At 54.6% G+C, this 57,671-nt stretch carries 49 protein-coding genes and 1 riboswitch (1 of these 50 running past the window's edge); of the genes, 26 read left to right on the top strand and 23 right to left on the bottom strand.

Going from position 1 to position 57,671, the window contains the following annotated elements:
* Positions 1 to 61, bottom strand: partial view of a M3 family oligoendopeptidase gene (locus tag EI42_RS14495; RefSeq protein ID WP_111323202.1) — the beginning only. The gene continues 1,745 nt to the left of window position 1, outside the view; the window shows 61 of its 1,806 coding nt (coding positions 1–61); the start codon lies at positions 59 to 61; its stop codon lies off the left edge, out of view.
* A gap of 140 nt (positions 62 to 201) precedes the next feature.
* Here EI42_RS14495 and EI42_RS14490 point away from each other — a divergent pair, with 140 nt between their 5' ends.
* Positions 202 to 1,704, top strand: a complete 1,503-nt coding sequence (locus EI42_RS14490; protein WP_111323200.1) for a SagB family peptide dehydrogenase — start codon at positions 202 to 204, stop codon at positions 1,702 to 1,704.
* A 58-nt stretch (positions 1,705 to 1,762) separates the two neighbouring features.
* On the opposite strand, the gene EI42_RS14485 is transcribed toward EI42_RS14490, so the two are convergent.
* The 4 genes from EI42_RS14485 to EI42_RS14470 all read right to left on the bottom strand — a co-directional run bounded on the left by EI42_RS14485 (position 1,763) and on the right by EI42_RS14470 (position 6,015).
* On the bottom strand, positions 1,763 to 3,568 hold the full coding sequence (locus EI42_RS14485) for a M3 family oligoendopeptidase (RefSeq protein ID WP_111323198.1): 1,806 nt from the start codon (positions 3,566 to 3,568) through the stop codon (positions 1,763 to 1,765).
* Between the two features lie 276 nt (positions 3,569 to 3,844).
* Positions 3,845 to 4,639, bottom strand: a complete 795-nt coding sequence (locus EI42_RS14480) for a metallophosphoesterase family protein (protein WP_111323196.1) — start codon at positions 4,637 to 4,639, stop codon at positions 3,845 to 3,847.
* A gap of 96 nt (positions 4,640 to 4,735) precedes the next feature.
* Positions 4,736 to 5,257 (bottom strand): MaoC family dehydratase, encoded by a 522-nt coding sequence (locus EI42_RS14475; protein WP_371859989.1) that lies wholly within the window; start codon positions 5,255 to 5,257, stop codon positions 4,736 to 4,738.
* On the bottom strand, positions 5,254 to 6,015 hold the full coding sequence (locus EI42_RS14470; protein ID WP_170142626.1) for a hypothetical protein: 762 nt from the start codon (positions 6,013 to 6,015) through the stop codon (positions 5,254 to 5,256). Before EI42_RS14470 ends, EI42_RS14475 begins: the two co-directional genes overlap by 4 nt.
* Positions 6,016 to 6,297: 282 nt before the next feature.
* Here EI42_RS14470 and EI42_RS32520 point away from each other — a divergent pair, with 282 nt between their 5' ends.
* Entirely contained in the window at positions 6,298 to 6,465 is a 168-nt protein-coding gene (locus EI42_RS32520; RefSeq protein WP_170142625.1) for a hypothetical protein, read from the top strand.
* A 66-nt stretch (positions 6,466 to 6,531) separates the two neighbouring features.
* Here EI42_RS32520 and EI42_RS34355 read toward each other — a convergent pair whose 3' ends face one another.
* Complete coding sequence (locus tag EI42_RS34355) at positions 6,532 to 6,654, bottom strand: hypothetical protein (protein WP_282957322.1); 123 nt, start codon at positions 6,652 to 6,654, stop codon at positions 6,532 to 6,534.
* A gap of 278 nt (positions 6,655 to 6,932) precedes the next feature.
* Here EI42_RS34355 and EI42_RS14460 point away from each other — a divergent pair, with 278 nt between their 5' ends.
* A complete protein-coding gene (locus tag EI42_RS14460; protein WP_111323188.1) occupies positions 6,933 to 7,658 on the top strand; it encodes an HAD family hydrolase in 726 nt (241 codons plus the stop codon).
* 55 nt (positions 7,659 to 7,713) lie between these two features.
* On the opposite strand, the gene EI42_RS14455 is transcribed toward EI42_RS14460, so the two are convergent.
* Positions 7,714 to 9,471 (bottom strand): glycoside hydrolase family 35 protein, encoded by a 1,758-nt coding sequence (locus tag EI42_RS14455; RefSeq protein WP_111323186.1) that lies wholly within the window; start codon positions 9,469 to 9,471, stop codon positions 7,714 to 7,716.
* 569 nt (positions 9,472 to 10,040) lie between these two features.
* Between EI42_RS14455 and EI42_RS14450 the strand changes: the two genes are divergently transcribed.
* Both EI42_RS14450 and EI42_RS14445 read left to right on the top strand, forming a co-directional pair.
* Positions 10,041 to 10,571, top strand: coding sequence for a hypothetical protein (locus EI42_RS14450; RefSeq protein ID WP_111323184.1), 531 nt, complete (start codon positions 10,041 to 10,043; stop codon positions 10,569 to 10,571).
* A 17-nt stretch (positions 10,572 to 10,588) separates the two neighbouring features.
* A complete protein-coding gene (locus EI42_RS14445; protein WP_111323182.1) occupies positions 10,589 to 11,722 on the top strand; it encodes a hypothetical protein in 1,134 nt (377 codons plus the stop codon).
* Between the two features lie 370 nt (positions 11,723 to 12,092).
* Here the strand turns inward: EI42_RS14445 and EI42_RS14440 are convergent, their stop codons facing one another.
* Positions 12,093 to 12,506: a VOC family protein gene (locus EI42_RS14440; protein ID WP_170142623.1), complete on the bottom strand. Its 414-nt coding sequence runs from the start codon at positions 12,504 to 12,506 to the stop codon at positions 12,093 to 12,095.
* 169 nt (positions 12,507 to 12,675) lie between these two features.
* On the opposite strand from EI42_RS14440, the gene EI42_RS14435 reads away from it, so the two are divergent.
* The 4 genes from EI42_RS14435 (at position 12,676) to thiE (ending at position 15,749) form a co-directional block, all read left to right on the top strand.
* Complete coding sequence (locus EI42_RS14435) at positions 12,676 to 13,140, top strand: carboxymuconolactone decarboxylase family protein (RefSeq protein ID WP_111323178.1); 465 nt, start codon at positions 12,676 to 12,678, stop codon at positions 13,138 to 13,140.
* Between the two features lie 100 nt (positions 13,141 to 13,240).
* Positions 13,241 to 13,356: riboswitch (TPP riboswitch) on the top strand.
* A gap of 75 nt (positions 13,357 to 13,431) precedes the next feature.
* Positions 13,432 to 14,265 (top strand): bifunctional hydroxymethylpyrimidine kinase/phosphomethylpyrimidine kinase, encoded by an 834-nt coding sequence (gene thiD / locus EI42_RS14430; RefSeq protein ID WP_111323176.1) that lies wholly within the window; start codon positions 13,432 to 13,434, stop codon positions 14,263 to 14,265.
* Between the two features lie 6 nt (positions 14,266 to 14,271).
* A complete protein-coding gene (gene thiM, locus EI42_RS14425) occupies positions 14,272 to 15,087 on the top strand; it encodes a hydroxyethylthiazole kinase (protein ID WP_111323174.1) in 816 nt (271 codons plus the stop codon).
* Positions 15,084 to 15,749, top strand: a complete 666-nt coding sequence (gene thiE, locus EI42_RS14420; RefSeq protein ID WP_111323172.1) for a thiamine phosphate synthase — start codon at positions 15,084 to 15,086, stop codon at positions 15,747 to 15,749. Before thiM ends, thiE begins: the two co-directional genes overlap by 4 nt.
* A 357-nt stretch (positions 15,750 to 16,106) precedes the next feature.
* Here the strand turns inward: thiE and EI42_RS14415 are convergent, their stop codons facing one another.
* A complete protein-coding gene (locus EI42_RS14415) occupies positions 16,107 to 17,645 on the bottom strand; it encodes an outer membrane protein assembly factor BamB family protein (protein ID WP_211326173.1) in 1,539 nt (512 codons plus the stop codon).
* Positions 17,646 to 17,848: 203 nt separating this feature from the next.
* Between EI42_RS14415 and EI42_RS14410 the strand changes: the two genes are divergently transcribed.
* The 3 genes from EI42_RS14410 to EI42_RS14400 all read left to right on the top strand — a co-directional run bounded on the left by EI42_RS14410 (position 17,849) and on the right by EI42_RS14400 (position 21,258).
* Positions 17,849 to 18,331 carry a globin domain-containing protein gene (locus EI42_RS14410; RefSeq protein ID WP_170142621.1) on the top strand — a complete coding sequence of 161 codons (483 nt, stop codon included), beginning with the start codon at positions 17,849 to 17,851 and terminating at the stop codon, positions 18,329 to 18,331.
* A 66-nt stretch (positions 18,332 to 18,397) separates the two neighbouring features.
* On the top strand, positions 18,398 to 19,969 hold the full coding sequence (locus EI42_RS14405; RefSeq protein WP_111323166.1) for a family 20 glycosylhydrolase: 1,572 nt from the start codon (positions 18,398 to 18,400) through the stop codon (positions 19,967 to 19,969).
* A 455-nt stretch (positions 19,970 to 20,424) separates the two neighbouring features.
* Complete coding sequence (locus EI42_RS14400; RefSeq protein WP_111323164.1) at positions 20,425 to 21,258, top strand: hypothetical protein; 834 nt, start codon at positions 20,425 to 20,427, stop codon at positions 21,256 to 21,258.
* Between the two features lie 38 nt (positions 21,259 to 21,296).
* Here EI42_RS14400 and EI42_RS14395 read toward each other — a convergent pair whose 3' ends face one another.
* Positions 21,297 to 21,710, bottom strand: a complete 414-nt coding sequence (locus EI42_RS14395; RefSeq protein ID WP_111323162.1) for a VOC family protein — start codon at positions 21,708 to 21,710, stop codon at positions 21,297 to 21,299.
* 85 nt (positions 21,711 to 21,795) lie between these two features.
* Positions 21,796 to 22,788 (bottom strand): WD40/YVTN/BNR-like repeat-containing protein, encoded by a 993-nt coding sequence (locus EI42_RS14390; protein WP_111323160.1) that lies wholly within the window; start codon positions 22,786 to 22,788, stop codon positions 21,796 to 21,798.
* Positions 22,789 to 22,950: 162 nt separating this feature from the next.
* Here EI42_RS14390 and EI42_RS14385 point away from each other — a divergent pair, with 162 nt between their 5' ends.
* Positions 22,951 to 23,364, top strand: coding sequence for a hypothetical protein (locus EI42_RS14385; protein ID WP_111323158.1), 414 nt, complete (start codon positions 22,951 to 22,953; stop codon positions 23,362 to 23,364).
* Positions 23,365 to 23,412: 48 nt separating this feature from the next.
* Here the strand turns inward: EI42_RS14385 and EI42_RS14380 are convergent, their stop codons facing one another.
* From EI42_RS14380 to EI42_RS14365, 4 genes are all read right to left on the bottom strand, one after another.
* Positions 23,413 to 25,017, bottom strand: a complete 1,605-nt coding sequence (locus EI42_RS14380) for an FAD-dependent monooxygenase (RefSeq protein ID WP_111323156.1) — start codon at positions 25,015 to 25,017, stop codon at positions 23,413 to 23,415.
* Between the two features lie 110 nt (positions 25,018 to 25,127).
* Positions 25,128 to 27,623: an FxSxx-COOH system tetratricopeptide repeat protein gene (fxsT, locus tag EI42_RS14375; protein WP_111323154.1), complete on the bottom strand. Its 2,496-nt coding sequence runs from the start codon at positions 27,621 to 27,623 to the stop codon at positions 25,128 to 25,130.
* A gap of 249 nt (positions 27,624 to 27,872) precedes the next feature.
* A complete protein-coding gene (locus tag EI42_RS14370) occupies positions 27,873 to 28,088 on the bottom strand; it encodes a hypothetical protein (RefSeq protein ID WP_137686010.1) in 216 nt (71 codons plus the stop codon).
* A 145-nt stretch (positions 28,089 to 28,233) separates the two neighbouring features.
* Positions 28,234 to 29,184, bottom strand: a complete 951-nt coding sequence (locus tag EI42_RS14365) for a metallophosphoesterase family protein (protein ID WP_111323150.1) — start codon at positions 29,182 to 29,184, stop codon at positions 28,234 to 28,236.
* Between the two features lie 326 nt (positions 29,185 to 29,510).
* Between EI42_RS14365 and EI42_RS14360 the strand changes: the two genes are divergently transcribed.
* From EI42_RS14360 to EI42_RS14340, 5 genes are all read left to right on the top strand, one after another.
* Positions 29,511 to 30,197 (top strand): hypothetical protein, encoded by a 687-nt coding sequence (locus tag EI42_RS14360; RefSeq protein ID WP_111323148.1) that lies wholly within the window; start codon positions 29,511 to 29,513, stop codon positions 30,195 to 30,197.
* Between the two features lie 399 nt (positions 30,198 to 30,596).
* Positions 30,597 to 31,610 carry an ornithine carbamoyltransferase gene (gene argF, locus EI42_RS14355; RefSeq protein WP_246046259.1) on the top strand — a complete coding sequence of 338 codons (1,014 nt, stop codon included), beginning with the start codon at positions 30,597 to 30,599 and terminating at the stop codon, positions 31,608 to 31,610.
* Positions 31,611 to 32,085: 475 nt separating this feature from the next.
* Positions 32,086 to 36,270: an MBL fold metallo-hydrolase gene (locus EI42_RS14350; protein ID WP_170142620.1), complete on the top strand. Its 4,185-nt coding sequence runs from the start codon at positions 32,086 to 32,088 to the stop codon at positions 36,268 to 36,270.
* A gap of 82 nt (positions 36,271 to 36,352) precedes the next feature.
* Entirely contained in the window at positions 36,353 to 36,544 is a 192-nt protein-coding gene (locus tag EI42_RS14345) for a hypothetical protein (RefSeq protein WP_111323144.1), read from the top strand.
* Between the two features lie 240 nt (positions 36,545 to 36,784).
* Complete coding sequence (locus EI42_RS14340) at positions 36,785 to 37,315, top strand: hypothetical protein (RefSeq protein ID WP_111323142.1); 531 nt, start codon at positions 36,785 to 36,787, stop codon at positions 37,313 to 37,315.
* 39 nt (positions 37,316 to 37,354) lie between these two features.
* Here EI42_RS14340 and EI42_RS14335 read toward each other — a convergent pair whose 3' ends face one another.
* A complete protein-coding gene (locus EI42_RS14335; protein WP_111323140.1) occupies positions 37,355 to 37,585 on the bottom strand; it encodes a heavy-metal-associated domain-containing protein in 231 nt (76 codons plus the stop codon).
* A gap of 165 nt (positions 37,586 to 37,750) precedes the next feature.
* Here EI42_RS14335 and EI42_RS14330 point away from each other — a divergent pair, with 165 nt between their 5' ends.
* The 3 genes from EI42_RS14330 (at position 37,751) to EI42_RS14320 (ending at position 43,234) form a co-directional block, all read left to right on the top strand.
* Entirely contained in the window at positions 37,751 to 38,032 is a 282-nt protein-coding gene (locus EI42_RS14330) for a DUF427 domain-containing protein (protein ID WP_111323138.1), read from the top strand.
* A gap of 148 nt (positions 38,033 to 38,180) precedes the next feature.
* Positions 38,181 to 40,382 (top strand): FUSC family protein, encoded by a 2,202-nt coding sequence (locus EI42_RS14325; RefSeq protein ID WP_111323136.1) that lies wholly within the window; start codon positions 38,181 to 38,183, stop codon positions 40,380 to 40,382.
* 152 nt (positions 40,383 to 40,534) lie between these two features.
* Positions 40,535 to 43,234: a winged helix-turn-helix domain-containing protein gene (locus tag EI42_RS14320; RefSeq protein ID WP_111323134.1), complete on the top strand. Its 2,700-nt coding sequence runs from the start codon at positions 40,535 to 40,537 to the stop codon at positions 43,232 to 43,234.
* Positions 43,235 to 43,600: 366 nt separating this feature from the next.
* Here the strand turns inward: EI42_RS14320 and EI42_RS14315 are convergent, their stop codons facing one another.
* Both EI42_RS14315 and EI42_RS14310 read right to left on the bottom strand, forming a co-directional pair.
* Complete coding sequence (locus tag EI42_RS14315; RefSeq protein WP_111323132.1) at positions 43,601 to 45,286, bottom strand: sensor histidine kinase; 1,686 nt, start codon at positions 45,284 to 45,286, stop codon at positions 43,601 to 43,603.
* An 18-nt stretch (positions 45,287 to 45,304) separates the two neighbouring features.
* A complete protein-coding gene (locus tag EI42_RS14310; protein ID WP_111323130.1) occupies positions 45,305 to 46,021 on the bottom strand; it encodes a response regulator transcription factor in 717 nt (238 codons plus the stop codon).
* A 360-nt stretch (positions 46,022 to 46,381) separates the two neighbouring features.
* Between EI42_RS14310 and EI42_RS14300 the strand changes: the two genes are divergently transcribed.
* The 5 genes from EI42_RS14300 (at position 46,382) to EI42_RS14280 (ending at position 51,474) form a co-directional block, all read left to right on the top strand.
* The gene (locus EI42_RS14300) at positions 46,382 to 47,584 is read left to right on the top strand and encodes an alpha/beta hydrolase family protein (RefSeq protein WP_111323126.1); all 1,203 of its coding nucleotides are present in this window, start codon (positions 46,382 to 46,384) and stop codon (positions 47,582 to 47,584) included.
* Position 47,585: 1 nt separating this feature from the next.
* On the top strand, positions 47,586 to 47,840 hold the full coding sequence (locus tag EI42_RS14295; protein ID WP_111323124.1) for a hypothetical protein: 255 nt from the start codon (positions 47,586 to 47,588) through the stop codon (positions 47,838 to 47,840).
* Between the two features lie 481 nt (positions 47,841 to 48,321).
* On the top strand, positions 48,322 to 49,419 hold the full coding sequence (locus EI42_RS14290; protein ID WP_111323122.1) for a hypothetical protein: 1,098 nt from the start codon (positions 48,322 to 48,324) through the stop codon (positions 49,417 to 49,419).
* A gap of 240 nt (positions 49,420 to 49,659) precedes the next feature.
* Complete coding sequence (locus EI42_RS14285; RefSeq protein WP_111323120.1) at positions 49,660 to 50,586, top strand: metal ABC transporter permease; 927 nt, start codon at positions 49,660 to 49,662, stop codon at positions 50,584 to 50,586.
* 9 nt (positions 50,587 to 50,595) lie between these two features.
* Entirely contained in the window at positions 50,596 to 51,474 is an 879-nt protein-coding gene (locus EI42_RS14280) for a metal ABC transporter permease (protein ID WP_111323118.1), read from the top strand.
* Between the two features lie 51 nt (positions 51,475 to 51,525).
* Here the strand turns inward: EI42_RS14280 and EI42_RS14275 are convergent, their stop codons facing one another.
* From EI42_RS14275 to EI42_RS14255, 5 genes are all read right to left on the bottom strand, one after another.
* Positions 51,526 to 51,999: a hypothetical protein gene (locus EI42_RS14275; RefSeq protein ID WP_137686011.1), complete on the bottom strand. Its 474-nt coding sequence runs from the start codon at positions 51,997 to 51,999 to the stop codon at positions 51,526 to 51,528.
* A gap of 111 nt (positions 52,000 to 52,110) precedes the next feature.
* The gene (locus EI42_RS14270) at positions 52,111 to 53,295 is read right to left on the bottom strand and encodes a glycosyltransferase family 9 protein (RefSeq protein WP_111323114.1); all 1,185 of its coding nucleotides are present in this window, start codon (positions 53,293 to 53,295) and stop codon (positions 52,111 to 52,113) included.
* 168 nt (positions 53,296 to 53,463) lie between these two features.
* Positions 53,464 to 55,332, bottom strand: a complete 1,869-nt coding sequence (locus EI42_RS14265; RefSeq protein ID WP_246046260.1) for a chloride channel protein — start codon at positions 55,330 to 55,332, stop codon at positions 53,464 to 53,466.
* 64 nt (positions 55,333 to 55,396) lie between these two features.
* Positions 55,397 to 56,005 (bottom strand): TetR/AcrR family transcriptional regulator, encoded by a 609-nt coding sequence (locus EI42_RS14260; RefSeq protein WP_170142619.1) that lies wholly within the window; start codon positions 56,003 to 56,005, stop codon positions 55,397 to 55,399.
* Between the two features lie 121 nt (positions 56,006 to 56,126).
* Positions 56,127 to 57,233, bottom strand: coding sequence for a glutamate-cysteine ligase family protein (locus tag EI42_RS14255; protein WP_111323108.1), 1,107 nt, complete (start codon positions 57,231 to 57,233; stop codon positions 56,127 to 56,129).
* Between the last annotated feature and the right edge of the window lie 438 nt (positions 57,234 to 57,671).

The following is a 57,671-nucleotide window of genomic DNA, read 5'->3' as shown; positions in this document are numbered from 1 at the left end:
AGTCAAGGCCAGGATAAATGGTTGTCAGGTCCCAACGCGGCAACGTGTGCGCTGTCGTCATACAATATGCACTCCTTACATGCGGGATTCTTTCCCGAGAACTCGGGCGTACACCTTGTATTGTAACACGCTGACCGGAAAGCAGTATATAATGAAGATGTCCGAAACAGTACCTATCTCACAGAAAAGGATCATCTCACTATGAGTGAATATAACTATCGGGCCGCGCTCGCCTATCATGCGGTCTCAAGCTATTTTCCAGGCGACCAGCTCGCCGTTTCCGAATACAACCCGAAGCAACAGCCCTTGCTCTACAAAAAGTATACCTCGCTTGAACCGATCGCGTTGCCCAAACAGCTTGCATCTGGCTCAATATCGGCACTTCAGGCGGTCGCCGCTTCGGAACAGGCGGCAAACCGCGTTCCCGATCTTCAGACGCTTGCCCGCCTCTGTTACTATACCAGCGGGCTGACCAGGCCAGACGAAGAGAAGCGAGCAGCCGCCTGTACCGGAGGGCTCTATCACTTTGAGCTTTACCTTGTCTGTGGCGATCTGGCGGACCTGCCAGCCGGAGTCTATCACTATGGCGCACACGATCACAGCTTGCGCCGCCTGAGAAGCGGAGATTTTCGGCGTGTCCTGCTCGAAGCAACCGGCAACGAGACGGCGGTTGCGCATGCTCCCGTGCTTGCCATCTTCACTGACACCTTCTGGCGCAACTCCTGCAAGTTCGGACCGCGTACCTATCGCCATACGTTCTGGGATAACGGCACGCTCCTCGCGAATCTTCACGCCGTCGCGACCTCTGCCGAGCTGCCATTCAAGCTCATTGAAAGCTTTGCCGACGATATCGTGAACAGCTTGCTTGCTATCGATGGCTATCGCGAGGCAGCGATCAGTCTGGCGGCGCTTGGAGCCACCGCAGAGGAACCAGGAAACGCGCCCGTCATCGAGGAGCTTGAGCTACCGACCGAGCCACTTTCCCCGAAGGAAGAGGAATACCCGCTGATCGAGGATATACATGAGGCCACACTGTTCTCAACAGGCGAGGAAAGCGCGACATGGCGCGACGCGGAGGCTCCATTCCCGCCACATGCCGCCCCTGAGGGTACCTTGATCCCGCTGCGCCCGATGCCGCTCGATGATTGGCCAACCGCACCGATCGAGCAGGTCATTCAGCAGCGCAGTTCGGCGCATCGCTTCGCACAGCAACCGCTCAGCTTCGAGAAGCTCTCAACAATCCTGCTGAATGCGCTTCATCTGCCCAACGCTGACTGCTTCGACCCCGCAGGCCGCCCACTGAACGACATCTACCTGCTGGTCAACAACGTGAGCGACCTGAAGCCCGGAGCGTATATCCTGCATCCCGAGCAGAAAGCGCTCGAGCTGCTCAAAGAGGGCGATTTCCGGAAGGACGCTACGCACCTTGCGTTCGATCAGAAGTCCGGCGGTGAGGCAGCAGTCTCAGTCTACAGCCTGATAGCGCTGGAAGAGCTGCTGATCCGTGACGGCAACCGGGGCTATCGCGTCGCCCAGCTTGAGAGCGGCATCTTCAGCGGCAATGCACAGCTTGCGGCGGCGGCGCTTGGCCTTGGCGCGACCGGACTGGAATACTACGATAATGAAGTTATTACCTTTTTCTCCCCCTCTGCAAAGGAGAAACAGGTGATGTCGCTCTTCGCGCTTGGCGAGAGGGCCGAGTAATCAAGCAGGCCGGGAAGTGCTCTCCCGGCCCTATAACATCAGATTATGATGGATATCATCACGCCTCACGCGCCAGACGCTCGAACTCGTCAATATCCTGGCGAACCATATCGAGGCTTGAGCGCCAGAACGCTTCACTCCGAATGTCGATCCCGAAGCGCTGCGCCAGTTCCGCCGCATCAGCCATGCCGGTCGACGAGAGTAGCTCATCATAGCCCCGCTTGAAGGTCTCCGGGTCACGCTGATACTGCGCGTAGAGCCCGAGCCCGAAGAGCAGCCCGAACATATACGGGTAATTGTAGAACGGCAAGCCAGTGCTGTAATAGTGCCCCTTCACGGCCCACATGTATGGATGCAGCAGCGACTCGTCGAGGCCATCGCCATAGGTCTGACGCTGCGACTCAAGCATCAGCTCGTTCAACTCCTCAATCGAGAGCTCGCGCTGAAGCCGCTTCTCGAAGACGCCCTGCTCAAAAAGGAAGCGGCTGGTGATATCGACCACCACCTGACACGAGTTCTGGAGCGAGGCTTCCAGAATCATCAATTGCTCTTGCTTGCCTGCATTGCGCAGGGCCGCATTGCGCACGATGGTCTCGCAAAAGATACTGGCCGTCTCAGCAAGCGTCATCGGAGTCATCGCCTGAAGCGCGGTTCGATGTTCCAGATTCAGATTGTGATAGCCGTGGCCGAGCTCGTGCGCCAGCGTCGACATGCCATCATAGGACGGTGTATAGTTCGCCAGAATGCGCGACTCACCCTTCCGAATCTCGGCACAATACGCACCGCCAACCTTGCCCGGGCGCGGCTCGGCATCGATCCAGTGTTCGCGGAAGGCGCGAGCGGCAAAGTCGGAGAGCTTCGCGGAGAACGCACCAAACTGCTCAACGATAAAGGAGGCCGCATCATCATATGACCAGACGCGTTCACTTTTGCCAACCGGTGCAGAAATATCGTACCAGGCCAGCTTCTCAAGCCCGAGCAGCCGTGCCTTCGCCTGAAGATAGCGCCGAAAATCGGGGAACGAATCGCGAGCAGCGGTCATCATCGCGTCAAGCGTCTGACGATCGATGCTGTTCATGAACAGGGTCGAGTCAAGCGGGGATTCCCAGTGGCGCTTCTGCGACAGGACATTCGTCTCATGCTTGATGCTGTTCATGGCAGCGGCCAGCGGCAAGGCCGAACGCTCCCAGGCGGCTAGCTCGGCTTCATAGGCCCTGCGGCGCACCTCGCGCTCTGGATGATAGGCGAAGTTGCGAATCTCGCTCATGGGATATTCTTTGGTCTCGCCGTTCAGTGTCAGCGGCACCATAATCTGTGAGGTCAGATTGCTGTGAAGCTGTCCCCAGGCCGTGCCACCGCTAACGTTCAGCTCAGAGGCCAGGATCTCTTCGGCCGATGACATCAGATGCTGTGACTGCACCTTTGCTTGCCGCAGCAAGAAAGCATGCTGGCGCGCAACCTCCGAGCGCTGCATCAACTGATCGATATCCAGCGCCCCGAGCCAGGCAGTCAGGCGAGTGCCAAGCTGCGCCAGATAGACTGTCGCTTGATGCATTTCGCTGAGCTTTGCCTGTGCAAGCGTATTTTGTGAGTTTGTGTCAACAAAGCAGGCAATATAGGTTCCAAGCGTCTCTATCTGCTCAAGAACGGCATTATAGCGTTCTATGATCGCTTCAAAGCTCTGAACAACTGTATCGTTAATTTCGGCACTGACCGGCTGTTCAGTCACCTGATGCTGATCAAAGAGGCGCACGAGATCAAGAATCGCATCCCGGCCCTCCTGAAAGCCGCGCTCAAACTCAGGAGAATCGAGAGACGGGAAAATGGGGGTCATGTCCCAATGGGGCAATACATGTGTTGTCATTGCGCTCCTCGTGAAATACTAGATTGAGATCAATCGTGTTATCTTCACCATTGTAGCATGCGCCACATAAAAGAGAACTATCAAAAAAAGAAAGCCAATAACCGCTGGTTACTGGCTTCAAGGTAGCGACAATGAGCAGCAAAACCGTATCTCACATCGTGTCTTATACCCCTGCTCGGCAGCCTGGCGAGCTCCCGATTTAATTCCTACCTTTCTACTCAGATATTAGCATGCCCTAATCTCTTCTGTCAAGGGGCGGACCACCCCGCCGCATGCCTACAGGGGAATCTCAAAGAGTCGGGTTGTCAAAAAACCATCCTGTACCGTCACCAGGCGATACTGGAGCGGCTGCGCACAGGGCACTGGTGGATCAGTAAGGGTAAACTGCATCGCCGTGGAACGCAGCCCATAGACAGGAATATTCGCTACCAGCTTTTCTGAAGTCACATGCGTGTGGCCGTAGAAGATCCCGAGAATCTGGTGTCCGTCGAGCAGCTTCCAGAAGGCGCGGAAATCGTCGGGCAGATACGAATCTATCCAGCGACTCCCAACAGGGAGAATATGGTGATGCATCAGCAGTATGGTCGGCATAGAATGCTGTAACGATTGTGCGAGAAACTCCAGTGTATCCTGATGGGGCACCGCTTTTCCCCTCGGCCCCCAATCCAGGCAGAGGAACTGCACCCCTTTATGCTCAAAGCGTGCGTTCATATGCGGCACAGGCGGTGTTCCGGGGAAAAGATGACGGAAGAAATTTTCCCGATCGTCGTGGTTTCCGGGCAAGAAATACATGGGGAAGCGCTGCAAACCCTCTATCGAGACCAGAGCCGGTCCCGGCGCTTGCTGTGCTGGCTGAAGCTCAAGCATCTGGCACAGGTTGCGGTAGGAGACCTCGGAAGGATCATCCACCAGATCACCGGTCGAGACAAGGAAATCAACATGTACAGCGGTATGCTCAGCAATATGCCGCATCACCTTGCGAAACGCATGGGCAGTTGCGTAGCCGTCAAGCAAAGAGGCTTCGGTTTCGCCTAGATGATGGTCGGTGATCTGGATGAACGAGAAAGACATGGGGAACTCCTTTCCTTTTTCAGCGGACGCCTTCGGCACAAAGTTTCATACTTCAATTCTAAAATGAAACTTTATTTCTGTCAAGCATCCCTGCTCTTAGCCATCCTGACGCGGCTCACGCGGCTTCGGTGTGGGTAGCTCGGGCAGATAAGCCCGCTTGTAGACCATAATCGTTCGCTGAAACTCGATTACCACCACCCCGTTTTGATTGAAACCCACCGTCTTAACCTGCACAATGCCCCGCTCGGGATAGGACCGTGACTCGCGCTTCGAGAGAATCTCACTTCGTGCATAGAGTGTATCGCCCTCATATACAGGCGCGGGAAGCCGCACCGCATCCCATCCCAGATTGATCGCGTTTTGCGAGATATCGGCAACCGACAGCCCCGTCACCAGCGCAAGCGTAAACGTCGAATCCACCAGGGGCCGCTTGAACTCGGTCTGGGCCGCGTAGTGGCGGTCAAAGTGCAGCGAGTTGGAGTTCATGGTCAACAGCGTAAACCATGTGTTGTCGGTGCTATTGATCGTCCGCCCGAGCGCGTGCTGATAGACATCGCCAACCGTAAAATCCTCGTAACAACGACCTCGCCAGCCAGAATTCATACGCTCACCTCTCAGGTTTCAGACGCACAGAGCAGGATGCGCCGCTTGCCAATACTGAACTGTTCCAGGCGCCGAAACTGCTCATGTACTACTTTGTGTTGCTTCGTCGTAATCAGAGCGACAACCGCAGCGGGCGAGAGTATGGAGCGCAGGGAGTCCAGCAGCGCGGTCGCAGGGTCCTGTGCGGCGGAAGCATGCAACCAACCAGTATGCTGACCATAGGGCAGATCGACCATCACCAGATCAACCGACTTTGGAAAGCGTGTCGGGTCGAGCGGTCGCATGACATCAGCTTGAAACAGTCCAATGGTCAACGGCATCAACTGGCGCTGCAAGCGGTATGCGCTCTCCAATGCCTCAGCATGCGAGGGTTTGCCATACTCCTGATAAAGCGTCTGAAGCTGCGCAATCCGCTGTTCCAGGCCCTGAGGGGTTAACAGCGCAAGGTTCTTCTCCGCAAGCGGCAACACATCAGGGTCCGCGTCCGAACCGATCACGGCTGAAAGTTTGCTTCCATGTAAAAAGCCCACGCTGACCAGCAGCGAAGCCCCGCCACAGCAGGGATCATACAACACACAGGGTGTTGTGCCTCCGCGCTGTTGATAGAGGCTCAGGCAACGTTGAAACAGCTCGCTTGCCAGGCGTACCGGAAACGCCACCCTGCCGGGCACGCTGTACAGCACACGTCCGGTTGCAAGGTCCGAGTAATCCTGCTTTTCCTGCGTAAAACGATATGTCATCGAGATCTCCCCGTTTTTCTTTGCCTGAGCCATTCTAACAGGCTCCATTTTTTCCCGCAAGCAAGACGCTCTATCCTCATTGTAGTCTACTTCAAATAGCGTAGTGATACAGTACTTCCCGCCTACTTTGGTACCAGATATTGAAGAACCCAAAAAGACAATATAGAGTCATTGATAGAAGTGAGGAGATACGAAACGATAGGGCCCGAATCGCGCTTCCCTCCTCTTTTATCAAGCATCAAAGCCACTACATAGAAAAGAAGGACAAAAGAAACTCCGGTCAGCATGACTACCGGAGCGAAAGAGGAGTATAACATGAACGTTGAGCAAATTAAATACCAGACTTGCCCTTACGATCAGGAAGAAGCTATTTTACTGGTAGATCCCGAAACAGAGAGCATGCCCGATACCGACGAAGATGGGGACCTGCAATACTATTGCCCGGCAGGACATCATACCTTCTCCCTCGATGAAGATAATTAGCGCCCAAACAGAAGAGCCGCGTCACGCTCCCTCTCTCGAAGGAACGGCGCGGCTCCACTCGCGCGATCAGCGCTGCGCCAGGCTCCATGCATAGCGGCGCTCCCACTCGGGACTATTCAACCCATCCCTGCTATCAACCCCGAAATGATAAGCAATCAGACCAAACAGCGCGAAGACGGCGAATGTCATAAGAAAAGTCAACATCTCTTTCTTTACCCCCTCCCGGATAAAAGTGTCAAAACGACAATTACTCAATCTACTTATAAGAACAGCGAGAAGAGGAGATCTATTCCCGCTTCGTTATTTGGTTCCATAGCAAGCATACATTGAACCAGGTGGTATGACAGGACGGTACTACAAGAAAACACAGCCCCCTTGCCTGCTTCCCAAAGTGATTGTATGATAACAGCAGATCCCCACTTTTTTATGCACTTACTTTCATTTTTTTCATCATTGCAAAGGAGAATATGAGTATTTCTACAGAAAAGCAGGCACATATCACACTACCAACCGGCATGAAAGGCATTCTCTTTGACTTTGACGACACCATGTATGCATGGGAAGAGGTGATCCGTCACTGGGCCACCGCCTTCACCCGCAAGCACAACATCAGCGACGATCACGCCATTGTGGACCATATCGTTGATCTTCTGGTCACGGTTGACTACCACGGCAGCACTCCCAGAATCGAACTCTTTCGCTTCTTGCAGCAGGAATATCCAGCATTTGATACGGCTCTTGAAGACCTTCAGCAGCACTATCAGGAGGAGCTTTTAAGCAGCATGATCGCTCGGCCTGACGCCGGAGCTTACCCGTTGCTACACGCCCTGCACGCGAATCACATTCCCTTCGGTATCATCACCAATGGAGACGCGAGCTGGCAGCGGCGCAAAGTGGAGGCATACGGCATTCATAAGCTGACGCCCCATATCTTTGTCTCGGGCGCATTCGGCGCTCACAAGCCCGCTCCATCGATCTTTCAGGCAGCCGCGAAAGCGCTCGAATTGCCCCCGGAAGAGATCCTGTTTGTAGGAGACCATCCAATCTATGACATCTGGGGAGCACATCGCGTCGGCATGCATACCGCCTGGATTGATCGCTTCTACCCCTGGCCGCGTCACCTGCCACGCTCTATCGCCGAGATCACTGTGCACTCGCTGGCCGAGCTCTGCAAGCTTTTCGAGGTTGAATAAAGCAACGAAAAAAGACCGCCTGCCAGTCTGCGGGAGGCGATCTTTTTTCTGGCAATTATTCCCCTAAGTCGGCCTGGGCCCGGAACTCAACCTCTGGCTGTTTGGTTCCATGCAGCTCAAAGACAATCAGCTCGTTCAGGCCAGGCTTGAGGAATGGACCCGGCACATAGAGCGTCTTCTGTGGGCCACGCTCCCAATAGCGTCCGAGATTGCGGCCATTCAGCCAGCAAACGCCTTTCGTCCAGCCAGGAAGCGCGAGGAAGGTGTCTTTCTGTTCCTGCACCTCAAACGTTGCCCGATAAAAAGTCGGTTCGTTCTGTCCCTCGGATGCCGCCGGAGTGAAATCCAGCCCGTCAAGCTTCTCAAGCGGAAGCGGATAGATCGTCCAGTCATAGAGGAACTGCTGACCGAGCATCACATGTCCTGTAATGCCCTTGCGATCCAGCAAATCGGGCCCATAGTTGACACGGCCCATATTCTCAACCAGAATATCCAGCGTGACCCCTTCCGGGCCGACCGCAAGCGGCAGCGTCTGGGTTTCAGGAGAGCGCTCAAGCACGCCCAGAGAGGTCCCATTCACAAAGACCAGCGCCCGATCATGCAGGCCACGGATCGATAGCACATTCTCGACCAGCGGCCCTGCAAGCTGCGTCCGGTATAGAATAAAGCCATGCTGTTGATCGAAATACTCCATTGGTTCGGGTGTGGCGCTCCATACTGGCCGACTCAAGCGATCAAGCGATGAGAACAGAGACGCTCTCTCGGTCAGCTCGACCGTGCCGAGTGCCTGCTTCGGTGAGGGCTCAATGTCGATGTCTGGCAGCTCGGTATATTTGCCGAGCACCTCACGGAACGCATAATATTTCGGGGTTGGATCGCCAGCCTCATCAAGCGGCGAATCATAGTCATAGCTGGTCACGGTAGGCTGATACTGACCGCTCCAGATGTCCAGATTGGCCCCGCTCATGAAGCCGAAATTCGTGCCACCGTGGAACATATAAATATTGACCGACGCACCCTGCTGAAGGATTTCGTCCAGCGACGCGGCAGCATCCTGCGGTTCGCGCGTGTGATGCGGCTCCCCCCAGTGATCGAACCAGCCATTCCAGTACTCCATACACATCAGTGGCCCCTCGGGCTGATACTGGCGCAGGACCCTGAACGCTTCCTCAGCCCGAGAACCGAAATTGGCCGTTTTGAAGACATCGGGCAGCGTGCCCCCCTGCATCATCCAATCCGAGGGACCGTCCGAGGTAAAGAGCAGCACGTCAACGCCGCGCCTGCGCAGACCCTCCGCCAGATAGGTCAGGTAGCGCTTGTCATTGCCATAGCTTCCGTACTCATTCTCAACCTGCATTGCCAGAATCGGCCCGCCATGCGTGATCTGGAGCGGCGTCACCTGTGGTAACAGCGCATCAAAGAAACGATCTACAGCCTCAAGATAGGGCCGATAATAGCAGCGAAGCCGCATCCCAGGATCTTTAAGCAACCATGCAGGCAGGCCACCAAACTCCCACTCAGCGCAGATATACGGGCCGGGCCGCAACAGCACATACAGCCCTTGCTCGGCAGCTTTTTGAATGAAGCGGGCCAGATCCAACCCCCCGGAGAAATCGAATTCGCCCGGGCGCGGCTCGTGCAGGTTCCAGGCCACATAGGTCTCGACCGTATTTAAGCCCATTGCGCGCAATTTGTGCAGGCGGTCATCCCAGTATTCAGGCGGGACCCGGAAATAATGCAGCGCACCCGAGAGCACCCGAAACGGCTTACCATCGAGTACAAAGTGTTCTTTGTCTGGCGTAAAAGTTCCCATGCTTTCCTTGACTCCCCATCGTAGTGAACAGAATAAAACCACTCGTAAGGCAGGTCAGCGAGCCACGGTGCACATATCATTGTGCCTCATTTGCGATGCTCGCTCATCTTCGCAGTGAGCAGCCAGCCAGAGCGGGAAACCCCGGCGTTGTTTCCATTATAATCTAAAAGAAGGTGGAAAAGACAGGTTCAGCATGCAGAAAAAAGCGAACTGACGCCCCCGGGCAGAGCCGCACACGTTGCCTTACTCCCTCTTTTTTCATATGACTCTTCTTTTACATTTCAGCATTCGTTACACCATAAAGAGTATTTTGAGTTATGCCGAAAGCGTGTATATCATTAAAAATTGTTCATGTTCAAATAGAGCGTAATTTTAATAAGAAATTAATAGCTTCGTATATCGAAATATGATATCCTTCATACGGACAAAAGATCTATCTCGACCTTTTCGTGTCGGGTAATAAAACAAAAAGAAAGATGGCCGAGCAATCGGCAAGTAGGCTGGTTGTAGCAAGGGGGCCGCAAAAAGCCCTCTTGCGTTTAAGTGTAAAAGTGAGTTAAAGGTGCAAAGTGGGTCAAGATAGTATCGATGCAAGCTTAGGGCTTGAGTTCAGTCTGGCACTGTTCGAGCATTACCGCATGAGCGGTTTGCTCAAATCCGAATTGCATCATATACCTGGAGTTCGTGGGCGTTGTATGGGATATCTGCACCTGGTGGATGGGAAGGTGACATCTTGCCATGTAGAAGACCAGCAAGGACAGCGTTTACCCATACCTCTTTCAATTCTCATGAGCGTGGAAAAAAAGCGCGGACCGTTTCCCTGGGTTCTGTATCCGCTCTCGACGCCACGCCTGGGGACACCTCCTCGCCCCGTACAGGACACATCCCCGATTCCGCAGCGTGTAGGACAGCTTGATGTTGATAGGTTGGAGGGATGGACCACCAGGCAAAAAATGATGTTGTCCATCGTCTTTGAGCTCGTTGACGGGCAACGCTCCGTGATGCAGATCAAAGAGGATGCGCCGCTCTCTCCTGATATCGTCGATGACGCGCTTACGATTCTCGTGAATATGCGAGTCATAACTGTTCCTTCTCCATAGTACAGGAGGTTCCTTGAATGAACAAGAATCAGATTCCCCAGGATGCCCCGGGAGTAGACCTGACAAAAGCGCTGCGTGAGATGGTCGCGCAGAGAGAAGATGACACACCCCCTCTTTTCCGTAAGTGGTATAAACTCACGGCCATTCCCGAAGCGCCGCGTAATGCAAGCCTGACGCAGCGCGAGGAATCACGTCAGTCGCGCCTGATAAGCACAGTGTTCCTCTTCCTGATCATTGTGCTGATCTGCTTTATTCCTGCAACCTTTTTGATGCCCAACCATTTTATCCCGATCCTGGCGTTTTCTCTGCTTGGCGTCGCCATCATTTCGCTGATTGTCAACCGACGGGGGAAAGTTCTACTTGCCGGCATTATAGGCACATTTGGATATGAGGCGGTTGTTGCTGGAGTCATTTTCACATCCACGCCGCTGGATACGTCGGGCATCATGTTCTATCTTTATGGCACGCTGGCGGTACTGCTTGCGGCCTCGTTCCTGCCAGCAAAAAATGCTTTCCTTATTGCCTTCATCAATGCTGTGATGATCGCGATCAGCATGGTTTATCAGCCTCATACTGCGGACTTAAATCAGGCGATGCACTCCCAATTCATTCCAATGCTCATTCAGCCGATCGGCACACAATTCATTGTCGCCGGTGTGGCCTATGTCTGGTCGCATAACGTGACACGTGCTCTGGCCCGTGCTGACCGCACCGAAATGATCACCTCCCTGCAACGAACCATCGCCGAGAAGGCTGTTGAGCTGGAGCAGGGCGTGCAATTAATCTTGAAAACGCATATCGAGATCGCGAACGGCAACCTGAACGCCCGTGCTCCACTGAGTCAGGGCCACGAGCTCTGGCAGGTTGCACGCGCCTTGAACACGCTGCTGGTTCGCTATCAGCGTGCCGCTCTGGCAGAAAAAGAGTTCCATCGCGTTGAACAGGCCATTCAAGCCTTGTTACATTTTCTGCAAGATTCGAACAATAGACAGCAAAAGCAAATTCTGCTACCAATGACGCAAACACTGCTCGATAACCTTTTAATTGCATTACAGGGGAAAACTCTGGCTTATTCGCCGCAGCCCTACCCGCATCAGCGACCAACCATCACAGTCAATGCTGAGCCCAATTCACAAAATTCACAGATGTGAGCAGAGCAACAAAGACTACTATCCTTTATTGCATTTCTGTCTCCCTTTTCAGGAGGGTGAGGGGAGTCTGGCCCCTCGCTCTCCTCTCTGGCGCTTCATGCCTGCATAAACGATCAGAAAAGCAGATCGGGCCGGTCTTCAGCGCCCGCTTCTTCCACGCGAGCTGTTGATTGCTTCGTGATCTGAAAGAGAGGGGGCGAGCTTCACCCGCTCCAGCCCATATTGCTCTGAGCAGCCAGAGCGGGCCGACAGCTTTGCATCGTAACATGCGCTCTGCTGTCCAGCAGATACAATATGAGGCTTGAAAGACAAAGGAGACGATAGAGGGAAGGGCTTCAGCCCGCCACCCCGGTACGCTGAAGCAGAGAGGCTAGATCAATTGAGCAGCTTCCTGCATTTTCCGAACCTCGGGATAGAGATCGTAGATGTTCAGGTAGTTCCCATCGGGGTCGCGTACAACAAACGAGCGGCCCGCACCAACATCGGTAATACCGCTCACAAACTCAACGCCCTTTGTCTGCCATTCCTGATAGACAGCGGCTGCATCCTCCACCATAAAGCCGATCAGCACACCTCCACGTTCTGTAGAGGCACCATAGGTTCCCACTTTGATATCTTGCAACATGAGATTGAAGCGGCTGGCCTTTGAATGCAGAAAGACAAATTCCCCGGTTGGCGAAGAGAATTCAGGCACCACCACGAGGCCCAGCAACTCAGTATAAAATGCCCGGACACGCGGCATATCCTGCACCAGCAGCATAACAGATGTAAGACCTGGTTCCATACTGACTCCTCCTTTTCTTTCCCCCATGCTAGCACACTATCGTGCCCGGGACTTCTCGAATCTTGCGCTTTTTCATCATATCCCGGACAAAATATATCCTTGACACATTTTGTCCGAGAATGGTATGATCATACTATCCAGAAAGAACAAAAAGAAAAAGGAGATATCCATGAACGCACGTATTCAAATCACGAAAGTCGCTCCCGCAGCATACCGCGCTGTTTTCCAGTTAGAGAAATATGTCAGAGAGAGTGGCCTTGAGCGCTCGCTGCTTGAACTGGTCAGGTTGCGTGCCTCACAGATCAATGGTTGCGCCTATTGTGTTGATATGCACACCAAAGATGCCCGCGCCGCCGGCGAAACCGAGCAGCGGCTGTACCTGGTCTCCGCCTGGCACGAGGCCACCTGCTTCACCGATCGAGAGCGCGCCGCCCTTGAGTGGACCGAAGCCGTCACGCTGGTCTCCGAAACTCATGTCCCCGACGACGTCTATGAGCGTGTGAAGCAGCATTTTACGGATGAGGAGCTTGTCAACCTCACTGTAGCGATCTCAGCCATCAACGTCTGGAATCGCCTCAATGTCAGTTTTCGCACTCCTGCCGGAGACTATCAGCCCGCACAATCTTCTCATTAGCGGGCTTCACGCGCGGCGTGATATGGCTCGGCTTACCCGAGTGACTTGACGCCGCTATTTCCCTATGTTATAAACAACTGAAGATAGATCGTTCTTTTGCAAAAGAGATTGCGGGAGCTTGGGAAAGCCAGGCTGAGAGGGTGGCCCATTCTCGCCACCGACCGATATAACCTGCTCTGGATAATGCCAGCGAAGGGATTCTTTCGTACAGAACAACAGCAAGACGCTGGCCCTTTGCCAGTGTCTTTTTTTGTTCCCATAGCAGCCCGCACACCGAGAGGAACAAAAACCATGAAACAACCTCGCGCCATGACAATCGCCGGTTCCGACTCAGGAGCCGGGGCAGGCATTCAGGCAGATCTGAAAACATTTGCCGCGCTTGATGTCTATGGGACCTCCGCCATTACAGCCATCACCGTTCAGAACACGCTCGGGGTTCGCGATGTGCTGGAAATGCCCACGACGTTGGTGACAGAACAAATAGACGCTATCATGGAGGATATCGGAACCGACAGCGCCAAAACGGGCATGCTTGCCAGCTCCCCGCTGATCGAGGCCGTTGCAGCCAGCGTGCGCAAGTGGAACCTGCGTCTTGTGATCGATCCGGTAATGCGCGCAAAAGGAGGGGATCCGCTGTTGCAGGATGAAGCGGTATCGACGTTGCGTTCGGTCCTGCTGCCGCTGGCAGAAGTCGTCACCCCCAACCTGCCTGAGGCCGAAACGCTGATCGGCAAGCGCATCACCTCGCTGGAAGAGATGCGTGAAGCAGCGCGCATCATCCACGATCAGGGGCCGCGCCATGTGGTCGTCAAAGGGGGACACGCGCTCGGCGATCCGATTGATATCTACTTTGATGGAAGCCACTTCTCCGAGTTTCGCGCCGAACGCATCGACACGCCACACACTCACGGAACGGGCTGCACTTTCTCGGCAGCAATTGCGGCCTTCCTTGCTCGCGGTTCTTCGGTGTACGACGCCGTCTATGCAGCCAAGCAGTATATCACCGAAGCGTTGCGTCATGCGCCGGGAATCGGTCACGGGCATGGACCGGTCAATCATTTCTGGCTTCACGCCCCGGCCCTTCCCGCCGTACTCTCAACCGCCGTCAGCCAAATCGGGGAATAACAACGTATGCACAAAGATACATTCATTCAACAACTTGTACACCTGCTCCCGCGAATCCGCGCGCAGAAGCCGCTGCTGCACCATATCACCAATCAGGTAGTGATGAACGATACAGCGAACATGACTCTCGCTCTGGGGGCGCTACCAGTCATGGCCCATGCGAGTGAAGAAGTTGAAGAAATGGTCTCGCAGGCCGGGGCGCTGGTCCTGAACATTGGAACGCTCGTTCCCGCCCAGATCGAGGCGATGCTCCGTGCCGGGAAACGCGCCAACGCGCTTGACATCCCCATCATTCTGGATCCTGTGGGAGCCGGGGCGACGCGCCTGCGAACGGAAAGCGCTCTCCGGCTGCTCTCGGAGCTCAAAATTACCGTTCTGCGTGGCAACGCGGCGGAGATCGGCACGCTCATCGGTGTGGAGAGCGAGACCCGGGGCGTTGAATCGATTTCGGTGGCCGTCGAGCGTCCCGTGCTGGTCCAGCAGGCAGCGCGCATGTTTGGCTGTACCGTCGCGATCACAGGCGCGCAGGATGTCATCAGCAATGGCGAACGGCTCGCCACCGTCGGGAACGGCCACCCGCTGCTTGCCTCGATTACGGGAAGCGGCTGCATGGCAACCACCGTGATCGGCGCATTCCTGGCCGTGGAACGAGACGCCTGGCAGGCAGCAATAGCGGGGCTGCTCGTGATGGGGGTCGCAGGCGAGCAGGCTGCAAGCACCGCCGCTGGCCCGGGAACATTCCGCGCTCATCTCTTTGATGCGGTCGCTGCGCTGGAACCAGAGGCACTCTTACAGGCCCAGAAAGTGAGCTTTGCATCATGAATAGAGCAGCACTTGCACATCGGTTGACGCTGCATGTGCTCACCGATCGCGAATGGTCACGAGGACGCGACACGGTGACGGTCGCTCGGGCGGCTCTGGAAGGCGGCGCGACTGTGATACAGTTACGTGACAAACTCGCTTCAACCCGCGAGCTGATCGAACAGGGGCAGGCCTTACGCGAGTTGACCCGCGCCTATAATGCTTTGCTGATTGTCAATGATCGCGTTGATGTCGCTGTCGCCGTCGATGCTGACGGGGCGCATGTCGGGCAGGACGATATGCCCGCGCCGCTCGCCAGGCAGATTCTGGGCCCTCAGCGCATTCTGGGAGTATCGGCCGGCACTCTGGATGAGGCGCTTGGTGCGATCAAAGATGGGGCCGATTACCTGGGAGTGGGGCCGATCTTTGCGACACGCGGTAAGCTGGATGCCGGTCCAGCGATCGGTGCGAAGCTGATTTCGACGCTCGCGGCCCGCTTCCCGACACCACTTGTCGCCATCGGCGGATTGACCGCAACCAATGCGCCCGAGATCATCCGTGCCGGGGCCGCTGGAATCGCCGTTATCACTGCTGTAGTCGCCGCCGATGATATTACCGCGGCCACCAGAGAGCTGCTGACCACGATCCAGGCAGCAAAGCAGTCGCCGCAGGCTCACCCATGAGCTTGCGACGACCCGAAACGCGTCAGATGAGGAGGCAAAAGATCAAATCATCAAAGTGCTTTGTCCATAACGTGGCTCCATTCTCGGGCTTCAGGGCTCCTGGCGTTCTCGGGCCCACTTTCCAGCGGCCTCAATCCCTGTCAACTATCGTGTACAATCAGATACTTGAAAATCGGGAGAGGTCATCAGAAGAGAGCATGATACAGAGAATTTGGATATAGAACGTTTTACTGAGAGACAAGCTCTTTTTCCCGGGCCTGCCTCATAAAATGGAGAAGCTATAGGGGAAGAAAAAAGAGCCGCCGCAGGCTCACATATGAGCTTACGACGGCAATTATACCGATAATACATAAAAACTTATCCGATGGCCCAGGTATACAGACTCTTCTCAAGCGTGATCTTCCACTGCGCGGCCCCAGTTTCAGTGTTCAGACGACCAAGCGTCACACCGGTTTTTCCAGCAGGCGCCAGGTTGCCCTGGGCGTCCGCTTCGCCGAAGAGCAGAACGCCTTCCTGCTCACCCAGACCTGTATATTTCCGGTTGTTTGTCCCGGTAATTGCCAGCGAGGGCACCGTCCACTTCTTCTGGCCATCAGCCGCTTGAAAGCCAATCACCGAATCTCCATCCGAGTACACAATGACCGAGCCATCTGTATACCCTGACTCGTTCACTTCGTCTTTTTTATAGATGCCCGAAGCAACCTTCCAGAGCTGGTGTCCGTCTTCCAGGCTCCACGCATACAGCGTTCCTTCTGCAAACTGATACAGGGCGTCAGCATCCTGAGAGCGCAAGACAAACCGCCTGGCAGAATCTTGCAATGGAAAACTCCATTGAAGCTGGCCCTCACGATTGTGGCTATGCACCTCATATTTCCGGTCGATCTCGCTTATCACATAGAAGCGATCTTTCGAGACCGTCAGGAGATCGGTTGATCCCTTGCTCGGTAGCTTCCACGCTATCTTTGCTGCCTCCACATCAAACCCGAGAAGTTCTTCATCTTTTTCAGTATAGGTACTCTTTTTGAGAATAAGTGTATGACCAAGCGCTCCTTCAATACTCCACTCGCCAGCCTCCCCCAGCGCATAGCTTTTCATTGCACCATCCTTCGTCCCAACAACCACCAATTTGTTCTCAAAGACCACACAGAGAAATTCCCCGAGAGGCTTCATACGTCCGACCTCGCCCGGAAGCTCCTTTTTCCAGAGCAACACCCCACTATCAGCAGCGTAGGCCGCCAGCGTCTGGCCCTGCCGTACGAAGACAGCCCCATCCGTAACCGCCAGATCATGGCTCTCACTCTGTGCCAGCTTCAGGCTCCATTTTGGCTGTCCAGAACGCAGGTCATAGGTGCTAAGCTGACTTCCAAGCAGGTATACGGTTCCATCCTGGACCAGCAGCCGGGTAGACTCGTTCAGCCCGGGAAGCGCCTGCTTCCATTTCAACTCTCCGCTGTCGGAATCCAGATTATAGAGGCCATCGCCGGCCAGCAGCACAATCCGTTTCGCACCAAACAAGCGGTCGGTGAGTTCCACCAGACTAAGAGGATTCCCCGGCAAAAATTGCGTGATAATCCCGAAAAGTAGTAAAAAGATCAGCACCACCAACAGGAAGCGCATCCACGGCCTCAGCAGCAGCGACTGCACCGAAGGGAGAGGCTGCCTGCTCGGCTGGAAGCTCGGCGGCAGAGGGCCATAGGTACCGCTGCGAGCCACCGGAGGCGGCAGCGTGGTTGACTTCACGTGTTGCACTGCTGTCGGTGAAGGCAACTGGCTGCTCTGTGGGTGCACAGCCGTCATCTTCTCGGTTGCCTCGGCCTGCTCCTCCATCTCCGCACGCGTCACGATCAGCGTTACCATTTCCTGTTCAGGTTCATGAAGCAGCCGACCGCAATTCATACAGAACTGCGCATCTGGAGGCTGAGGAGTCTGGCAATGCCTGCATATGTACGATGACATACTACTCCTTTCGTATATGGAGAATATGCCCCCTGTGCAAGGAAACGCAAGCGAATAGGAAGAAATACTACCCTCGACAAACACCAGAAAAAGAGTAGAATAGAGGAGAATTGAAAGAAATGCCAGGAAGAAAGAGGAGCTCCATGCCATCACTACAGAAAAGTTTTCTACGTATCAGCCGTCAGCAAAACGAGTTTGCCGACACTTTCTCCCGCGATTTACTGTCGCAGTATCCGCAACTCACCCCCTTCTTTACCGGCGTCGATATGGAGAAGCACAAAAGAGACCTCATCGCCTTTCTGGGTGAGCTGGCAAGCAGCTTTGATCAGGGCGTCCAACCCGAAAAGCGCTTTCACGACCTCGGCCTTCTGCATGCAGAGCTCCAGATTCCACCTCGCGATTACCCTGCTTTCGGCTCAACCCTGCTGGCAACGCTTGCTCAATTTGATCCGCAATGGTCCGAAGAACTGAAAGAGGCCTGGGCAAGCGCTATACAGGAGTGCGTTCGCCTCATGATCTCCCGCTATCCCTCGGGCTCTCTTCCGCAGGCAGGGCGCGTTTTCATTGGACAGGGAATGCTTGCCCGGAAAAAGGTTGGCAGGAATCCCGGGACTTCAGACTTCTAAAACCTCAAGAAATAAGCTATAATAGCATTTCGAGAAAAGGTTTACTTACAAGGAGTCATTTCTTAAATGAGCATTCTAGACGAGAGCCTCAGTCAGAACAAGGCGCTTTTCGCTGACGAAGCTCCTTCCCGTCCGTTCACGATTCCTGCGTTAAAAGCATGGAACAGCCGACCGGAAGCAACCTACACCTTTAGCGCACAGACCCGCATTATCTCCATCCCGGAACTCAGCCAGGTTGCAGGTGTCCTGGCGCAGGATCTGGAGCGCTTGAGCGGCTATACCCTGGCTATCGTTGAAGCAGCGCCACAAAACGGGGACATCGTGCTTGCCCTGCAAGATATTGACGCCAGCCTCGGTGAAGAGGGCTACCTGTTGAACGTTGCCGAGGTTGTGACGATCAACGCCCGCACAGAGAGCGGCGTTTTCTACGGCACACGGACACTGCTTCAGCTTCTCACGCAGGATTATACGATTCGTGGCGGTGAGGCTCGCGACTGGCCCGATTATCCGCAGCGCGCTTTGATGGTTGATGTCGGGCGCAAGTTCTTCTCGATCGAATGGCTTGAGAACCACATCCGCGAACTGGCGTATTTTAAATATAACGTCTTCCAGTTGCATCTGACTGATACCCACGGCTTCCGCCTGGAAAGCGAGACGCACCCGGAAATTACCTCCCCCGAGCACTACACCAAAGCCCAGATCCGAGAGCTGGTGAAGCTGGCACAGGATTATTATATTACGATTATTCCTGAAATCGATATGCCTGCCCATATGCAGCCCATCCTTGCCAAACACCCCGAGCTTCAGCTTACCGGCCCGCTAGAGAACCGCATTCCCGGCGAGCAAGGGCCAGATGAATTGATCCTGGAACGCCGCCCGGATTACCTCGCCAAAGACCCCGATAAGATGCGCCGTGTTGGTGACATCGACCTGAGCAACCCGGCAGCCTATGAGCTGGCTAAAGAGATCATTGAAGAATATCTCGATCTCTTCCCGGGACCGTACTGGCATGTGGGCGCCGATGAGTATTTATTGTTCGATAATTATGAGAATTATCCTAAATTGCTCGAATATGCCCGCAAAACCTACGGGCCCACTGCCAATGGACGCGACGCCTATCTTGGCTTTGTGAACTGGGCAAACAAGCTCATCAAGTCTCATGGCAAGATCACTCGCGCCTGGAGTGATGGCCTGCATGGCGGTTCCGCAGTTACGATTGACTCCGATATCATCTTTGATCACTGGCGTACGTTTGGCCTGCTGCCTGAAGCAATCGTGGCAGGCGGCTCACAAATCGTCAACAGCAGCTACGATGACCTGTACTATATCCTGACCGAGAACGGTGTGCATCACGCTGACCCTGTGAAGCTCTATGAGCGCTTTGAGCCTCATATGTTCCAGGAAAATCATGTCATCGAGCCGAATCATCACCTTAATCTCGGCGCAAAGCTGCATATCTGGTGTGATGTTCCCGAACTGGTTCCAGAGCAACAAATCACAAAAGATATTCAGGGATCATTACGGGCGCTGGCTCAGAAAAACTGGGGATCTCCCAGGCTGGTCGAGAGCTACGAGGCCTTCCAGCCGATCATGGCACAGGTAGGACACGCTCCCGGCTACACGCTTGACAAAGCATAAGCTCGAAGGAGGGACCGGGAAACCGGCCCTTCTTTTTCCTTTTCTACGCTCCCTCCACTCCAGGTCGCTCCTGTAAAAGAATAACTCCATCATAAGCATGATACCTGTAATATACTCCCCCACCTCAATTCCTCTCCTCCTTTCTTTCGACCGCTTACCCGAACCGCATAGATTCGGAAGTGGGAGAAAAGGTTTACTACTCCTTTCCGGTAAAGCAAGCAGTTCACGGGTTCCATTGCATGTAGCAGATGACTCGATGTCGCTATAATCGAACAGTCCTGACACTGCACTATAGTCCAAAAAGGATGTGTAATTGCGCTTTGCAGGTAGAATCATTTATACTGAAAGCAGTACAGCTCTTCGGTAGCGAAGATCCCGGAAACGATAATCGGAAGAAAATACACAGACGCTACAGAAAAAGCATACCATCTGACTTTTGAGGAAAGGAATCAGCAATGCAAGAGCAGGAGATGCAGTATTTCGAGGAAAATGGCAGAGAAAAACAGCATGAAGAGCGTGAACCGATGCCTCAAGCCTCCTCTCCCAGTGAAAAGATTGACGAACAGCGCTCCACATCATCGGTCTGGCGTATCATCATAGGCGCAGGTTCGGTAATCTCATGGCTGATCTTTCTTGTCACCTGGGAGCTTTATCAGTACGTCGCGCCGATCTCGCCAAGCCCGGGTACAGGAACAAGCCTGTTCTGTACTTCGATTATGCTCGGTCTCTTCAGCCTGTTTGTAGGGCTGGCCAACGCGCCATTCTATCCCGAACTATGCAGCAAATATCTGCGCTTGAGGAATAGTTTCAACACCCGGATGAGCATCCTGTTTCTCTCGGTTGCTTCGTGGGTCTTTTTCGCCTTCAACGTCATAGTAATGTATGGCATCATCAATGTTATTCCTTACGAGGCGGGACAGCCCAAATCCCTGCTTAAAGGCCTGATTATTCTGTCGCTGCTGCTTTTCTCCGGCCTCGTCCTGCTGAGCAACTTTCTTGCCCATCTTACCGCCCCCACAGAACAGCGATCGATCAAGCGACACACTTTGATCTTTTTCTCATGTATTACATGGAGTACCTTCCTCTTCTTTTTGTTCGTGTTATGGTTCTTCAGCGGCCTTGATGCACTGATTCTGGGAATGCTGGCTATACTATTCCTGTCCATTATCGCCTTTCTGATCTCAGGGAACACCTTCTACAGTCGTGCCGAAAAGGCGCACAGAAAGTATCCCATTCAGCACGATGCTGGTGGTTACGCGAAAGCCCATATTTCAGGCAAACTGCCATAAAAAAGAGAGCCCGCCAGAGCGGCGGGTTCTCAGCTTGCTCACCAGCGGGCGTTAGCCGCTGCATGAGGAGATGATGGATCAATCTGCATCAACTCAATCGGATTGCCATCGGGATCCTTAAGCCAGTATTGCCAGTTGTTGTCCAGCCCGCGCTGTGGCTCACCGGCAATGGGTACACCCCGCTTCTCAAGCTCTTTGAGCGTTGCCTGCATATCATCAACGACAAGGCACAGATGCTGAAAGCTTCCTTCTGGTAGATGTTGTGCCTCTTCTCCCGGGAAAAGCTCCAGGAACTGGTTATGCGCGACCTGTAAATAGACAATCCAGGGCGAAGGCTGTCCCTCGCGATCGAGCCGGAAGACCTCTTTCAGACCCAATTTAGCACAATAAAAGTCCAGGGAACGCTCAAGGTTGGTAATGCGTAATGCCAGATGGCCGATTCCACGAATCATAGAGTTCTCCTCTCGTCCTCAGAGATGGGCCGCTGTGGCCCTCTCCTCTATGATAAAACGCATCACCGCCCTCTTACCAGTCCGATTATGGAGCAAGCACCAGCGCATTGGGCCGCTTGAGTTCCAGCCCCGCTGGCCACTGGACCGGAACCTGTGCCCACGTCTGCCCGCTATCTTCGGAGCGGAACAACCCTCGATTGCTGATTGTATAAAACACGCTCGGCTCAAGGGCCGCCACAGGCGAGATCAGCGTTCCCTTTGGTTGTGGCAAGCCTTCTGCCTGCTGCCAGACCCCATCACCCACTCGACGGAATAACGTCGCTTCAGCAGCCGCCTCGGTGTGGGCATGCATCGGGGATGGAGCTGCCGAAACGACCAGAATCGACGGGTCTCCGGGGTCAACAGCCGCCCCCCAGAGGTAGTGATAGGGGATGCCCTGCGTCGAAGCAGTCCAGCGGTCGCCGCCATCCTCACTCAAAAAGAAGCCATCGCCCGCCGCTGAATAGAGCGTCAACGGGGCCTGTGGATGCATCACCAGCGTGTGCGTGTCATAGGGTCCACCCGGCTTCCGATCTTCCCAGGTCAGGCCGCCGTCCAGGCTACGCACCAGCGCCCCCGCCTCAATCGCGACATAGACACGCTCGGGTGCCTGCGGATCAAAGGTGATCCAGCGCACATGATTTGTCTCAGGGCGCGGCGGAAAGCTCCACGTCGGAGCCGAGGGAAGCGCCCGCAATGCCGCGAGATCCTGCCACGTCCGCCCACCATCTTCGGAGCGATACAGCGAACCGGGCTCCGTTCCGGCATAGACAACGCCTCGTTCGTTAACAGCGACCGCCGTCACCGCCAGATGTGGGATTCCCGCGCCAACAGGCTCCCAGGATCGCCCTGCATCGGCGCTATACCAGAGTCCCTGATCAAAGGTACCACAATAGACGCGCTCGGGCCTGCTCGGATCGATCGCGACACAGACCGGCCGAGTTCCAACCAGTTGCAACTCGACAGATCGCCCCTCACGAAGAACAGCAAGTGCGTTAGAAGCAGCAATATATGCATTACTGAAATTTTGCTTTGACATCACGCTTTTCCTTTACTGACTCAGAAGATACAGCGGCGACAAAGAGAAGTCAGCAGCCTGACCCCATTCTTATCAACGAAATGACCCGTCAAAACGTGTCAATACTGCAACGTGTCTCTATGACGAACGTCTTCAAACAAACAGAAGAGAAGGGATCACCGTATGACAGAAGGAATCCTGTGTGCCGGGTCCAACCCGGGAAGCTTTGCGATCAGTGGGGCAAAAAACCAGGAGCTCGAACGAGGACAACAGATTGAAATCTATCTGGGAGGGCGCTGGATCGCTGGAACCGTCGCCTACAGCAGCGGGCTCACAGATCCAGAACTGCCCGATACCGGTCATCCCATCACGCGCAATATCGGCACGTACCCCATCAGCCTCGATCTGACAGATGACGTGGTGACGGAGGCTTCGGAAGAGTCCTTCCCGGCAAGCGATGCCCCGGGCTGGAGCGGCTCTAATGTCGCGACATCTGCCAAAAAGCAGACGGCAAGCGTGGTAAACGGCTATTACTTCGTCGCCGAGGATCACAGCGTGTGCGGGCTCTGTATCGGTATGAAGGTCCGCATCAGCTAGCCAGAAAGGCGGGCAGGCGCTGCATGTGCATAGCGCCTGCCTTTGCCTTTAGCGAGCAAGGATCCTGGTCACGATCTGTGCCAGCGTGTTTTCTGGCTCCTCTCCTGCTGTGGCTGAGCGCCAGGCAATAAAGCCGTCTGGACGCACCAGGACCGCCCCATCAGGCGTGATACCATAGGTCTTAAAGAAGTCTCCCGTAAGATCATGAAGATCCGCACCGAGCAGGTAGCAATCAAGATCGAGCTCAAAGCGCCGGGCCGCCGTGCCAGCCGCTTCACACCAGGTCCGCGAGCCAGTCAACAGAACGAAGTCCCCGCCGAAAAGATCAAGCGTTGAAATGCGCTGTCCATCCCGTTCCAGAGCCACATGAGGCGCACGTGTGCCGGGGACCGATGACGGCTGACGCAGATTCGCCTCATAGCGCAGTCCCTCGCTGCCGGGCTCCTCGATGATCGCCGCCGAATGATATTGATAGCCCAGCATCAGGGTGTAGAAATCAATCGGCTGGATATGTCTGGCCTGCTCGGCAACATGCGGTGACATACGGACAGCATAGCCCGCAAACGCCTGCTCGCCAACCAGCTCAGCAACGGGTCGGCGCTCTGCCTCATAGGTCGTGAGCAGTGCCGGCGAAGCCACCCCCTTCAACACAAGCGCCAGCTTCCAGGCCAGGTTATGTGCATCCTGAATACCCGTGTTCGCGCCAAAGCCCCCCACAGGCGGCACGACATGGGCTGCATCGCCTGCCAGGAAAATGCGCCCCTGCTGATAGCGCTCTGCGAGATTGGAGGCAAGCACCCAGTGTAACACGGCTTTCAGATGGACATCCAGATCAGGAATGCCGATTGCAGCACGAAGCGCCTCAATGCAGCGCTGTTGATCGTAGCTCTCCACTGTCTCGCCCGGAGGGACCGTGATAGCGAAAAGCGCTTCCCGGGCCGTCTCATCCATGATGCCAAGCACGCCCTGCACCCGGGGATTATCGACATAGCACACCGCAAAGTGACGCCCACGCAGTGCCTCTTTCAGATCTGCCTCAAAGAAGATCGACACATGGTCTGAGAGCTTGCCATACCCGTCAAAGGGGATACCAAGAGCGTTCCTCATTGGGCTTTTATAGCCATCTGCCGCGATCAAGTAGGAAGTACGGACAGTGTGTATCGCGCCCGTTTCACGGTTCTTAAGCGTTACCGTCACACCCGCAGCGTCCTGCTCAAATGCGACCAGCTCCGTGCGGAAACGGACCTCAGCCCCAAGCTCGCGAGCCCGCTCCAACAGCAGTGGCTCAAGCAGCGCCTGCGAGATGAAGCTGCCACGAACCGGCGTGATCTCGTCATCTATCTCATTGATGTTATGCGTGTACCAGTTGATTTCCTTGCCTGCCAGCGTCTCGACACGCAGTGTACCGCTGGCCTGCATCTGCCGGGGCTCGTTCGCACGAATTGTCGCCTCCATACCAACAGAGCGATAGATCTCCATCGTACGCGCGTTGAACCCGCCGGCACGCGGATGAATAGAGGTTCCCGGGTGCTTCTCAACAACCAGCGACGGGATGCCGCGCCATGCCAAAAACAGCGCTGTTGATAAACCGACCAGGCTTCCCCCGACGACAACCACCGGATATTGCTTTTCTTCCTGCAAATGAGCTTCCATTTCATTAACACCTTTCAACTCTGGTAGAACGATTTCACTACCGAAAGCTTAATAGGCAAAAGGGTGAAACAACATCACCCGGTGCAGGTGAAAACGGAGGGTGATCTTCCTCACTCCTGTAGAAAGAGCTCGCCGGGCTCCTGCAACTGATAGATATCGACCGATGTAAGCTCAAGCCGGGATGCTATCCGCTGCGCCCGTTCGTAGAGCGCCGTCGCCTCCTGCTGCCTTCCCTGTAGGCGATAGAGATAGGCAAAACAGACAGACAGGCGCATCACGTCGGGGTGCTCCGGGCGCAGAGCGTGCTGCTGAATGGCCTGGGCCCGCTCATACAGCGTTTCCGCTTCGCTGTATCTCCCCTGTTGCACCAGGGCCTGCCCCTGCTGAATCAGCAACTCAGCAAGTGCGGGATCTTGCGAACCCAGAGCGCGTTGACGTACTACCTGCGCCCGCTCGTAGAACGCCTCTGCCTCGCTATACCTCTCCTGTTGCACATACAACTGCGCCAGGCCACTGAGCGGACGTGAGAGCTCGGGATGCTCGGGACCATAGTGGCGCTCGTAGACCCGCAGGGCCCGTAACAGCGCTTCTTCGGCCTCCGTATAGCGCCCCTGCCCCTGGTAGCAGCGAGCCAGATTTTTTAACACCCTGCTGATCGCTGGATGGTCAGGGCCAAAAAGTCGTTCACGAAGATGTAATGCATGCTTTAAGAGCATTTCAGCTTTTGAGTATGCTTTCTGCTGAATGCGCACAAGCGCCAGATTGTTGAGCGGCGCCACAAGATCGGTCTCCTGCCGGGCCCGCCCATAAAGCCGAATAGCGCGCCTGTAGAGCCGTTCCGCATCATCATAGCGCCCACGCCGATAATAGTGTAGCGCGAAATTGTTCAGCAGAGCAGGCGACTCAGCCGGGGATGCAGCAAGCGCCCGCCGATAGAACGCCTCCGCCTCGCGCATATGTCCGAGCCCATCAAGCAGAGCAGCAAACACTCCAAGCTCTTCAGCGGGAACAGTATTCTCTTCCTGGAAGGCCGCCAATCCCTGCTGTACCATTTGTGCGGCCTCCGTATAGCGCCCGCGCTGCCAGCGAAGCACCGCCAGAGCCGTATAGGAGATCGCGGTCACCCCGCCTTGTTGAATTTGCAGTGCTCGCTGGACCAGAGCCTCTGCCTGCTCGAAACGCACGCGCCGGGCCAGATAATGAGCGCATTTGAGCAGCAGTGATGCAAATACTGTTTTCTCTGGTAGGTTGGGCAGAGCAGTTAATTGAAAGACATGCGGCACCAGTGTATCACACCAGGACCAGCTTGCTTGTTTTGAGAGTGCCCGCGGAAAGAGCTCCTCAAGTAGCCTCACCGCACAGGCCAGCCACTCAGCCGAGGAACGTGTGCGCACAATTGCCTGGACCAATCGATGTATGCTGAACGTCGACCCGTTGCGCCGAATCAGTGAATAGGCCTCCAGCGTCTCAAGCACGCTCTCGATGCGGCTTGCATCGTCCACAAAGCGACGCAACGAGGTGCGACCATAGGCCGTCCCTTCGCGAAACAGGCGCACAGGAATGGTATCGGGAACCAGCCAGCAACAGCACAGCAAAAAGTCAGCCGCCAGCGGATCACGCTGTTGTAGCTTCTCAAAGGCCAGCTCAAATGTGCTGACAAGCGAGTATGGGTAGCTACTTCCCTCAGATCGATCCTGTAAAAGGGGAATCAGGCGCGTGCGCAGCAAATAGAGATAGGAGCGTAACGAGCAATGGGCCTCGCTGATATAGCCCGCCGCCTGATCGAGCGCCAACGGAAGCCCATCCATCAGCCGGACCAGCGCCTGAATGTCCGCATGAAGCGAGACAGGCAGCGGTTCCTTCAGCCCGAGACGCTGCCGCAGGAAATCAAAGCTCTCCTCTGCCGTCAGCTCTTCAACCTGAACACGCGTTGCAGGAAGCGCAAGCTGCTGATAGCGCGTCGTCAACAGGAGCGTTCCATGATAGTCGGGAGAGAAAAAGCGCTCAACCGTTGTCCTGTCCTCCACATTATCGAGAATCAACAGCCAGCCCGGATGCACCTGCAACCAGTTGAACACTGCATCCAGAATCGCTTCTTGCGCCTGATTTTCCCCCACGTCCAGGAGCTCGGCAACGCTCAACAGGCTTGCCCGCAGGCTCTCCTCCGACTCGGCCTGAAGCCAGAAAAGAGCGGTATATTCGGAAAAAAAGCGATAGGCATACTCAAGCGCGAGCTGTGTCTTGCCAATACCGCCCATGCCACAGAGCAAACAGGCATGCGTGCGCAGGTTCTCGTGAAGCTGCTGCAACAGGGAATCGCGCCCCGTAAAAAAGACATTCCGCTGATAGGGAACAAACCAGTAAGGAGAGAGCGCCGTGAGCCCGGCCTGCAACAGGGAACGAGCCTCCTGCTCGTTTAAATGAAGATGTCGAGCCAGCTCAAGAACCATCCCCTTTGTTTCAGGAAGATACTCACCACGCTCCCAGGCCCCGATAGTATTCCGATGTACACCAAGCTCAGCCGCGAGCTGGCGCTGTGTCAAGCCGCTCCGTTGTCGATACGCTTTCAAACGATTGCCAAAAAAGTCAAACAGGCTGGCGTTCATACCGCTTCTTTCTCTTCAGAACTGATTTTATATGATTTTCCCTCTCTACACGAGAATAACAAAATGAGTCGCTTTTACATTGCAAAAAGCAGAACAGAAGCACTGGCAAATAACAATAGAGCACAGGAATATGCAAAGCTCTCACCCTAAAAGTGAATAGAGGATAGAAAAAGGCTTCATGCATAGATGCATATGCATGAAGAAAAGAGAGAGAATTGTTGTCAGATTGTCGAGCAAAAAGGGGAGCCCTTATCCTTCCCCTTGCGAATCAGCCTCGATAACAGGTTGCGCCCAGTTCGGCAGCTCGACTTCCGGTAGAAACTGATCTTGAAACTCAGACAGAAAACCAACCAGCTCGTTGGCCTCCTCACCCGAGAGCTTGTACGTACATTTTTCAGGAGTCGTGATCGTCAATTCGCCATTCTGAACACTATATACAAACCCGGCAATACGAATGCTTTTCATCGTTTCCTCCCCAGGGGTTAGCTTCGCCTCCAACATTTCCTTTATTATACTCGATTTATTCGACAGGTCTAGATATATTACGAGCATAATAACCGATTTTACCATTTTCCCTCTCTTTTTTGGTAGACGCCTTCGCTCACCCCCCTCAGCGACAAAGGGGAATCTCCCACTGTCCGAGCCGGCACTTTGTGTTATGGCTTCGCGCGCGCACGATTGCTCTGGTCTCGTAGAGATAGAAACCAAAAGTGACCAGCAGGTCAGGCGTATCCGCGACATAGATCAGATGGTCCCAGTCCGGATTTGGGGTCGGTCCAGTCATCCCGGTATACCAGGGCGACATCAAATTGAGGTGGGTGACCGGATGCTCACCCAGTTGCTCGGTACAGACCAGTTGTGGCGAACCCCAACCCGAATGTGTGTGACCGCTGATATAGAGCGCCGCATTCTGATGCCGGGCCAGCACCGCCCGCACCTCATCAGAATTGCTGACAAAGAAATAGGGATCAAGCGAGTCGTCATCAAGGTTCTTTTCGGGGTCGCGATCCAGCACCGTATTGTGCAGCGGGCAATGAGCAAAGATGATCGCCTTGCGCTCGGCATGCTCGCTCAGGGTGGTATCGAGGAAGTCAAGCGCCTCCTGTGAAAAGATTACATCCGTGCTCTCCGTGACCGGCTGATCCAGCATAAGAAAGGCAAAGTCACCAGCCGTCCAGGCATAGCGAATCGGGAAGCCCCACGCCTCGGTGAATGCCTCGGGCTTGCGCGGCTCTGACTCCCAGGTTTCAAGGAAATATTCGTGATTGCCCAGGCCAGGATAGAAGGGAATATGTTTCAAATGCGCGGCAATATCGCGCTTCGCCAGCTCAAAATTGATCGGTGCCCCCCGATCCGCGATATCACCCGGCGAGACACAGAACGCAGGTTCGCCTTCCGCCTGCCAGATCTCGTGAAGGTCCTCATACATCTGCTGCATGCGTGGCCGATGCAACGGCTGCCAGCTATCGGTAGCGCGATAATGGAGATCTCCCAGGCCCCAGAAATGAAGTAGCGGCTTCTCTGGCTTCCCCTGATCTGCTTCAAGGTGCAGCTCTTTCATAGAACGTTGCTCTTCCTTCCCTCACTTTTTCTCGATAGTAAACGATTACTAAATTATACTTATTGTAGCATAGATACGTATAAATAGGAAGCTATCACCAGGCAATGCCGCCTTTTCCAGCTCTGCTGAGCTACAATTATAGTGCAGCTCAGCAAAAAGATTCGACAAAAAGCTGAATCCTATTCTTTCGCTTTGTACACAAGAAATCAGCCAGTGCTTCTGGTATTTTCTTCTCAGTCTCTACCACAACAAAATGCGATTATGCTACACTACATAGCAGCGTATCAATTCGTCACTCAGTTTTGAGAAGAAGAGGTTGGAAGAGCATGCTGCATAGCCAGAAAAACAAGAAACCGCCGATCAGCAAACGGACCGTGATCTATCCCGGCTGGTCATTTGAGCCAGATACATTCCCGGCGCGGACGCAGTATGAGCAGGCGCGGTCAGAAAACACCTATGTCTTTGTGCTGGCCGAATATCTCGATTTCCCGGCGATCAACCTCCCTCAATATCGGCTGGAAAGCACACGCGAGGCCTATCATAGCTTCTTCAGCCAGTTCACACCAGCCGAGCAGGCCGAAGAATTTCTGATGGTGCGCAAGTTTTTCCTGCTGGCACTGCATAATCTTGCGCTGAACTACTCGTTCTCGCAGGATCAAACCTACCTGATGGAGCTAGGCGCACACCTTGCGTTTCCCGGGATCAACAACCCGCTCTTCCATCTCAAGCCAGAGGAGCAGGCATGGCGGGCCTTTTTTATCGAGCGTTCGGGCAGTGCATCGCCGCTGTATCCGGCTCTGCGCGCCATGTTTATCACCCATATACATACGCTGGCAATGCTCCAGTTGACCGAGGACATCGCCATTCAGTTTCAGGAATACAGCGCGACCCTGCAACAGACCGCGCTGACCTATAGCGAAACCATCGAACGCCTTGAGCTGCGCACACAGGAGCTTGAAATTGCGCTCGCCACCCTGCAACCAGATCATCCGTTGTTGCCGCCCGAAGAATAAGGCGTAAGAGAAACAAGAAGACGCGTGGCTTTTTTTGCCAGTATTTCGCACTCCTGAGAAAATATGACCTGTATATGGTTGATTTTATTCGCCATTCATGGTACAAACTAGGCAACAATGATGTGACACCGAGTCATTATTCCTGAGTACTTCACTGTGGCTGCCACATCTTTCACCATGCTATCAACCCGTTCGCCTCTCTTCATAAGGGGAAAGCCGGTTGATAGTTTCGCATTTTCAGAAACAGGCTTCAGGAACCGACTCAGCACAAAGCGAATAACCTCTCCGAAACAACGATGTATCGGGTGGCCGCTTCACGCTCTTCAGAGATGCAGCCACAGCCAGCCAGAACGGCTGAATAAGCGCCTACATTGTTTTAAGGAAGGAAGGGTAGAAAGCATGCTGACGACAGGCATGAACCTGCATGGCAGACATCTGCTGAAACTCGATGATTACGCACCCCGAGAAATTGCCTATCTGCTCCAACTGGCAAGCGAGCTGAAAGCGGCAAAATATGCCCGTAATGAAGTACAGTACCTCAAGGGCAAGAATATCGCTCTTATTTTTGAAAAAGACTCTACCCGTACTCGTGTCGCATTTGAAGTTGCTGCCGCCGACCAGGGAGCGCATGTCACCTACCTGGGACCAAACGGAAGCCACATCGGCACAAAAGAAAGCATGAAAGATACAGCCCGTGTGCTCGGTCGCATGTTTGATGCCATCGAATATCGTGGCCACTCACAGAAAAGCGTCGAGGAACTGGCCCAATATGCTGGCGTGCCCGTCTGGAACGGCCTGACTAACGAATCCCACCCCACCCAGATCCTCGCCGACCTGCTCACCATGCAGGAACATTCATCGAAGCCGCTGAACGAGATCGCCTTTAGCTTCCTGGGATGTGTCGGCTTTAACATGGGTTGCTCGCTCTTAATCGGAGGCGCAAAGATGGGAATGGATATCCGTCTTGCAGGTCCCCGTGCGACCTGGCCCGAGGAAAGCATGCTCGCTCGTGCGCAGGCAATCGCCCGCGAGACCGGGGCGCGAATCCTGCTGACCGAAGATCCCGCCGAGGCTGTTGAGGGCTGCGATTATATCCACACCGATGTCTGGGTATCGATGGGTGAGGCTCCCGAGCTGTGGGCCGAGCGCGTCAAGCAGATGCTCCCCTATCAGGTGAATAGCCAGATGATGGCCCTTGCCAAAAATCCCAATGTGAAGTTCATGCATTGTCTACCTGCCCTGCACAACACCGAAACCAAGCTCGGGCAGGAGGTGTACGCACAATATGGCATCGAGGCAATGGAGGTCACGGACGAGGTCTTCGAGTCCGAGGCGTCGATTGTCTTTGATCAGGCAGAAAACCGCCTGCATACCATTAAAGCGGTCATGGTAGCAACCCTGGGAGAACTCTAACTCATTTTCAGCATTGTGTGTCTCTCAATTTTAACCGATTGAAAAACTGCTTCAAGCAAAGAGGGAAGGGCGACCAGCGTTTGCTTGCTCCCTCTTTGCCGCTTTTTCGCCCTCATATTTCTCCGTACTTCATGGTATACTCATTATTGTCACTCCTTCTCAGGAAGCCGTTGAAGAATTTTGTCTGGCAGTGAACCCGAGAAAAGAAGCACTGCACGAAGAAAGTGTGTCAGAAAGGAGAAAAATCTGCACCCTGCTTTCCAGAACAACCTGAGCGCACACATACTCCTTTCTCTCACCTCAAAAAGAGGGAGAGAAGCAGCAGGTGCGCCCTAAGAGAAATGAGCCTCTCGCAATGGAGCGAGATGTATGCCTTTCTCTCCTCCTTTTCAAGGCAGTCACAGCCCCGTGAAACGTTCCAGATAGATCGCTATCCATGAGCACTGAAGCCCGGATGGCGTACAAGGAGGTGCCTATGAATATACTCTTTATAGGCGGAGCAAGCGAAGTAGGAGCCAGTTGTCTTGCACTCCAGCTCGCAGGCCGCTGGATCATCGTCGATGCAGGTGTACAGTTCGATCGACAGGCCGACGCTCTCCCGGACCTTGCCTTGCTTCAGGACAAACCTGTGCAGGCCATTTTTGTCACGCACGCACACACCGATCATATCGGAGCCCTTCCCCTCGTACATCAAGCCTTCCCGGATGCCCCCATTTACGCCTCACGAGCGACCGGACTCCTCATCGAGGTCATGCTTGCCGATTCGCTGAAAATCATGGAGCGCAGAGCCGCCGAAGAAATGGAACTGCCCCTTTACTCCGCCGAGCTGGTTGGCAATATGCTGAACCAGATTCGTCCACTGCCCGTCGGAGAGTTCGTCACCGTGCCAGAATTGCCGGATGTATCAATTTTTGCCAGCCCTGCCGGACATATCGCGGGCGCGGTCAGCTTTGGCTTTGCGGCTCCCGATGGCTCCCTGATTGTGTCCGGCGATATTAGCGTCACGGATCAGCAAACGGTTCCCGGAGCGGTCCCGCCGCCACTGCCCTCGCCTGATCTGCTGATTCTCGAATCGACCTATGGAGCCCGCTTACATGCCAACCGTCAGGCTGAAGAGCAGCGCTTTCTTCAGGCGGTCGCTGATGGCATCGCACGTGGTGGTCATGTACTGATTCCCTGCTTCGGCCTGGGACGCGGACAGGAAGCGCTACTTCTGCTTGTCGAGGCACAGCGACAGGGGCATATTCCTGAATTTCCGCTCTATGTGGATGGCATGGTACGCCGCATCTGCTCCACTTATCATCTGCTTCCCGAAGCCCTCACGCCACGGCTTCAGCGCCAGATGCGCCAGGGCTACTATCCCTTTGCCGGTAAGTTGATTACTTTTGTACGCGATGATCCCGAACGCGAACGCATCCTCTCGGGCCCGCCCGCCTGTATCATTTCCAGCTCGGGCAGGCTCACAGGCGGTCCTAGCATGTGGTACGCCTCCCGGCTGATCAGCAATCCGACCTCGTCCATCCTGCTCACCGGCTATCAGGACGAGGAATCGCCGGGCAAGCGGCTGCTGGACATCGCCGACTGCCAGAACGATACGCTTGAACTCAACGGGCAACAGCTCCAGGTGCGCTGTCAGGTGTCTCGCTATTACCTCTCGGCCCATGCGGACAGCGGCGAACTGGCCGCATATGCCTCTTCATTGCAGGCTCGCCGGATCGCCCTTGTGCATGGCAGCAATGAGGCCAGAACCGCGCTAAAGGCTCGCCTGAGCGAAGCTGATGTGATCCTGCCAGCTAATGGACAGATGCTGACGGTTACCCATAACACGCAACCTCTGCAACCAGCGGAAGCGCACCCGATTGATATGGCTCCGCAGGGCATCGGACGCGGTACACCCTTTGAAGCGGCGCATCTGGAACAGCTCTGGCGCGTCGTCTCGCAAACACCTGGCCTGCGCATCGTCACCGTGCGCGAGCTTGCCCGCATCTGGGACGGTGAAGCAACCGAGGAGACAACAAGCCGTATCCTCCACGTGCTCTCTCAGGATAGCCATCACCGCTACTTCGCGCCGCTCTACATCCTGGAAGAAGCGTTCTGGGTCCGTGGGACCGGCAACGATCCCTTCTCGGAATCAATACGCGAACAGGTCATCGGGCAGATCTTGCTGATTCAGGTCGCGCCAGGGCAGGCGCAGCCCGGGCTCTGTCATGGCCTGGTACCGAGCGCCTCGGTCCGCGTCGAGTTCGCGCCCGGAATCTCGCGCCGCCGACGCTACGCCTATTCCGCTATTCTCGATGTGCTCGGACCGCTTCCTGAGCATATCCAGGGGGATCAGGTGCCCTCATATCTGGCCCATCTCTCCCATCAGGCACGCGCCATTCGCCAGGGACTTTCGGCCAAAGAGCTCGCCTTTCAATGTCAGGACAGTCGCACCTATCATCTGGGCAAGCTGTGTGAGCTCGTGGGACTCTCACCCACCGATCCCGCCGCCCGTCTGGCCGTGGCAGGGCTTGTACGCCAGAATCCGCACATCTTCTATGCCCATCAATCGTTTCTGAAGGGAGAGGGACCAACACACTACACCATCGCGCCCAACTGGCGACAGGCCACCGAACGGCGTGAGATCCCGACACGCGATATTGTCTTTCAGATTATCGAAAGTCATATCGGGCATCCAAGCGACCTCTACCGCAAGAGCTTTAACCCGACAACCGGCAAGGTAACGCTGAGCTTCCACTTCCCTGAAATCGCACGGAAGCAGTATCAGCAAGTCCTGCAAATCGCGCAACAAGAAGCAGGCGTGCCTATCGTGATCTCGCCACAGCCGCATCAGCAGGCAATGGAGCAGGCGGCACAACAGGTGCTTCCCGCCGGGCTGACGCTGATTGGCAACCCGTCCATTTACTACAATCAGCAGCGAGTCCACCTCAATACAAGCGGGCAGACGACCAGAATCGCGCTGGCTGAGGCCTGCGCTCGCTTCCAGGAAATGACCGGCTGGAAACTGAGCATTGCCGGCGCCTCGCTTACCTCTGACCGTACGTCGGCCCCTGGAGCCATTGCACCGCCTCCTGACTGTAAAGTGCTGCCACCAGAAGAGGCCCGCTACTGTGCAGAACAGACTTTTATGCAACTCCCCGACTTCAAGAAAGTGGTGGTGGACAAGACAACTCGCACCCTGACCCTGCATTTCCAGTTCCCCGATATCGCCGGGGCACAGCAAAAACATCGCCTTCAGGCCCTCACCGAGCAAACAGGCTGGTATGTTGCGATCAGTCCCGAGACACTCAACGAGGATCTCCTTGAGCAGGCACGGGACCTGTTGCCCGAAGAGCTGCAAATCTCCGGCTCGCTCGAAATCATCGCCCCGCGGAAGCTCGTTCGGCTCTTCTATCGCGGCCAGAGCACCCATCAGCGGTTACGCGAAACGATGCATGCATTTCGAGCACAAACGGGATGGAGCCTCTCCCTGATCCACATTCCCGACTCGACACGCCCGAAAGAGAAAGCAGCACCCCCCATGCCGGTAGAGCCGGGGATTATGGAAATGACGGCAGCCTTGCAATACGCACAGCAGAAGCTTGGCGACCTTCAGGGCTATGTGCGCGTGGGCGTCGAAAACGAGACCTGTACGCTTGTTCCACGTTTCTGCTTCCCGGATACTGCCGAGCAACGATATAGCGCTGAGTTCGCTTCTGTGGCGGCTGCGACCGGCTGGCATGTGCGTCTGCATCCGTTCCCGCATGTTCCCGCAATCAAAGATCTGGTCGGACGGCTGCTGCCTCGCGGGTTGATCTGCACCTCGCTCCTCTCGATTCTTCAGGACAAGCAGGAAGTACGGGTTGTATGCGCGGGAGAGGCAGCACGGGAAGAGATCGAGCAGGTACAACAGCAATTCCAGGAAGCCACGGGCTGGACGCTTGTCTTGCAGCCTTCATTGCTGGCCGAGAATGAGCACGAGGACACGCCTCACACCTCACGCATTCAGGCGATGGGGCACGTCTTCACCGTCCTTACCGATGCTCCCGACCTCTATCAGATCAGTGCGGACGAGCGCTCACACACCATCTGGCTGGCTTTCTACTTTCCGGAACGCGCCCGAGAGCGCTATAAGGCCCAGCTCCAGCAACTCGCCCGGGAAACAGGCTGGCAGGTGAAGATAGACGAGGACGTACAGCCAAGAGCGCTTCTAGAGACGGCGCAGCGCCTGCTTCCTGATGGCATCTTCATTGTTAGCAAGGCGATTCAACGCGATCAACAACTGTTGCGCGTCAGTTGCACCGGGACGATGAAGCATGAAGAGCTCCAGAAGATTCAGAAGGAATTTCTGGCCCAGACCGGATGGGAGCTGCATATCACCTGTACCGGCAAGCCCGCCCTGCATATCACGGCTCAGGGCCAGATGAGCGAGGTGGAAGCGCAGGGCTTCCTGCTCGACGAGCTCGGGAAGCGGGGTATTCCTGTTCAGCAGATCAGCATAGATGCCACACAACGTTCGCTTCGTATTCACCTCCGGCACGCCCGCAAGCTGCTCGATGCGGCTCTGCTTGCGGAGCTGGAAAAGCATACAGGCTGGCATGTGCATGTAGCTGAAATAACATCGACATACTCAGATACATTGTCACAGAACTCCCTGTCGTCTCAGGCACCGGGATATTGAAACGCCTCTTGCTAGCTGCTTCGTGACAGCTACAGAGGAATGCGCAAAAAGACGACATTTCTGGCGCGAAAGGAGTTCTACAATGCAAGAAAGAGAGAAACAGAAAATCGACCAGGAGAAAAAACACGCCAATGAAAAGGAGCGGCGTGCCCATCCGCAGGAAGATGTCAAGAAGCAGGTCAAGCAGCCCCATGCTGGTATGGCAACCGATCCTGAGACCATGAAGGACCCGGGATATGCCAAAAGGATCGAGGAAAAAACGAAAAAACATTAGCTGCTTTTTTCACAGGGTCGGTACTCGTAATGAGCGCCGACCGCTTTTTTATCCCTTTCATATTGTATCTATTTATGTTACCATGTTCATAGAAACCTGAATATTGATCTGTGTAGCTCCCAGTCCCACGTATTCTGTTGCCATTCCGGGAAGAAAGGCGCTTTTACCTTTTCTGTGGAATACTGTTTGTATTTCCACCATGTACCGGTTATCCGCTCTCAGGAAAGGAGAAACGACTGCATGAAGTCAGGCGTCAGCATCCACTATCGGCTGAAGGGTGATATATTCGGAGCGCGCCGCTGTGCTTGCCCCTGCAATCCCTGCGACTGTGATCCGTGCACCTGCGGAGATGAAGTGCATATGCCAGCATGGCGTGTCAGCGGGTACTATATCGAAAATGGCACCATCGATACAGAGACCATGACAAACAAAATCATACTCTGCCTGGCGATTCCAGATGAAAACAAAGAGTGGCAGGAAGTCCTTCTCGTTGATAACACACTTTCCACAAAGCAGGTGCTTCTGCTGTTAGAGGCGCTTGAGGCCGACCTGCATAGCATGCCCGCCGAGATCAAGAAACCGATTACCTGGCAACGCGAAGTGTACGCGGTCCCAATGGAATATGTACGGGGAGACAATGGCCCGATGCTTTGTGTCACCTGCTCGCCTGCTCAGGTGCGGCTGCTTCGCCAGGGGCTCAACCACTACGTCCCCGAGTGGATGTACAGCGGCCCGATGGCGCTACGCTCCAGGCTCGACAAGCAACAATAGAGAAAAAGAGCGGTGCCGCTTGTGAGGCGGCATCGTTCTTTACTGGATACCTGCCGCCTCCCCGGCGATAGTATGACCTATCTGCCCGAGTACTTCGGCAATCTTCGGCAGAGTTATTTCTTGCTCGTCAAATTGAATCGTGACGGCTTTATTTGAGACATCCGTCTGTACGACCGCGAGACCGGGTAACATTTCTAGCGCACGAACTACCTTCTTCATGCACCCCTGACACCCGATCTTCGGCAGCGTCAATACTTTTGTCTGCATCATTTCTTGAAATCCTCCATTACCGCTTTTCTCTCAGTATAGAGCAGCCGCAAACAGAACGCTATCAGGATCAGTCTGTATTTTCGCGGCCCTTTCTTCTTCCCATTTTGGCCCATGAGCCATACGCAAAAATGATATACTGAAGGCAGGAAACGAAAGGAGAAACAGATGAAAGCATACTGGAATGGCGCCTTGCTGGCAGAAAGCGATCAGTGCGAAGTGGTAGAAGGAAATTACTACTTTCCGCCAGATACCGTCAATTTTGCCTATCTCAAACCAAGCGATACACATACACATTGTCCCTGGAAAGGGGAGGCCAGCTACTACACCGTCGAGGTAGCCGGGAAACAGAACCCCGATGCCGCGTGGTATTACCCTTCCCCGAAACCCGCTGCAAGCCAGATCGCGGGCTATATCGCATTCTGGCATGGCGTCACCGTTGAGCCGTAGCAGCTTCTCGCTGTGCTCATTTTCCCCTCATGCCCTCCACAGGGATTGCACAAAAAATCGAAGCAAGCTGTCACCGATGAATAGGGCTGCATCGTATGCTAAGAAGAGAGGCCGCAAGCAGTTCTAACTGAGGGCAATAGAGGGGAAAATGCAACGGATAACAAAACGGGACAAAAACGAGTATAAGCCATTTATTTATCAGACTCGAACCGGTCAAAGCGCCTGGGCCCCTGCGATGAAAGAGGCTGGAAAGCGGATACTGTCGTTTAACCGTTCGCAGATCATGGCGCTTCCGGCCATACGCAGCGTCTTTGGCTTCGCGGTCCCTCTGGTGCTCGGGTTCGTAACCCATCAAATTCCGATAGGTGTGGCGATCGCTGCCGGCGCCTCACTGCTTGGTACAATTGGCATGACCTCCGCCTCACGAGTGCGAAAGCGCATTCTGATCTATGCCTGTATCGGATTTTCCTTTTCCGCTTTTGTTGGAAGCTTTATCGGCAATTCTCCCATTCTCTGCGTTCTTGCCGCTGGCATCTGGGGCATAGGCGGCGGCTTGATGGTTGCGCTCGGACAGGTAGCGCAACTCGTCGGTCTTGAATGCACACTCTCGATGTTGCTCTTCACACGCTTCGCCACCGACCCGCTTCACGCCTTTCTGCAAGCGCTCCTGACGCTGATCGGCGCGTTCTGGCAAACCTTGCTTGCGCTCATTCCGCTGCCGCTACCGGGTACACAAACCGAGCGCTCAAGTATGGCGGCACTCTATCGCGATCTGGCTGATTACGCCGCCAAACCCGCTGACGAGGTGCTCGGGCGCAACGTGCGCGAAAGCCTGCTGAAAGTTCAGAATGTTCTGGCAGAAAGCAAGCTCAAGAGCCGCAAAGAAAAGCTGAGCGCGGCCTTGCTGGAAGCGGGCGAGAGAATTCGGCTTTGTCTGCTCCAGCTTGACCAGATTCAACAGTTGTACCGCGAACGAAACGAGACCCGCAAACAGGCCGACGCAATCAAGCAGGTATTTCAGGCAAGCTCAATCATGCTCGGTCAGATTGCCCATATTCTGGAACCACAATCTCCCTGGTTGCGTCTGGTCCCGCAACATTACATTATCAAGCAAGCGCTGACAAGGCTCCGCAAGCAACTCTCCCAGATAGAGACAGTGGTTGATGTTCAGCAACCCCTGAACCTGGCAGAGAGCATTCGGGATCAGCTTCACTACGCTCGGAAGCTCGCTCGGGCATGGCGCTCCGGGCAAACGGCATCGATCAAACTGATAACGCCAGAACAGCCTTACCTGCGTCTGCGCGACCCGCTCAGTACATTAAAAGCCAACCTATCCTTTCGCTCAACGGCGTTCCGTCACGCAATCCGGCTCGGGGTCACTCTGGCGCTTGCCACCGCCCTGTATCGGCTGATCCCCCTGCCTTTGCAGCGCGGTTACTGGATCCCGCTGACCACGCTTCTTGTACTGAAACCGGATTGGAGCACAACCCTCTCACGCGGCTTTGCACGAGCCCTCGGGACCATACTTGGCGCGGTCATCACCACATTCGTGATCGCGGTAACCGATCCACACCCGATTCTCCACGTGATTTTTCTTATTCTCTTCGCATATGTTGCCTATGCACTCCTTTATGCCAACTATAGCAGCTTTTCTTTGATGGTAACTGTCATGACTGTGCTCATGCTGGCCTTTGTCACGCCCCAACCGCTCGATCTGGCTCTTTTCCGGGCGCTTGATACAGCAATTGGCGGCACACTTGCCATGCTGGCCTATTTCATCTGGCCGACCTGGGAATATCGGCAGATTCCAGACAACATAGCCGATCGCCTGAGCTGCCTGAATGCCTATCTAATAGCGGTATTAAAAGCGATTGAGAATCCAGATGACTATAATGAAGTGAATCTGCAAAAGGCGCGAACAGAAACACGGCTCTCTCGTTCCAATGCGGAAACATCGGTTCAGCGGGCCAGGAATGAACCATTCCCTCATACACTGAATTCAGCCGCAATCGATGGCACATTACAGGCCGCTGACAATATCGCCGGGAGCGCCCTTATTCTCGAAGGCGCGCTCTTAAACAAGCGTTTTGTGCAGGTCTGTGAGGAGCTTGAGCCCTTCAGACAGCGCGTCGATACGGCGCTACAGGAGTTTGTGCACGCGATCAAGGAGCAGCGTTCTCCTGCGCCGCTTCCTTCCTTCAAGGAGGAGCTTGACACCCTGGAACGATGGCGCAAAGTCAGGCATCTCACCGAAGAAGAACGAGCAGCCAGATACCTGCTGGTAACCGAGATCAAGCATATTATTGATAATATCTCCATTATTCACAACCTTCTGAGCAAGCGGTCATAACCGATGAAAAAGAAATAGTTATACAGTGGCAATTTCCTGCATCTTGTTGACATTCTTCTGCAATACAGGTATACTTTCTACAAAACAGAGAAAAAATTTACCATTTTTCTGAAAAATTTTATGCGCATGCTGTTGAACTAAGATAGGGGCATATGAATACAAGCACATCAAGCGATCTATTGAGCACCAAGCTGACCGCTCCCTATGCCCGGGCCGCTCATATTCAGCGTCCACGTCTCTTTAAGCTGCTGAATGCCGGGCTTGAGGGCAAGTTAACGCTGGTTTCGGCTCCGGCGGGCTTCGGCAAGACTACGCTGGTTGGAGAGTGGGCAGCACAACACGCACCGCTGCCTGTGGCCTGGGTCTCACTCGATAGCGGCGATAACGACCCGTATCGCTTCTGGCGCTATGTGCTGGCAGCCTGCCAGATGCTGTATCCGATGGACACAGCAGCATTGGATCTTCTCAATGCAGCGCGACCTCCCTCATTTGAAAGCATGCTGACGACGTTTATCAATGAGCTGGCGCGGCTCCCCGAGCGTGGTATCATGATCCTTGAGGACTACCATGTGATCCACCTGCCCGTTATCCATGAGGCCATGACGTTTCTATTGGAGCACCTTCCGCCTTCTCTCCACCTTGTGCTGATTACGCGCGCGGAGCCACCTTTACCGCTGGCACGCCTTCGAGCCCACGGCGAGATGCACGAAATCCATGCAGAACAACTCTATTTCACTCTGGAAGAGACAGAGACATTTCTACAGAAAACGCTGGCTTCTCCGCTCACACCTGAAACGCTGGCACGCATTCACGCTCGTATTGAGGGCTGGCCAACCGGGCTCCGCCTGCTCGCACTGGCGCTACAAGGCCACACCGAGCAGCGGGAAATCGAGCGCATCTGCACAACGTTCTCCGGGACCCATCGGCACATCTTTGATTACTTCGAAGAAGATGTACTGGCAACTCAGCCCGAAGCGCTTCAGACCTTCTTTCTTCAGACCAGCATCCTGACTCGTCTGCATGCTTCGCTCTGTGATGCCGTCACGGACAGAGCCGACAGTGCGCAGTTGCTTGAAAAACTCGAACAGAGCAATCTATTCCTTTTGCCGCTTGATGACAAACGCCAGTGGTATCGTTATTATGCCCTCTTTGCCGAAGCAATGCAGCATATTGCACAGCGCCGCCTCGGCACGGCTGAACTCTGTAAGCTCTATACGCGGGCAAGTCACTGGTATGAGGAGCAGAAACTGTATCCAGAGGCTATTGAAGCAGCGCTGGCCGCGGGCAATGTCAAGCACGCCGCCGTCATGATCGAGCGGCATTTCTCGCTGCAACAGAATATGATCGAGCTCCATACGCGCTACCGCTGGCTACGCCAGATACCTGCTGAAACGCTGCAGGAGCATCCGAACCTCTGCCTGCTCTTCGCCCTCGCCATGCTCTACACACTCGATCGCAGCTCACCAGCCATCCTTGAGCCTGTGGAGCAGGTGCTGTCACTGGCCGACCCCCCCGGCGAACCGAATGAGTTTACAGGAGCAATTGAGTCGGTACGGGCACAGATCGCCCTCTGGCAGGGCAACGAAGGTCAGGCGATCGCTTATGCCCATCGTGCGCTTGCTCACCTGCCTGAAGATGCCCATGAGTTCCGCTGCGCTTGCCTGATTATTATCGGCACCGAGCAGCAGCTTCAAAATCGCTATGAAGAGGCCAGAGCATACTTTCTCCAGGCGCGTGAGGCCAGTATTCGGGCAAACAACCCCTATAGCGAGCGCGCGACCATTTCGTTGCTTGCCAGTTCCTACCAGCAAGAGGGAAAATTACATACAGCGGACCAGTTGTACCACCAGGTAATAGAGGCCGCACAGGACGACGTCAGCGACCAGGCGCAGGCTTTCATCGGGCTCGCAAGCATCCTCTATGAGTGGAACGAGCTGGAAGCAGCCGAACGGTATATCTCTCAGGCTCTTGATCTCGGTAGAGAGTACGGCCCGATGCTTGGAGAGCGTATGGTTGAGGAGTATATCATTCAGCCTGCCACGCTGCTCCAGGCACAAATTCTCTATGCTCGGGGAGAGCACGAGGCCGCCCGTGAACTCCTGACGGCGCTTCATCCCCATTCAGTACATATGAAGCCGCACTTGCTTCTCACGAATATCGACGCCATTCAAGCACAGATCGCCTTTGTTCAGGGTGACACTGAAGCTATCAGGCGGATCAGCGCAACACGCAAGCTCTTCAACGAACGAAGACCGTTCCTGCAACAGGAAGAGATCGACTTTCTCATCATGGCACGCCTGCTTCTTATGCAGCAACGAGCTCAGGAAGTCCTCGCCCTGATCGAGGCTCGCCCACAGGCACAAGCGCTTGAGAGCCAGCTCCGACTGCTGCTGCTCAAGACGCTGGCACATGTTCAGATGCGAGAGCAGACACAGGCCAGACAAACGCTTCTGCATGCGCTTGAATTGGCCCGAGAAGAGGGTTTCCAGCGCATCTTTTTGAATGAAGGCGAGGCACTCAAACCGCTGCTCTCGGCCCTCAGTGCAGAGCTTCGCGACAAACCGCTTGCAACCTATGTGCGCACACTTCAGCAAGGCTGTACCAGGCTCCAGCCCACAGAGCAGCACCACCGCACCAATCGGTTTGTGCTGATAGAGCCGCTGAGCGCACAGGAAAAGCGTGTGCTTCACCTTCTTGCCGCAAATCTCTCGAATCCCGAGATCGCCCGAGAACTGGTCGTTTCTATCAATACCATCAAGACCCAGGTGAAAAGTATCTTCCGCAAGCTCAACGTTAATAGTCGGAAGGAGGCTATTGAGGTAGCGCGACAAACTGGCCTGCTCAGCCTGTAAAGCGGGGCGAGCAGGCAATCTCCGCTGTTAGCTCGTCACGCCCGTATAGTGGCGTACTGCAGAAACAGCGAGGCAATAGCAGCTACGTCAAAGCTCCTTCTTCTCGCACTGAGAACGACCTGCTGCTTCTACCAGCGATTTTCTATGCAAGGGAGTTTTTCCTGTATTGCGGGAAAAACGCTAGAACAGATGCAGCAATCACTCGTGCAGAGGCACACAGAGCAAACGCACCAACGATACAGGAACCCTCTGGATGAATGATTGCTGGAAGGAGCCAGGTAGGTGTAAACCAACAAGGGGCTTGTTTGAGCCTCAAAATGGCGCATAGAAGGCCTGGTACCCCTTGCTGTAGTCTCTCCTCCCCCCTTATTGGCCGCGTGGGGACGTAGGGACCGATATGAGAGGCGCGGTATCCAGAATGCTGGTATTTCTGCCTGCTTTCGGCAACAGGATCGTGAAACAGGTTCCTTCGCCCAGCCTGCTTTCAACTGATACCGTGCCGCCCATTGCCTCAGTCAAATCCTTCACAATAGCCAGCCCGAGACCAGTACCAGAAGCGGGCTTCTGACGCGATTTCTCCGTACGATAGAAGCGATCCCAGATATGCTTCAGTTCACGAGGATCGATCCCCTCGCCCGTATCCTTCACCTGAATCATGATCTGATCACGATGCGGCTCGGCGGTCACCGCAATAATACCACCCGGAGGGGTATGACGCATGGCATTATTAAGCAAGTTCTGGATAATCTGCTCAACCCGGCTCTCATCGACCAGCGCATAAGGAAGATGCGGCCTGACCTCGCCAATCAGCTCAATACGCCGTCCCCGCCACGCAAGCGGTTTGACTGTATCCACCACACGCTGCACCAGCAGTTCAATATTGATTGGCTCACAGCGCAGCGCCAGCTTGCCAACTTCCATACGTGAGAGGGTGAAGAGATCATCGATCAGCGTTTGCAGACGAATAGTCTGCATCTCAATCGTCTCGAGATCCTGCTTGAGCGTTGCAGGCGGCTCCTGTTGCCACGCATTCAGCGACGATTCCAGATAGCCACGAATCGTTGCAACAGGCGTACGAAGCTCATGCGATACATTGGCAATCAGCTCGCGGCGCTCGTTAAGCAAGCGGGCCACATTATCTCGCTCGTTCTGAAGCTCATGCATGGTCTGATCGAGCGCGGCAGCCATCGCGTTAAAGTCAGCTTGCAAACGCGCCACCTCATCTTCACCCTGCACAGGCACCCGGATACGATAATCGCCAGAACGGAGAATGCCAGCCGCCGCAACCAGCAGCTCAAGACGCTCCGTCGTCTTTGAGACAAAAAAGTGCGAAAAGATCGCCGCCACCGGCAACAGGAACACGATCACCATCATCGAGAGAAAGAAGAACATAAGCAGTATCAGCACAATGGCAAGTGGAGCCTGTGCTGATGGTAGCTGCGACTCCGCGCTTGACCAGATGGATATGAAGCCAACGAGCAGAAAGACAAAGAAGAGGCAGGACAACGGCACCATCAAAATGGCATGGGTCAACGACCAGCTCAAATGCTGACGGCGCAAACGGTTCCAGTAGATCAGCGCCCGCGAGGCCACACGCAGAAACAGGAAGAAGGCTGCGCAACAGATGGCATTGGCAACACCCAGAAAGAGCATGACGCTGTGTGCTTCGCTTTGATAGCTCTCCGCCGATTGGGAAAGCGGCAACAGGGTCTGTTCGACCATCGGCACATAAAAGAGCAAAGCAACTACCCCACAGAAGAAAAAGAATAACAGGCATGCAATTCCACATTCACAGAGCAGGCGCTTCAAAAGCCTCATATTCCCGTATTGAAGCCTCCAGCGAAGCGAAAAAACCAGTATACTGCTCGGGCTAAAGAAGATGAAAAATGAGATAGAGGCCTCATCCATGTTTACCTTACTACTATCATGGAAAAGGAACGTCCAACATACAACAAACAACACCTGAAAAATGATCATTTCCAGCGCTGCACGCAGCAGCCCCACATGAAAGAGCTGGCCTGCTATCTTTTTCCTCACGTTCTGTGCCCTCATGCGTTTTCAGTACCCTTCTTATTCGCTACGTAATCGATAGCCAATGCCCCAGACCGTTTCGATAACGCTGCCTACAGCGCCAAGCTTTTTCCGCAGGCGCAACACGACGTTATCAACCGAGCGATCGCCGCCGACGTATGTCCCGCTCCAGAGCGTCTCTATCAGGTATGAGCGGCTGAATGCCCGGCCCGGACTGCGCATTAATAGTTGCAATAATTCAAATTCAGTCGGGCTCAAATCGAGCAACACCCCATCCAGCGTGACCTGATGCGTTTGTGGATCAAGTTCAAGCGTCTTGATACGCAGCTTCTCGCTGACCTGCTGCCGGTCGGCCTTCAACGTTTTCCGAATCAACTCGGAACGGCGAAGAAGCGCCCTGACACGAGCGACCAGTTCACGCAAGCTAAACGGCTTGGTCAAATAGTCGTCAGCGCCCAGTTCAAGCCCGAGCACGCGATCAGTCTCCTCCCCTCGCGCCGTCAACATCAAAACAGGGGTCGCGGATTTCTGGCGCAAACGGCGCAGCACCTCAAGTCCGTTCAGGCGCGGCAACATCCAATCCAGCACCACCACATCGGGTTGATAGCGCTCATGCATCTCCAATGCTTTTATTCCATCTATTGCATGATAGGTCCGATAGCCTGCTGCCGCCAGTTCCCGCAAGACGACTTGCGCCAGATCCGCTTCATCTTCAACAAGAAGTACAGTTTCTATATCTTCCACTGCATTCGACATATGTTACTCTCCACCTCTCAATAGTATCGCAAAATAGAGCTTTAAGGAACCGCCTATACCTCGAATGTACACGTTGAGACAAACTTGCGACAAATTTTTGACAATCTACCCGGCTTTTCATGACAATTTGACCATTTGTCATCAATCCCTTTTGCCACTCAACACATCCCACTACGCTTGTCACTACACATATACGAACGATTCCGGGAAAGGGGACAAAAAGAAAGAAGAGATAGGGCAAATGACCCAGACCTCGGATAGGGCTTTCCTGATATACTTTTTTCTATTCAGTGCAAGAAGAAATCGAATGAGACACCAGGGAAGTATTGGAAGTATTGGAAGTATTGGAAGTATTGTATAATGGACACAAAAAACAGGGATACAGGAACGGGCACAAAGGCGCGCTACATGCGGCGTCGCATTCTGGCTCGGACGCTTGCTCTCGCGCTTTTCCTCCTCGGTTTGAGTTGCTCCCTCATCCCCTGGGGGCGGGCTGCACTCCGCACCACCTTTCTCATTCCAGCATTTATTATGTCATCCCAACCTGCCCCATTACAAATAGCAGGTGAACCGATCACCCATATTACACAAACAATCAATTCCCGAAGCGGTCCGGCCTATCTGGATCTCTTTGTGCCAACCACTCAACCGCTTGACGCTGGCACACGGCAGGGCGTGCTGCTGATTCCCGGCGCGGGCGATCATCGCAAGCTACCCGAGCTGCTCAATTTCGCGGAAGCGATCGCCAGAACGGGCGTCGTGGTAATGGCGATGACCACACCGACACTCATTCAGTCCTCGATCTCTGTCGATGATACCGACGCTGTGGTGCAGGCATTTCAGACGCTCTCTCGCCGACCCGAACTGCGCGGCCAGAGAAGCGGTATTATCGCCTTTAGTGCGGGCGTTCCGCTTGCCTGCTTTGGCGCGGCAGACGCGCGTATCCGGGATCAGGTGGCCTTTGTGGTCAACTTTGGTGGCTACTTCAACACCTGGACCACCCTGCGGGCTTTTGGTTATCGCTCGCTTGCCTTTGATGGCCTCAAGGAGCCCTGGGAGCCGATACCGTTCGCGGTTCAGGTGCTTGGCAATATGCTGATCCCCACCCTCGCTTCTTTCGAGGAGCGTGAGACGCTTCGCGAGGCTCTGCTAGACGGTGCCACACCGCTCAGCGAGCAAGAGCTACAGCGACTCTCTCCTGAGGCCCGCGCGATCTACAGGCTGCTGACAGGCCGTTCCCCGCACACGGTGGAAGCCGATATTGCAATCCTGCCACCCGAGACGCGCCAGCAGATAGATGCCCTCTCGCCTCAACGGGTGCTACCGGAGCTCAAGGCGCCCGTCTATCTGGTACACGATCGCCATGATACCGCCCTGCCCTTTACTGAGTCGCGCGACTTTGCAAAGGCGCTTGACAAGCTGCATCATCCCTATGATTACCTGGAAGTACAGATCTTCAATCATGTCGAAGTGCGCCCGGACTTCAGCACATTGCAACTGCTTTCAGATGGCAGTACGCTTGCTTTTCTGCTCACAAAAATACTGCATTCAGGAGGACTCTAGCATGCTATCACACTTCCTCGTTCTTTCCGGTCTCTGGGTTGCGATGGGCGCAGTGCTCGGACTGCTGATAGCCGCCGCAACTGGACGCAAGTCTGCACGATTATTACTGGCTGGAAGTGGTCTTGCGCTGTCAGCGGGCTGGCTCGGCGTCTGGCTGCTGGGCACACCCTTCGCCACACCGTGGAGTCTCTGGGTGACGCTCCTGGGCCTGTTTCTCCTCGCTCGCTTTGTGCCTGCCTTCCGACTCAACCGCTGAAAGCGCGCCCTTTCCACAGACAAAAGGAACAAGTTCGCCCTCTCCCATAGGCGTGCGATCCCCTTCAGTGGAGGTCTCATTGCTTGTCCCTCTGGTATAGTGATATGAGAGAAGATGAATAGCGTCTCTCAGGTGTTTGCTGTAACCGCGCTTCAAGCGCAAGATCCGCGCTATTCCATGTGACTAAAGTACCAATGCGCAACAAAAAGCCGTCCATTCGCATTATTCTGAAGAGAGGAGGGTGAGAGGGAGCCTTTCCGATCATATAGATGCATACGTACTCTCACATGTATGGATACGGCGTCTCTATGAGGGTTTTATATAGTATATAATGAAGAGGCAGTATAGATGCTGTATGCAGCCTGAAGCAGGGCTACAAGCACGTATATCTCTCCTGTGACTCTCTACATAGAGCGCCTTCCCATTATAGAGAAAAGCAGTATCATAATTTGTTGCATTCGGTTTTAGAAGGAGTTTGTGAGTGTATCAACCCAACCCACCGCAGATGCCACAGTATCCACAGCAGCCGCCTAAAAAGCCGCGCAAGAAGGCCGGTCTTATCGCACTAATTCTACTTCTCGTCGTGTGCGTGCTGGTTCTGGTCGGTATCTCTGTGGTCGTTCCAACATTTATGGCCGACGCGCTGTCGCTGGCACCAACACCGACACCATCACCAACCAAGCCGCCAACGCCGACGCCATCGCCAACCCCCGCCTTTAATCCAGATGTAGGAGCCATTCTACCCAAAAATCGCGTCGTGGCCTTCTACGCCATTCCCGGGGCACCGGCAACCGGGCCTGCCTACCAGCTCACTGATACCATGCTTGAGCAACTGAAACAGCAGGGAGCAGCCTATGAGCAGATCGACCCGGAGCACCCGGTCAAGCTCGGCATTGACCTTGTTGTTAGCGTTCCTGACGGCTCTCCCGGGCCACAACATACATACAGCCACCATGTCGATGAAGCGACCATTCAACAATATATTGATTTCTGTCAGGAGCATGACCTTTTGCTGTTCCTGGATCTGAATTTCGGTCAGTCAGCGATTATGCCAGAAGTTAATTTCTTCCTGCCCTATTTGCAGAAATACTCGTTTGTGCATATGGCCGTTGATCCAGAATGGATGTTCCCGCGTCATGATGGCGTTCCAGGCACCAACCTGAGCAACGTTCGCGCTTCGGATCTGAACCCCATCATTGAGGCAGTGGCAGAGATCCCGATGAAATACCATGTGCCGCGCAAGATGCTGATTATTCACCAGTATCGACCGAGCGGCGACGATCTGAAGAATCCCTACGATGCCTCAAAGGCGGAGATAGCCGATAAGCGCAATCTGCGTTTCGATCCCCGAGTAGACGTTGTGCTGCATGTCGATAGCGTCGGGGGCTACCCCGGAGACCATGAGGATAAAGTGGAGCAATACACACAGTGGGTGCAAGGAGACATGCAGAAATACAATAATTTCAAGTATGGCGGCTTCAAGATATTCTATAAGATCGAGTCGAAAACCGGCATTATGACGCCCGACGAGGTAATGAAACTCGATCCCGCACCATTAGTCATCACCTATGGCAACTAAGCCCAATCGCGACATGAGAGAGGAGAGCGTGAGCCTTCTTTACCGCTTACGCTCTCTTCTTTTGTGCTCATATATGAGCAGCCTCCCTCATCAGATTGACATTTCTTTATACCGTATGCTATTCTATCTAACGAGACTTCGTATCATTTTATAGACAGTGAGCGTTCATCATCTCTCCTGTGCTACATATTCCTTCCGGCTGTTGTGGTAGGGACAGAGATAAACAGGAACAAAACGAGCATGTTTGACATATTCGCCTATTCTTTTATCCGAAACGCGTTCATCGCTGGCACCTGTGTCGCGATTGTGGCCGCTGTTGTTGGCTACTTTCTTATTGTACGCGGCCTGACCTTTGCCGGGCACTCGCTGGCACACATTGGCTTTGCGGGGGCCGCGGGAGCCGTCTTTCTGGGAATACATCCGGTCATCGGGCTGCTGATCTTTACGATCGGGTCCGGCGTTGGCATCGGCTTTCTTGCCAGAACGCTACGTGAACGGGATATCGCCATAGGGGTGGTTACTACCTTCACTCTGGCTCTGGGCTTCCTTTTCCTCTCGCTCTATCGTGGCTACGCCGAAAAGGCGTACAGCATCCTTTTTGGCACCATTGTCGGCATCAGCAGCCTTGATAGCACAGTCACATTGATCTTTAGCATTCTCGCGCTTGCAGTCCTTTGTTTCCTTTTTCGCCCGTTGCTCTTCAGCTCAGTTGATCCCGAAGTAGCGCAGGCACGAGGAATGCCAGTGCGCCTGTTAAGCGTTCTGTTTCTGGTGATCGTCGCAATTACCATTTCTATCTCGGTCCAGATTGTGGGCGTGTTGCTGATCTTCACCTTGCTGGTTGGCCCGGCAGCGACCGCCATTCGGATCGCACGTACTCCGCTGGGCGCAATTGCCCTTTCGATTGTGCTAGGTATCATCTACATCTGGGTTGGCATCTATCTGGCAGCGATCACACCGCTGAACTTCTACCCGCTGAACACGGTCTCATTGCCGATCAGTTTTTGTGTCGCCACCATTTCATTTGGCGTCTATCTGCCCGTGCGCCTGCTTTCGCCGCTCTGGTTGAACCGCCGTCGTCGAGAGCTTACAGCACAGCCACAACCGCTCGCCATGCAACCTGAGCAGGCAAAAATGGAGCCTGAGGTTTTGCGATCATCACGGTAGGGATATACTATGTTTGAACTGTTTCACCTGTATCAAGATCAGGATTTCGTCTTCTGGGCTTTTGCCGCAGGAACCGTTGTGGCCATTGTCTCGGCTATTGTCGGCTATTTTGCCGTCCTGCGCTCACAGACATTTGCGGCTCACGCGCTGTCACACATCGGCTTCGCGGGCTCGACCGGAGCCGCGCTGTTCGGGATCAGCTCATTCGCGGGCATGTTCCTCTTTACTATTCTGGCGGCGCTTGGTATGGGGGCACTTGGCAACCGGCTTCGCGGGCGCGACATTGAGATTGGCATGTTTCTTTCCTTTGTGCTTGGCCTGGGGGTACTCTTCCTGAACCTCTACACACAGCAAGCGACCTCTACAGTTAATCTGCTCTTCGGCTCGCTTTGGACGGTCCGGGCTGCTGATGTGCGGGTTATGCTCCTGTGCGGACTTGGCGTGCTGGTTATTCTGGCCTGTATCTTTCGTCCGCTGCTCTTTGCCTCGATCGATCCACAGGTTGCACGCGTGCGTGGGGTGCCTGTTCGTCTGCTCTCGTTACTCTTTATGGTACTTCTGGCAATCACCATCGCGGAGGCCGTACAGGTTATCGGGGTGCTCCTCTCATTTGCCTTGCTGGTTGTTCCTGCCGCCAGCGCCGAGCATCTGGTTCATCGGCCACTTGCCGCGATTGGCCTTGCAATTCTGCTCGGGCTTGGCTTTACATGGGGTGGCATCCTCCTTGCTCTGGTCGGACATTGGCCCGTCAGCTTCTACATCTGTGCGCTGGCGACCGGCGCCTTCTTCCTGACCTACTACCTGCAAACACGCCGCATCCCGCGCCGCTACAAGCCGCTGCCGCACCCGTCATGCGAGTGCTATGATCCGGCTGAAAGTCAGGTCTAACGCAAAGAACTCTTTCTCCGATTGCGAGAAAGAGTTCCTGTATCAGGTCGATCAGGCAGCCCGACTGAAAAGCGAGCACCCTCTAAAGTAGTAGAAGGTCAGCCCCAGATAGAGCAGGGAAGCAAGCGAGAAACCAACCGTCCCGAAAAAGCTCAGGGCTAGCGGCCCACACTCATCCGGCAACGAGTACATGTCGAGCCAGGCAAACAGCCCGAGCGCCGCCGGTACCATAAACGGCAACCCACCAAGTAGCGCAATCCGTTTCTGTCGCGGCGCGTCACCCGGGAAAAGCGCTGGAATCACCTTGCACAGGTAGTAGCTGAAGAAAAGCAGCCCCGCCAGGAAATAGACTCCTGCCAGGATGCTCCATCCTCCCAGGCTGAACGGCACGCTTATCCCAAGCAGATGCACCACAACTGCCATGCTTATCACGAATACCACAAAAAAGGCTATACACGCAATGATAAACAGCACATGCGGCAGATAGAGCGCGAGTAACAACCTGACCCCGTTTTTTCTATGCAATTCATTTCCTCCTTTTTGAAAGGAAGTATACAGGACAGACAGCCAGAGAGGCCAGGTCGCAGAACCAGATAAGCAAACACCCGAAACCAATCAAACTGGTCGCAGAAGCAATCACTTCGCAAGAAGCGCTGCTGTAATCGCTGCCGGCTCGATATGATCAAAGAAATCTCGCTCACGCCGGTCGTAGAGCTCTTTCGCGATACCCGGAACCAGCATCCGCTGCTCCTTACGATTACGTCCAAGAATCACAGAGCGAGTGCTGTAGCCAAAAAAGCAGGGGTTCGTGCCACCAAAAAGCACAATGACGCGTGTTTGATTCCGCGGCTGCTCCTCGGCGGGCTCTGAAAGCAGCTTCAACGCAATAGCAAGGTGCATCAGCCCCGTATCGCCACAGAGAAAGAGGTCCGCCTGATCGATAAGTGCTGTGGTGGTCAGCAGGTCGGGTAGCTGATCCTCCATTATACGAAACACCCGGCCAGCAGCGTCACGCTTGAGCCCCTTATAGAGCTGGTCAGCCGCCTCTGGAAGCGTGTAGGCGGGCAGAATCACTACCCGTAATCGCTCATCACGTGCCAGCGCCTCCCCGATACCTGCAAGCAGAAGCGGCGTTGGCGGCCGAGTGACAACAGAAGATGTATCAGGAGCGACCAGCAGAACGCGATCATCCGATCTCCCACGATAGACATCCATCAATAGACGTGCCGCCCGCACATGCTTTGCCGTCAGATAGAGCGGAATCGCTTCTTCCAGCTCGGGAGGAGGCAGTGCATCCTTAAAAAAGGCGTTCACCACCTTCCGTGTCAGGTAGCTAATATGGCGATCCCGGGCCTCATGCAATGCCAGAATATCCTTTCCCAGATCGGGAAGTGAGGCAAACATGACCGGCAAACCAAGCAGATAAAAGAACGTCGGCGCAGGCATCCCGGGCACAACCGCTTCATAACGTTGTGAACGCAAAAAGCGCACCAGCGGCTGTACCTGCTGACCGGGGAAAATACCGCGCAGAAACGTTCCCTCACCAGAAGGGAACAGCGTGCTCCTGACGATAATCAGCCGATGAATGCGAGGATCACAGGCAAATACTTCAGCCTGCTTCCGGTTGCAGAGGACGTCTATTTTGCCCGCTGCATCGCGATCATTTCGGATAATCTGATCAATCGCGCTCAGCCCAACAGCGACCGTGTCACCAATACCGGGCGGCATCGTGACGAGATAACGCGAGTCGCCTCCCTCAGAGAGCTCGATTGGCATCACATAAAACACATCTTCTTGAAGTGAAAGTCCTTCTCCCTGCATACGCCTCTTCGTTTACTTCTGAATGCTGATTTCAGCAGCCCGGAGATCACTAGAATGTCACTTCTCTTACAAATTATCCCCTTAAAGAACACGTCTCTAGAAGAGAAAACGTTCCAGCTTCATATTCGGTCAGTTTTCTCTTTTTTCGCACGATGCCGCTTTTCTCGTTTATGATATCTCGCTGGTATGCATTGTGCTTGACAGGCTGAGCGAGCGCGTGTTCTCTGACGCAACTTTTCGGTAGAGGCGCGTGATATGAGCCACCGAGAGAACGCCGATCACTTGCTGCTCGGTTGGTAATGCGCCAGCAACGACCGGGGCCCAACTCACCCCTTTCTCCGTCAGCTCGGTTAAGACCTCATCAAGCGCCTCGTCCTCCCGCACCGTCAACACACTGCTATTCATGGCCTCCGCAACACGCCGCTCCTCGCGCTCGCTTACCGGAACACGAAGCACATCCAGACGCGTCAGAACACCAAGCAAACGACGATGCTCGTTCAGCACAGGAGCACCTCGCCGTCCCTGCGAGCGCAACTGCAGTTCAGCCTCGGCAACGGTCTGGGTGGGTTGAAACGTGAGCGTAAGCGGCTCCATCGCTTGCTGCACGGTCAGCATCGAGAGCAGCGGATAGGTCAACTGCAAACGATGGGCAGGGGAATCAATCCGCGTCTTAAGCTGGCTCTGATAGATTGTGTTATCGCCAACAATCAGGTAGGCGAGACTGACAGCGATCATGGCAGGAGCCAGCAACGAAAGATTACCCGTCATTTCGGCCACCATCAGCATTACAGCCAGCGGAGCGTGCGCGATTCCGCCGAACATCGCCATCATACCCACAATCACAAACGGTCCGGGCGAGGCAGGCAGACCAGGAAGCAGATGATAGCCGAGCCGCCAGAGCATCGCGCCGACCATGCCACCAATCACCATCCCGGGCCCAAAAATACCGCCAGAGCCGCCCGAACCAACCGACAGGCCAGTAGTCAGAATCTTGACGAATGGCAGGAGCACAACAACCCAAAGCGGCAATTGCAGCAGTGCCTGACTCATGCTCAACTGCACCCAGCCATAGCCCATCCCGATCGCCTGTGGAAGCACCAGACCGATCAAACCGACAAGCAGTCCTCCAATACCCGGCTTGACCCAGCGAGGCAAACGGAGACGCTGAAACAGCTCGGTGATTCCATAGAATCCACGCGCATAAAGGATCCCGATCCCGCCACAGAGCAACCCGAGCACCACATAGTACACAAGCTGAACAGGCTGCGTGAAGTCATAGTGTTCCGGCGTCGCGAAGATCGGATTCCAGCCGGACCAGCTCCCGAAGATACTGAAGCCCACAATCGAAGCAATAAGCGCCGGGATGATTGCTTCGGTCTCCATGTCTTTCAGATAGAGAATTTCTGCCGCAAGGAGCGCACCCCCCAGTGGCGCGCGGAAGATTGCCCCGATACCCGCGCCCATGCCGGTTGCCAGGGCAATTCTACGCTCGCGAGCATCCAACCGTAAAAGCGTCGCCAGAAGCGAGCCAAACCCCGCGCTAATCTGTGCCGCCGGCCCCTCACGCCCTGCTGATCCTCCACTGCCGATAGTAATCGCCGAGGCAACCAGCTTGATCAGCGGAATCCGAGCGCGGATCGGCTTGCCCTGATGAAAAGCAGCGATCGCGGCATCAGTGCCATGTCCCTCCGCCTCAGGAGCCAGTGTAAAGACAATAGCGCCCGCCAGCAGTCCACCAAGTGTTGTCACCACAGGCAACAACCAGGGGTGCGCTGCCTGCCAGAACGACATCACACTTGTGCTCCCTTCCCCGGCTGGTTCAGGGGGACGATAGCCAACAAGGCCGCCAAGAAAAAGTGTTGAGGCCAGATGAATAGCCGCATAAAAGAGAATTGCCCCCACTCCCGCCACCACGCCGATCAATGTACTGATGATAATCCATTTGAGCAGAGAACGCGGGTTCTCAAGGCCCGGAAACCGGTGAGCGAAGCGCCGAAACGGAAGCCCGCGCCTCCCCATACGAAACATAAGTGTCATACCTCCTTCTTTTTTGGGTGGGTGGTCAACCAAACAAAGGCAAAAAAAAGAGAGATACATGCGCTTATCCGGCATGTACCCCGATTCCATGCAGCACCTGATGCGCAATCACAGAAGCCTGCCGGGTAATTTCCTGCTCCGTGTATCCAAGCACACGAGCAGAAAGGACAAACGATTCGGTTGCCGAAAAGATGCGTAACGCCGTCATCTCAACATCCTCAATCTGGATCTCGCCCGCCTGCTGGCTCTCCTCAAGAATATGTGCGATCACCGCCAGATACTCGTGTAACTGCTTTGTCGCTTCAGCCTGAAACGCACGATTCACACCATAGAGCGAGCTCATGTAGACATGAAAGCTATCGCTGTCCTCCTCGGCCATACGAGCAAAAGCCAGCACAAGCCGCTCCAGGCGCTGCTGAAGCGTGCCTTTTTCCGCAAGTGCTGCACGCAAAGAAGCAAGCTGTGATTGAGCGATAGAGCGCAGCATCTCAATAAACAGCGCTCGCTTGTTCTCAAAGTACAGGTAGATCGTACCTTTTCCAATGCCTGCCTGCTCGGCGATCAGGTTGATATTTGCCTGATCGAAACCCAGGCGAGCGAACTCACGCGCGGCCTCGCGTAGAATGCGCTGGCGCGTGGCCTCGCGTATCTGTGCATCGACAATTTTCGGCATACGTGCTCCTCTGGCGGTACTCAATGTGTCTGCTTCGCTTCCTATCGTAGCACATTCTGGGCAGCCAGTCAATAAAAAGTGCCGGAAGAGCATCTGCTTCCTTCTCCGGCATCTATTGTCCTCAGGAAGCTTGAGCATACGAGGCGCGTAACGCGGCCTCGATCGAACCGGTCTCCATATAGGCACGAATCAGCAGATCAGCGGGCGACGTTCGAGAACGCACAAGCTGCCAGAGCGGCTCAAGCCACATGCGATCCTCATCAGCAGCAAGCGCTCGCTCCGCAGCCCCAAGCACCAGCTCCGTTCCCTCCACAATCTCGGTAAGTGCAAAGCCCTTTTGCGCCGCCCGCTGGTGCAGCTCCCTATCGGGCACCAGTGCCCGTCCGGGCAAAGTGGTATCCAGCACCAGTCCTTTCAACAACGCCAGGAAGCCAGCGTACAGGCGCAGATCAGCACAGCTATCGCAGGCCTTAAACTCGATTCGTCCAACCTCCGCAGGCAAGCGGGCGAGTCGGGTTAGCGAGGGATCACACGCTATGAGATCAGCAGGGTTTTCCAGATACACCAGTACCGCAGGCCGTGGCCCCGTTCGCTGATAGGTCCGAATCGACAGGCCACCCCAGAGCTTGCCGTCATAGAAAGGAGAACTGAAGCTCAACGGCACAATAAACGGGCTATAGTAGGTCAGCTTCTGCCCCAGATCGACACATTCTGCCGCCGAGAGTCCCGCGAGCGAGATATTAAAATCGGGCCCATAGGTCAGCACCGAGAGCAGAGCCGTGCGTCTCTCGGGTATGCTCTGTCGGAACTGCCGCTCAAACGCGTTCAGCGGCGGGTCCGGCACAAACTCTTTTTTATAGGGATGAAAGCCAATCAGCACCGGTTCCAGGCCATAGCGAGTCGCCACTGCCGAGAGCAACAGACAGCTCTCACGCAGTTCTCGCATCACATCCTGAATCGTATGATGCGGCGTGGTGCGCACCTCGATGCCCTTCAGCGGGCAGCCGATCACCTCACCGGCCTCGTTATAACGCTCAAATCCCTCAATGTACCAGCGTTTCCGCTTGATACCGGCCTCGCCGATTCTGAGCTGTGGATAATCTTGCTCATAGAGCGGCAATTCCCGTATCAGTGTATGTAAAACCTCAAAGGGTGTGTTTTCATAATCAACAAATTCGCCATCGCGGCTGAGAAAAGCAATTTCATGCTCAATGCCAAAGCGAAACATGCATCCTCCTGAAGGCAACCTTCCATCTGCCACGTACCATCCTTATGCGAAGAATCATTTCCCGGTAGACCTCCGGGAAACAGAGACAGCACAATCCGGTCACCAATCTATTACTATACAACATCTTCCCCCTTTTCTCCATCATTTTCCTTTATCCCTTGCTTGCTTCATCGAAGCAGGGCATTTTTGCCAGCTAGCCCGCTCAACTCAGGGAAGGAGAACACGCCAATGCCGCACAACCAGAGCGGCCAACAGAGCCGCCTGATAAGCTGTTGAAGAACCAGTAGAAAGCTGGAATCCAGCGATTATCACGAGAACCTCTGTAAATGCTTCAGAGCGGAGAAAAAGCCAGAGCGCAATGACAGCAGTTTTACCAAAAAGCGGCAGAAGGCCCCTGGCTTCAGCCAGGGGGATGGATGGCGCAGGAAGCCATCAGAG

The organism is Thermosporothrix hazakensis (genome assembly GCF_003253565.1).
Classification (GTDB): domain Bacteria; phylum Chloroflexota; class Ktedonobacteria; order Ktedonobacterales; family Ktedonobacteraceae; genus Thermosporothrix; species Thermosporothrix hazakensis.
This window is presented reverse-complemented; position numbering and strand designations above follow the sequence as displayed.

Excerpts from the sequence above, each read along its gene's own strand:
- thiM (WP_111323174.1), top strand. The coding sequence starts at position 14,272 with ATGCACAAAGATACATTCATTCAACAACTTGTACACCTGCTCCCGCGA.
- EI42_RS14455 (WP_111323186.1), bottom strand. The coding sequence starts at position 9,471 with ATGGGAACTTTTACGCCAGACAAAGAACACTTTGTACTCGATGGTAAG.
- EI42_RS34355 (WP_282957322.1), bottom strand. The coding sequence starts at position 6,654 with ATGACATTCGCCGTCTTCGCGCTGTTTGGTCTGATTGCTTATCATTTC.
- EI42_RS14405 (WP_111323166.1), top strand. The coding sequence starts at position 18,398 with ATGAGCATTCTAGACGAGAGCCTCAGTCAGAACAAGGCGCTTTTCGCT.
- EI42_RS14335 (WP_111323140.1), bottom strand. The coding sequence starts at position 37,585 with ATGATGCAGACAAAAGTATTGACGCTGCCGAAGATCGGGTGTCAGGGG.
- EI42_RS14395 (WP_111323162.1), bottom strand. The coding sequence starts at position 21,710 with ATGATTCGTGGAATCGGCCATCTGGCATTACGCATTACCAACCTTGAG.
- EI42_RS32520 (WP_170142625.1), top strand. The coding sequence starts at position 6,298 with ATGAACGTTGAGCAAATTAAATACCAGACTTGCCCTTACGATCAGGAA.
- EI42_RS14490 (WP_111323200.1), top strand. The coding sequence starts at position 202 with ATGAGTGAATATAACTATCGGGCCGCGCTCGCCTATCATGCGGTCTCA.
- argF (WP_246046259.1), top strand. The coding sequence starts at position 30,597 with ATGCTGACGACAGGCATGAACCTGCATGGCAGACATCTGCTGAAACTC.
- fxsT (WP_111323154.1), bottom strand. The coding sequence starts at position 27,623 with ATGAACGCCAGCCTGTTTGACTTTTTTGGCAATCGTTTGAAAGCGTAT.
- EI42_RS14270 (WP_111323114.1), bottom strand. The coding sequence starts at position 53,295 with ATGCAGGGAGAAGGACTTTCACTTCAAGAAGATGTGTTTTATGTGATG.
- EI42_RS14365 (WP_111323150.1), bottom strand. The coding sequence starts at position 29,184 with ATGAAAGAGCTGCACCTTGAAGCAGATCAGGGGAAGCCAGAGAAGCCG.
- EI42_RS14285 (WP_111323120.1), top strand. The coding sequence starts at position 49,660 with ATGTTTGACATATTCGCCTATTCTTTTATCCGAAACGCGTTCATCGCT.
- EI42_RS14370 (WP_137686010.1), bottom strand. The coding sequence starts at position 28,088 with ATGAAAAGCATTCGTATTGCCGGGTTTGTATATAGTGTTCAGAATGGC.
- EI42_RS14440 (WP_170142623.1), bottom strand. The coding sequence starts at position 12,506 with ATGGAACCAGGTCTTACATCTGTTATGCTGCTGGTGCAGGATATGCCG.
- EI42_RS14295 (WP_111323124.1), top strand. The coding sequence starts at position 47,586 with ATGCTATCACACTTCCTCGTTCTTTCCGGTCTCTGGGTTGCGATGGGC.
- EI42_RS14330 (WP_111323138.1), top strand. The coding sequence starts at position 37,751 with ATGAAAGCATACTGGAATGGCGCCTTGCTGGCAGAAAGCGATCAGTGC.
- EI42_RS14485 (WP_111323198.1), bottom strand. The coding sequence starts at position 3,568 with ATGACAACACATGTATTGCCCCATTGGGACATGACCCCCATTTTCCCG.
- EI42_RS14345 (WP_111323144.1), top strand. The coding sequence starts at position 36,353 with ATGCAAGAAAGAGAGAAACAGAAAATCGACCAGGAGAAAAAACACGCC.
- EI42_RS14265 (WP_246046260.1), bottom strand. The coding sequence starts at position 55,332 with ATGACACTTATGTTTCGTATGGGGAGGCGCGGGCTTCCGTTTCGGCGC.
- EI42_RS14300 (WP_111323126.1), top strand. The coding sequence starts at position 46,382 with ATGGACACAAAAAACAGGGATACAGGAACGGGCACAAAGGCGCGCTAC.
- EI42_RS14480 (WP_111323196.1), bottom strand. The coding sequence starts at position 4,639 with ATGTCTTTCTCGTTCATCCAGATCACCGACCATCATCTAGGCGAAACC.
- EI42_RS14260 (WP_170142619.1), bottom strand. The coding sequence starts at position 56,005 with ATGCCGAAAATTGTCGATGCACAGATACGCGAGGCCACGCGCCAGCGC.
- EI42_RS14280 (WP_111323118.1), top strand. The coding sequence starts at position 50,596 with ATGTTTGAACTGTTTCACCTGTATCAAGATCAGGATTTCGTCTTCTGG.
- EI42_RS14445 (WP_111323182.1), top strand. The coding sequence starts at position 10,589 with ATGAACAAGAATCAGATTCCCCAGGATGCCCCGGGAGTAGACCTGACA.
- EI42_RS14385 (WP_111323158.1), top strand. The coding sequence starts at position 22,951 with ATGACAGAAGGAATCCTGTGTGCCGGGTCCAACCCGGGAAGCTTTGCG.
- EI42_RS14470 (WP_170142626.1), bottom strand. The coding sequence starts at position 6,015 with ATGGCTCAGGCAAAGAAAAACGGGGAGATCTCGATGACATATCGTTTT.
- EI42_RS14415 (WP_211326173.1), bottom strand. The coding sequence starts at position 17,645 with ATGAATTGCGGTCGGCTGCTTCATGAACCTGAACAGGAAATGGTAACG.
- EI42_RS14390 (WP_111323160.1), bottom strand. The coding sequence starts at position 22,788 with ATGTCAAAGCAAAATTTCAGTAATGCATATATTGCTGCTTCTAACGCA.
- EI42_RS14360 (WP_111323148.1), top strand. The coding sequence starts at position 29,511 with ATGCTGCATAGCCAGAAAAACAAGAAACCGCCGATCAGCAAACGGACC.
- EI42_RS14340 (WP_111323142.1), top strand. The coding sequence starts at position 36,785 with ATGAAGTCAGGCGTCAGCATCCACTATCGGCTGAAGGGTGATATATTC.
- EI42_RS14435 (WP_111323178.1), top strand. The coding sequence starts at position 12,676 with ATGAACGCACGTATTCAAATCACGAAAGTCGCTCCCGCAGCATACCGC.
- thiE (WP_111323172.1), top strand. The coding sequence starts at position 15,084 with ATGAATAGAGCAGCACTTGCACATCGGTTGACGCTGCATGTGCTCACC.
- EI42_RS14350 (WP_170142620.1), top strand. The coding sequence starts at position 32,086 with ATGAATATACTCTTTATAGGCGGAGCAAGCGAAGTAGGAGCCAGTTGT.
- EI42_RS14310 (WP_111323130.1), bottom strand. The coding sequence starts at position 46,021 with ATGTCGAATGCAGTGGAAGATATAGAAACTGTACTTCTTGTTGAAGAT.
- EI42_RS14255 (WP_111323108.1), bottom strand. The coding sequence starts at position 57,233 with ATGTTTCGCTTTGGCATTGAGCATGAAATTGCTTTTCTCAGCCGCGAT.
- EI42_RS14460 (WP_111323188.1), top strand. The coding sequence starts at position 6,933 with ATGAGTATTTCTACAGAAAAGCAGGCACATATCACACTACCAACCGGC.
- thiD (WP_111323176.1), top strand. The coding sequence starts at position 13,432 with ATGAAACAACCTCGCGCCATGACAATCGCCGGTTCCGACTCAGGAGCC.
- EI42_RS14325 (WP_111323136.1), top strand. The coding sequence starts at position 38,181 with ATGCAACGGATAACAAAACGGGACAAAAACGAGTATAAGCCATTTATT.
- EI42_RS14410 (WP_170142621.1), top strand. The coding sequence starts at position 17,849 with ATGCCATCACTACAGAAAAGTTTTCTACGTATCAGCCGTCAGCAAAAC.
- EI42_RS14315 (WP_111323132.1), bottom strand. The coding sequence starts at position 45,286 with ATGAGGGCACAGAACGTGAGGAAAAAGATAGCAGGCCAGCTCTTTCAT.
- EI42_RS14320 (WP_111323134.1), top strand. The coding sequence starts at position 40,535 with ATGAATACAAGCACATCAAGCGATCTATTGAGCACCAAGCTGACCGCT.
- EI42_RS14380 (WP_111323156.1), bottom strand. The coding sequence starts at position 25,017 with ATGGAAGCTCATTTGCAGGAAGAAAAGCAATATCCGGTGGTTGTCGTC.
- EI42_RS14400 (WP_111323164.1), top strand. The coding sequence starts at position 20,425 with ATGCAAGAGCAGGAGATGCAGTATTTCGAGGAAAATGGCAGAGAAAAA.